General features: G+C 65.7%; 55 protein-coding genes (2 of these 55 cut by a window edge). 25 read left to right on the forward strand and 30 right to left on the reverse strand.

The features are described 5' to 3' along the window. Window positions 1–36, reverse strand: partial view of a type IV toxin-antitoxin system AbiEi family antitoxin domain-containing protein gene (locus tag AC3WUT_RS03305; RefSeq protein ID WP_492345651.1) — the beginning only. It extends 570 nt beyond the left edge of the window; 36 of the gene's 606 nt are visible here — the first part of the coding sequence; the start codon lies at window positions 34–36; the stop codon falls past the left edge of the window. 391 nt (window positions 37–427) lie between these two features. On the opposite strand from AC3WUT_RS03305, the gene AC3WUT_RS03310 reads away from it, so the two are divergent. The 3 genes from AC3WUT_RS03310 to AC3WUT_RS03320 all read left to right on the forward strand — a co-directional run bounded on the left by AC3WUT_RS03310 (window position 428) and on the right by AC3WUT_RS03320 (window position 3285). Next, window positions 428–1405, forward strand: a complete 978-nt coding sequence (locus AC3WUT_RS03310) for an MYG1 family protein (RefSeq protein ID WP_492345652.1) — start codon at window positions 428–430, stop codon at window positions 1403–1405. Window positions 1406–1794: 389 nt separating this feature from the next. Further along, window positions 1795–2433 carry an FABP family protein gene (locus AC3WUT_RS03315; RefSeq protein WP_492345653.1) on the forward strand — a complete coding sequence of 213 codons (639 nt, stop codon included), beginning with the start codon at window positions 1795–1797 and terminating at the stop codon, window positions 2431–2433. Between the two features lie 57 nt (window positions 2434–2490). Further along, a complete protein-coding gene (locus AC3WUT_RS03320) occupies window positions 2491–3285 on the forward strand; it encodes a class I SAM-dependent methyltransferase (RefSeq protein ID WP_492345654.1) in 795 nt (264 codons plus the stop codon). Between the two features lie 21 nt (window positions 3286–3306). Here the strand turns inward: AC3WUT_RS03320 and AC3WUT_RS03325 are convergent, their stop codons facing one another. Further along, window positions 3307–4266 carry a LysR family transcriptional regulator gene (locus AC3WUT_RS03325; protein ID WP_492345655.1) on the reverse strand — a complete coding sequence of 320 codons (960 nt, stop codon included), beginning with the start codon at window positions 4264–4266 and terminating at the stop codon, window positions 3307–3309. Between the two features lie 56 nt (window positions 4267–4322). Here AC3WUT_RS03325 and AC3WUT_RS03330 point away from each other — a divergent pair, with 56 nt between their 5' ends. After that, entirely contained in the window at window positions 4323–5576 is a 1254-nt protein-coding gene (locus AC3WUT_RS03330; RefSeq protein WP_492345656.1) for an MFS transporter, read from the forward strand. An 18-nt stretch (window positions 5577–5594) separates the two neighbouring features. On the opposite strand, the gene AC3WUT_RS03335 is transcribed toward AC3WUT_RS03330, so the two are convergent. The 10 genes from AC3WUT_RS03335 to AC3WUT_RS03380 all read right to left on the reverse strand — a co-directional run bounded on the left by AC3WUT_RS03335 (window position 5595) and on the right by AC3WUT_RS03380 (window position 17129). Beyond that, the gene (locus AC3WUT_RS03335; protein ID WP_492345657.1) at window positions 5595–6656 is read right to left on the reverse strand and encodes a DnaJ C-terminal domain-containing protein; all 1062 of its coding nucleotides are present in this window, start codon (window positions 6654–6656) and stop codon (window positions 5595–5597) included. A 186-nt stretch (window positions 6657–6842) separates the two neighbouring features. After that, window positions 6843–7889 (reverse strand): histone deacetylase family protein, encoded by a 1047-nt coding sequence (locus AC3WUT_RS03340; protein ID WP_492345658.1) that lies wholly within the window; start codon window positions 7887–7889, stop codon window positions 6843–6845. Between the two features lie 76 nt (window positions 7890–7965). Then, on the reverse strand, window positions 7966–8952 hold the full coding sequence (locus tag AC3WUT_RS03345; protein ID WP_492345659.1) for a Bug family tripartite tricarboxylate transporter substrate binding protein: 987 nt from the start codon (window positions 8950–8952) through the stop codon (window positions 7966–7968). Window positions 8953–9277: 325 nt separating this feature from the next. After that, window positions 9278–10468: a porin gene (locus AC3WUT_RS03350; protein ID WP_492345660.1), complete on the reverse strand. Its 1191-nt coding sequence runs from the start codon at window positions 10466–10468 to the stop codon at window positions 9278–9280. 409 nt (window positions 10469–10877) lie between these two features. Continuing rightward, entirely contained in the window at window positions 10878–12473 is a 1596-nt protein-coding gene (gene garD / locus AC3WUT_RS03355) for a galactarate dehydratase (RefSeq protein ID WP_492345661.1), read from the reverse strand. A gap of 22 nt (window positions 12474–12495) precedes the next feature. Then, the gene (locus AC3WUT_RS03360; protein WP_492345662.1) at window positions 12496–13782 is read right to left on the reverse strand and encodes a TRAP transporter large permease; all 1287 of its coding nucleotides are present in this window, start codon (window positions 13780–13782) and stop codon (window positions 12496–12498) included. Between the two features lie 5 nt (window positions 13783–13787). Beyond that, entirely contained in the window at window positions 13788–14276 is a 489-nt protein-coding gene (locus tag AC3WUT_RS03365) for a TRAP transporter small permease (RefSeq protein ID WP_492345663.1), read from the reverse strand. Window positions 14277–14368: 92 nt separating this feature from the next. Further along, entirely contained in the window at window positions 14369–15340 is a 972-nt protein-coding gene (locus AC3WUT_RS03370) for a TRAP transporter substrate-binding protein (RefSeq protein ID WP_492345664.1), read from the reverse strand. A 62-nt stretch (window positions 15341–15402) separates the two neighbouring features. Then, the gene (locus tag AC3WUT_RS03375) at window positions 15403–16299 is read right to left on the reverse strand and encodes an SMP-30/gluconolactonase/LRE family protein (protein ID WP_492345665.1); all 897 of its coding nucleotides are present in this window, start codon (window positions 16297–16299) and stop codon (window positions 15403–15405) included. Then, a complete protein-coding gene (locus AC3WUT_RS03380) occupies window positions 16296–17129 on the reverse strand; it encodes an NAD-dependent epimerase/dehydratase family protein (protein WP_492345666.1) in 834 nt (277 codons plus the stop codon). Before AC3WUT_RS03380 ends, AC3WUT_RS03375 begins: the two co-directional genes overlap by 4 nt. Window positions 17130–17202: 73 nt before the next feature. Here AC3WUT_RS03380 and AC3WUT_RS03385 point away from each other — a divergent pair, with 73 nt between their 5' ends. From AC3WUT_RS03385 to AC3WUT_RS03420, 8 genes are all read left to right on the forward strand, one after another. Beyond that, complete coding sequence (locus AC3WUT_RS03385) at window positions 17203–18021, forward strand: FadR/GntR family transcriptional regulator (protein WP_492345667.1); 819 nt, start codon at window positions 17203–17205, stop codon at window positions 18019–18021. A 163-nt stretch (window positions 18022–18184) separates the two neighbouring features. After that, window positions 18185–19159 carry a Bug family tripartite tricarboxylate transporter substrate binding protein gene (locus AC3WUT_RS03390; protein WP_492345668.1) on the forward strand — a complete coding sequence of 325 codons (975 nt, stop codon included), beginning with the start codon at window positions 18185–18187 and terminating at the stop codon, window positions 19157–19159. 65 nt (window positions 19160–19224) lie between these two features. Next, window positions 19225–20142, forward strand: coding sequence for a 5-dehydro-4-deoxyglucarate dehydratase (gene kdgD / locus AC3WUT_RS03395; RefSeq protein WP_492345669.1), 918 nt, complete (start codon window positions 19225–19227; stop codon window positions 20140–20142). Between the two features lie 47 nt (window positions 20143–20189). Beyond that, complete coding sequence (locus AC3WUT_RS03400; protein ID WP_492345670.1) at window positions 20190–20639, forward strand: nuclear transport factor 2 family protein; 450 nt, start codon at window positions 20190–20192, stop codon at window positions 20637–20639. Between the two features lie 14 nt (window positions 20640–20653). Next, window positions 20654–21676, forward strand: coding sequence for a Bug family tripartite tricarboxylate transporter substrate binding protein (locus tag AC3WUT_RS03405; protein ID WP_492345671.1), 1023 nt, complete (start codon window positions 20654–20656; stop codon window positions 21674–21676). A 262-nt stretch (window positions 21677–21938) separates the two neighbouring features. Continuing rightward, entirely contained in the window at window positions 21939–23390 is a 1452-nt protein-coding gene (locus tag AC3WUT_RS03410; protein WP_492345672.1) for an aldehyde dehydrogenase family protein, read from the forward strand. 90 nt (window positions 23391–23480) lie between these two features. Continuing rightward, window positions 23481–24053 (forward strand): aspartate carbamoyltransferase, encoded by a 573-nt coding sequence (locus AC3WUT_RS03415; protein WP_492345673.1) that lies wholly within the window; start codon window positions 23481–23483, stop codon window positions 24051–24053. Window positions 24054–24125: 72 nt separating this feature from the next. Next, window positions 24126–25262 carry a zinc-binding dehydrogenase gene (locus tag AC3WUT_RS03420; protein WP_492345674.1) on the forward strand — a complete coding sequence of 379 codons (1137 nt, stop codon included), beginning with the start codon at window positions 24126–24128 and terminating at the stop codon, window positions 25260–25262. Here AC3WUT_RS03420 and fahA read toward each other — a convergent pair. The 4 genes from fahA to AC3WUT_RS03440 all read right to left on the reverse strand — a co-directional run bounded on the left by fahA (window position 25249) and on the right by AC3WUT_RS03440 (window position 29463). Next, on the reverse strand, window positions 25249–26595 hold the full coding sequence (fahA, locus tag AC3WUT_RS03425; RefSeq protein WP_492345675.1) for a fumarylacetoacetase: 1347 nt from the start codon (window positions 26593–26595) through the stop codon (window positions 25249–25251). The two genes, AC3WUT_RS03420 and fahA, sit on opposite strands and share 14 nt — an antisense overlap. Window positions 26596–26632: 37 nt before the next feature. Beyond that, entirely contained in the window at window positions 26633–27793 is a 1161-nt protein-coding gene (locus tag AC3WUT_RS03430; RefSeq protein ID WP_492345676.1) for a porin, read from the reverse strand. Window positions 27794–27916: 123 nt separating this feature from the next. Continuing rightward, window positions 27917–28732 carry a cyclase family protein gene (locus tag AC3WUT_RS03435; RefSeq protein ID WP_492345677.1) on the reverse strand — a complete coding sequence of 272 codons (816 nt, stop codon included), beginning with the start codon at window positions 28730–28732 and terminating at the stop codon, window positions 27917–27919. A gap of 17 nt (window positions 28733–28749) precedes the next feature. Beyond that, window positions 28750–29463, reverse strand: coding sequence for a TetR/AcrR family transcriptional regulator (locus AC3WUT_RS03440; protein WP_492345678.1), 714 nt, complete (start codon window positions 29461–29463; stop codon window positions 28750–28752). 136 nt (window positions 29464–29599) lie between these two features. Between AC3WUT_RS03440 and AC3WUT_RS03445 the strand changes: the two genes are divergently transcribed. The 5 genes from AC3WUT_RS03445 (at window position 29600) to AC3WUT_RS03465 (ending at window position 36196) form a co-directional block, all read left to right on the forward strand. Then, window positions 29600–30580, forward strand: coding sequence for a tripartite tricarboxylate transporter substrate-binding protein (locus AC3WUT_RS03445; RefSeq protein WP_492345679.1), 981 nt, complete (start codon window positions 29600–29602; stop codon window positions 30578–30580). A gap of 538 nt (window positions 30581–31118) precedes the next feature. Then, window positions 31119–31319 carry a hypothetical protein gene (locus tag AC3WUT_RS03450; protein ID WP_492345680.1) on the forward strand — a complete coding sequence of 67 codons (201 nt, stop codon included), beginning with the start codon at window positions 31119–31121 and terminating at the stop codon, window positions 31317–31319. Window positions 31320–31374: 55 nt separating this feature from the next. Beyond that, the gene (locus AC3WUT_RS03455) at window positions 31375–33570 is read left to right on the forward strand and encodes a phosphocholine-specific phospholipase C (RefSeq protein ID WP_492345681.1); all 2196 of its coding nucleotides are present in this window, start codon (window positions 31375–31377) and stop codon (window positions 33568–33570) included. Window positions 33571–33635: 65 nt separating this feature from the next. Continuing rightward, window positions 33636–34412, forward strand: a complete 777-nt coding sequence (locus AC3WUT_RS03460; protein ID WP_492345682.1) for a DeoR/GlpR family DNA-binding transcription regulator — start codon at window positions 33636–33638, stop codon at window positions 34410–34412. 170 nt (window positions 34413–34582) lie between these two features. Next, entirely contained in the window at window positions 34583–36196 is a 1614-nt protein-coding gene (locus tag AC3WUT_RS03465) for a sensor domain-containing phosphodiesterase (RefSeq protein WP_492345683.1), read from the forward strand. Here AC3WUT_RS03465 and AC3WUT_RS03470 read toward each other — a convergent pair. The 4 genes from AC3WUT_RS03470 to AC3WUT_RS03485 form a co-directional block, all read right to left on the reverse strand. Further along, window positions 36187–36384 (reverse strand): hypothetical protein, encoded by a 198-nt coding sequence (locus AC3WUT_RS03470; protein WP_492345684.1) that lies wholly within the window; start codon window positions 36382–36384, stop codon window positions 36187–36189. The two genes, AC3WUT_RS03465 and AC3WUT_RS03470, sit on opposite strands and share 10 nt — an antisense overlap. 110 nt (window positions 36385–36494) lie before the next feature. Next, window positions 36495–36857, reverse strand: a complete 363-nt coding sequence (locus AC3WUT_RS03475; RefSeq protein WP_492345685.1) for an H-NS histone family protein — start codon at window positions 36855–36857, stop codon at window positions 36495–36497. An 80-nt stretch (window positions 36858–36937) separates the two neighbouring features. Continuing rightward, window positions 36938–37960 carry a Bug family tripartite tricarboxylate transporter substrate binding protein gene (locus AC3WUT_RS03480; protein WP_492345686.1) on the reverse strand — a complete coding sequence of 341 codons (1023 nt, stop codon included), beginning with the start codon at window positions 37958–37960 and terminating at the stop codon, window positions 36938–36940. Window positions 37961–38854: 894 nt separating this feature from the next. After that, window positions 38855–39268, reverse strand: coding sequence for a DUF3224 domain-containing protein (locus AC3WUT_RS03485; RefSeq protein ID WP_492345687.1), 414 nt, complete (start codon window positions 39266–39268; stop codon window positions 38855–38857). Window positions 39269–39463: 195 nt separating this feature from the next. On the opposite strand from AC3WUT_RS03485, the gene AC3WUT_RS03490 reads away from it, so the two are divergent. Beyond that, window positions 39464–40276: an AraC family transcriptional regulator gene (locus AC3WUT_RS03490; RefSeq protein WP_492345688.1), complete on the forward strand. Its 813-nt coding sequence runs from the start codon at window positions 39464–39466 to the stop codon at window positions 40274–40276. Here the strand turns inward: AC3WUT_RS03490 and AC3WUT_RS03495 are convergent. After that, window positions 40273–40665 carry a VOC family protein gene (locus AC3WUT_RS03495; RefSeq protein ID WP_492345689.1) on the reverse strand — a complete coding sequence of 131 codons (393 nt, stop codon included), beginning with the start codon at window positions 40663–40665 and terminating at the stop codon, window positions 40273–40275. The genes AC3WUT_RS03490 and AC3WUT_RS03495 overlap by 4 nt on opposite strands. Before the next feature lie 167 nt (window positions 40666–40832). Between AC3WUT_RS03495 and xseA the strand changes: the two genes are divergently transcribed. Together xseA and xseB are read left to right on the forward strand one after the other, a co-directional pair. Further along, window positions 40833–42584, forward strand: coding sequence for an exodeoxyribonuclease VII large subunit (gene xseA, locus AC3WUT_RS03500; protein ID WP_492345690.1), 1752 nt, complete (start codon window positions 40833–40835; stop codon window positions 42582–42584). Next, the gene (gene xseB / locus AC3WUT_RS03505; RefSeq protein WP_492345691.1) at window positions 42581–42850 is read left to right on the forward strand and encodes an exodeoxyribonuclease VII small subunit; all 270 of its coding nucleotides are present in this window, start codon (window positions 42581–42583) and stop codon (window positions 42848–42850) included. The genes xseA and xseB overlap by 4 nt, the downstream gene beginning before the upstream one ends. 529 nt (window positions 42851–43379) lie before the next feature. On the opposite strand, the gene AC3WUT_RS03510 is transcribed toward xseB, so the two are convergent. Together AC3WUT_RS03510 and AC3WUT_RS03515 are read right to left on the reverse strand one after the other, a co-directional pair. After that, window positions 43380–43571 (reverse strand): hypothetical protein, encoded by a 192-nt coding sequence (locus AC3WUT_RS03510; RefSeq protein WP_492345692.1) that lies wholly within the window; start codon window positions 43569–43571, stop codon window positions 43380–43382. A gap of 384 nt (window positions 43572–43955) precedes the next feature. Further along, window positions 43956–45044 (reverse strand): radical SAM/SPASM domain-containing protein, encoded by a 1089-nt coding sequence (locus AC3WUT_RS03515; RefSeq protein WP_492345693.1) that lies wholly within the window; start codon window positions 45042–45044, stop codon window positions 43956–43958. 240 nt (window positions 45045–45284) lie between these two features. Between AC3WUT_RS03515 and AC3WUT_RS03520 the strand changes: the two genes are divergently transcribed. Beyond that, complete coding sequence (locus AC3WUT_RS03520; RefSeq protein ID WP_492345694.1) at window positions 45285–45659, forward strand: methyl-accepting chemotaxis protein; 375 nt, start codon at window positions 45285–45287, stop codon at window positions 45657–45659. A gap of 90 nt (window positions 45660–45749) precedes the next feature. Continuing rightward, window positions 45750–46040, forward strand: a complete 291-nt coding sequence (locus AC3WUT_RS03525) for a hypothetical protein (RefSeq protein ID WP_492345695.1) — start codon at window positions 45750–45752, stop codon at window positions 46038–46040. Between the two features lie 46 nt (window positions 46041–46086). Here AC3WUT_RS03525 and AC3WUT_RS03530 read toward each other — a convergent pair whose 3' ends face one another. From AC3WUT_RS03530 to AC3WUT_RS03555, 6 genes are all read right to left on the reverse strand, one after another. After that, window positions 46087–47097, reverse strand: a complete 1011-nt coding sequence (locus AC3WUT_RS03530) for a fumarylacetoacetate hydrolase family protein (RefSeq protein ID WP_492345696.1) — start codon at window positions 47095–47097, stop codon at window positions 46087–46089. A 40-nt stretch (window positions 47098–47137) separates the two neighbouring features. Then, window positions 47138–47917 carry an SDR family NAD(P)-dependent oxidoreductase gene (locus AC3WUT_RS03535; RefSeq protein WP_492345697.1) on the reverse strand — a complete coding sequence of 260 codons (780 nt, stop codon included), beginning with the start codon at window positions 47915–47917 and terminating at the stop codon, window positions 47138–47140. Between the two features lie 19 nt (window positions 47918–47936). Next, window positions 47937–48935, reverse strand: coding sequence for a Bug family tripartite tricarboxylate transporter substrate binding protein (locus AC3WUT_RS03540; protein ID WP_492345698.1), 999 nt, complete (start codon window positions 48933–48935; stop codon window positions 47937–47939). Window positions 48936–49086: 151 nt separating this feature from the next. Next, a complete protein-coding gene (locus AC3WUT_RS03545) occupies window positions 49087–49992 on the reverse strand; it encodes a helix-turn-helix domain-containing protein (RefSeq protein ID WP_492345699.1) in 906 nt (301 codons plus the stop codon). A gap of 99 nt (window positions 49993–50091) precedes the next feature. Then, window positions 50092–51456 carry a type II toxin-antitoxin system HipA family toxin YjjJ gene (gene yjjJ, locus AC3WUT_RS03550; protein WP_492345700.1) on the reverse strand — a complete coding sequence of 455 codons (1365 nt, stop codon included), beginning with the start codon at window positions 51454–51456 and terminating at the stop codon, window positions 50092–50094. Window positions 51457–51565: 109 nt separating this feature from the next. After that, window positions 51566–52585 carry a DNA-binding protein gene (locus AC3WUT_RS03555; RefSeq protein ID WP_492345701.1) on the reverse strand — a complete coding sequence of 340 codons (1020 nt, stop codon included), beginning with the start codon at window positions 52583–52585 and terminating at the stop codon, window positions 51566–51568. A 108-nt stretch (window positions 52586–52693) separates the two neighbouring features. Here AC3WUT_RS03555 and AC3WUT_RS03560 point away from each other — a divergent pair, with 108 nt between their 5' ends. The 3 genes from AC3WUT_RS03560 to AC3WUT_RS03570 all read left to right on the forward strand — a co-directional run bounded on the left by AC3WUT_RS03560 (window position 52694) and on the right by AC3WUT_RS03570 (window position 54722). After that, entirely contained in the window at window positions 52694–53797 is a 1104-nt protein-coding gene (locus AC3WUT_RS03560) for a site-specific integrase (protein WP_492345702.1), read from the forward strand. A gap of 194 nt (window positions 53798–53991) precedes the next feature. Next, a complete protein-coding gene (locus AC3WUT_RS03565) occupies window positions 53992–54198 on the forward strand; it encodes a YgaP family membrane protein (RefSeq protein WP_492345703.1) in 207 nt (68 codons plus the stop codon). A 2-nt stretch (window positions 54199–54200) separates the two neighbouring features. Further along, window positions 54201–54722 (forward strand): RNA polymerase sigma factor, encoded by a 522-nt coding sequence (locus tag AC3WUT_RS03570; RefSeq protein WP_492345704.1) that lies wholly within the window; start codon window positions 54201–54203, stop codon window positions 54720–54722. Between the two features lie 86 nt (window positions 54723–54808). Here the strand turns inward: AC3WUT_RS03570 and AC3WUT_RS03575 are convergent, their stop codons facing one another. Next, window positions 54809–55558: the 3' portion of a Bug family tripartite tricarboxylate transporter substrate binding protein gene (locus AC3WUT_RS03575; protein ID WP_492345705.1), read on the reverse strand. It continues 252 nt past the right edge of the window; only the last 750 of its 1002 coding nucleotides appear in the window; its start codon lies beyond the right edge, outside the window; the stop codon is at window positions 54809–54811.

Consider the following 55558-nt stretch of genomic DNA (forward strand, 5'->3'; position numbering starts at 1 on the left):
ATCGAGGACGCGCTGATGGTGGGTACTGGATGGCATGGGTGGAGTATGTTCCGTTATTTCGTCGAAAACAAATTTTGGAAGATAAAACGGAACATTCAAACCACGTTCTTCCGCTATTGTCGATCCGGCGCGAGTTTGTCATGGGCCTCGAAGACGCCCAGCGGGGCGGCGCTCAACGTGCCTGGATTGCAGCTCGATGGATGGATGACGGGCACTTGCCCGGCGTGATCGGGCAGCTGTGACACCGCCCCATGAACGAATCGTTCTATCGCGCACTCGCTGTTGCGGACGCATCTCTTTCACCGCTGCGCGGCAATCAGATCGTCACGGGCCGGTCTGGGATCGTCACCTTGCTAGGGTTCAATCCCCCAGTCTGGGGGCTGCCCTTGCTGAACGCTCAGGCGCCCGCACTCACTAAAATCCCCCCATGACCGACCACAAGACCATCGCCACCCACAGTGGCACCTTCCACGCCGACGACGTTTTTGGCGTGGGCGTGCTCATGGGGGTGCATCCCTCGCACACCCTGATCCGAACCCGCAAGAACGAACTGATCGAGGCCGCCGATTTCGCGGTCGATGTCGGCGGGCAGTGGGACGCGGCGCGTGGGCGTTTCGACCACCACCAGCGCGGCTTTGACGGCGCTCGCCCGGCCCGATGGGTGGACGGCGCAAGCCAGCCCGGCGTGGGCTATGCCAGTGCCGGCCTCGTGTGGGCCGCCCATGGCACCGACTATGTGCGCGCGCTGGCGCAGGCCCAGGGCCATGCGCTGGACGACGCGGCGGTGGCCGAGGTGGTGCGTTCGCTCGATGCCTCGCTGGTGCAGTACCTCGACATCGTGGACACCGGCCAGGGCGATGTGGCCCCGGGCATCTTCGGCCTGTCGGCCCTGGTCTCGCAGCTCAACACCCATTGGATGGACGAGCAGGGCCTGACGCAGGACACCAAGGCCGCTCTGCAGGAGACCCGCTTCCGTGAGGCGATCGCCATCACCCGCCGCTTTCTGGACCACGCCATCGTGCGCAAGATCTCACAGCTGCGCGCCAAGGAAACCGTGCGCAATGCCCCGCGCCTGCTCGACGGGCGCGTGCTGCACCTGCGTGAGGGCGGCATGCCCTGGACCCACGTGGTGCTTGAAGAAATGCCTGAAGTGCTGCTGGTGATCTACCCCGATTCGGATGGCGACCAATACCAGATCAAGACCGTGCCGATCGAGCCCGGTTCGTTCACCGCCAAGATGGACCTGCCCGAAGCCTGGGCCGGCCTGCGCGAGCAGGAGATGGCGGCCGTCACCGGGGTGGCCGACAGCGTGTTCTGCCACATGAACCTGTTCATTGCCGGCGCCCGCAGCCAGGCCGGTGCCGTGCGCCTGGCTGAACTGGCCCTGCAATCCGCCGGCCGCTGAAGCCTCGGGCAAGGCCGGCAGTTTTCCCTGCAAACCCTGAACAACACTGTGGATAAGCCGTGCCCAGGGGGCTGAAAGCCAGGGTAAGTACTTGATTCACAAGGGCTTGTGTTGCGCTGCTCAATGATTGGGCAGTTGCTGGCGCTGGGCTTGGTGGTGGGCTGTCGGGCTCATTTATCCGAAATGATCTTGGTTCGGATCAATCATCTGGAGCGAGATGACAATGGATAAATCGGGGCTCTTGGCACCTTGTTACGCGAGAGCCAAGTCAGAGCGTGTGTCCGTTCTATGATCCAGAGGTGTCGGTTCACCGCTGCCGTCCCGGGCTCGCTGGAGTCGGGCGCCTGCTGGGGGCCGACATCGCCCCCAACCCAAGCATCTGCATTGCCATGTCGCACACCTTCGCCCAGGACATCTACACCGAGCCCGCCAACCTTGACTTCAACACCCTGGCCAACCTGGGCCCGCTGGCCCCCATGGCCGGCGTGTGGGAGGGCAACCGTGGGCTGGACGTCAAACCCAAGGCCGACGGCCCGCGCAAGCAGGCCTATGTCGAGCGCATCGAGCTGCAACCCATCGACCCGCAGACCAACGGCCCGCAGCTGCTGTATGGCCTGCGCTACCACGTGCACGTGGTCAAGCCCGGCCAGACCAAGACCTACCATGACCAGGTCGGCTACTGGCTGTGGGAGCCGGCCACCGGCACGGTGATCCAGACCCTGGCCATTCCGCGCGGCCAGATCGCCATGGCGGTGGGCCAGGCCGCCCCCGATGCCACCCGCTTCGAGCTGGTCTCCACCCTGGGCGACACGCATGCCAACATCAGCTCCAACCCGTTTCTGGATCACGCCTTCAAGACGGTGGAGTACCGCATCGAGGTCACCATCCACCCCGACGGCAGTTGGGGCTACAGCGAAGACACGGTGATGATGATCCGGGGCCAGACCGAGCCCTTCCACCACACCGATCGCAACCACCTGTTCAAGGTGGCCGAACCCACCCCCAACCCGATGGCTCGCCCGGCCTGAGGGCGCCCAGAGCAGGCCCAGCCCTCGGCTCGCTCGATCCTGGCAAGGAGTCCATCCATGACCCAGCCCATTTCTGCTTCTGAGACCCTGCCGGTGCACCAGGCCGCCCAACAAGGGTTCTCGCAAGCCGCCCAGGCCTACGCCCAGGGCCGCCCCGACTACCCGGCCGAGTTGCTGCCCTGGCTGCAGCAGGCCCTGGGCCTGGGCCCGGCCAGCCGGGTGCTGGACCTGGGGGCTGGTACCGGCAAGTTCACCCGCTTGCTGGCCCGCACGGGCGCTCAGGTGGTCGCGGTTGAACCGGTGGCTGAAATGCGGGCCCAGTTGACGGCTGCGCTACCGGGCGTGAGCGCCCTGGGTGGCACGGCCGAGGCGTTGCCCTTGCCCGACGCCTCGGTCGATGCGGTGGTTTGCGCGCAGGCCTTCCACTGGTTTGCCACCGAGGCCGCGCTGCAAGAGATCCACCGCGTGCTGCGCCCCGGCGGCTGCCTGGGCCTGGTCTGGAACGTGCGCGACGAATCGGTCGATTGGGTGGCCAGGCTGACCGAGCTGATCACACCGCATGAAGGCGATGCGCCGCGCTTCTACAAGGGCGATTGGCGCAAGCCTTTCACAGGGCGCTGGTTCACGCCCTTGGCGCTGAGCCGTTTCAGTTACCAGCATGTGGGCCCGCCGGCCCAGGTGATCGTGGACCGATTCATGTCGGTCAGCTTCATCGCCGCATTGCCGCCCGACAAGCAGGACGTGGTGCGCCAACAATTGCAAAACCTCGTCGGCCACCACCCGGCCCTGAGCGGCCAGGCCACGGTGGCCTTTCCATACCAGACCGAGGCATACCTGTGCCAACGGCTCTGAATCCACGGTGGGCCGGGGCGCTCAGGCGGGGCGGCTGGCGGCCAGCTCGGCCTTGATCCAGCGGCAGAATGCCCTGGCCGGATCCGGTTGGGCACAACGCGGGTGGATGAACGCCAGGTAACTGCCCTCGCCGCGCACACGCTCCAGTGGCAACTCGTTCAGCAGGCCTTGTTGAAGATGGCTGGCCACCAAAAACGACGGCGCCACCAGCACCCCTGCGCCACTCAGGGCCGCCGCGATGGCCAGAAAGTAATGATCGAATCCGGCCTGGATGTGCAGCCCGCCAGCACCCAGCCCCTGGCGCTGAGACCACAGGGCCAGCACATCAGGCCGCGATCGGGCCACCAGCAAGGGCCAGCTTGATACCGGTTTGTGATGCCAGCGGCGCAGTTGCTCGGGCGTGGCCACGGCCACCAGCTCCTCGTGGGCCAGGTGCCACTGCTCGGCATGCCCCAGGTTCAGATCGCGTGTCACCAGCACATCAAAGGCATCGTCGGGTTGGGGCATGGCCAGCGAGGTGGTCAGCTCGACGCTGATGTGGTGGGCCGCCTGAAAGCGGGCCAGTGCCGGGATCAGCACTGCCATGGCCAGCGAAGGCAAGGAGGTGCGCACCTGCAACACCGAAGGTCCGGCGGTGCGGCTGCGCAATTGCTGACTGGTCAGCTCGATGGTGGCCATCGCATCCTGGACCGTGTCGAAGTACAGGCGCCCAGCTTCGGTCAGGCTCAGGCCCGTGCCGCTGCGCTGGAACAGCACTTGGCCCAGCCAGGACTCCAGGGTGGCCACATGGCGACTGACGCCACTTTGCGTCAGCCCCAGGTGTTGAGCCGTGCGCTTGAAACTGCCCCAGCGCGCCGCCTCGACAAACACCCGCACGGCGTTCAACGGCACCTGCTGTGGCCGCCCAGGCCGGGGCCGATCTGGTGTTGGCTGCGCTGGGGCGGTGTGATCGGGGAGGGTGGGGGTATCTGATTGACTCATGATGGGTATGCATTCTCCTCAATTAGGGTCACGGCCTGAGCCGGACTCGCGGCATCATGCCCGCCATGATTTCGATCACAACACCTGCCCCCGCACCCGAGGCTTCCGCCGTCGTCCCCTCGGCCGCCCGGCGCAACCTGTGGGCCGCCAGCGCGGCCCACGCCGTGCACGACGGCATGACCGACCTGATCTATGTACTGCTGCCCCTCTGGCAGAGCCAGTTTGGCCTGTCGTTGGCCTTCACCGGAGCCCTGCGTGGCCTGTATGCCGCCTGCATGGCTGGTTTCCAGGTGCCGGCCACGCGTCTGGCCAGGCGTTGGGGACGGCCCGCCTTGCTGGTGGGGGGGACCTTGCTGGTGGCGCTGGCCTACCTGGTCGCTGGCTTCAGTGGTGCCTTGCCGGTGGTGTGCGCTGCGCTCTTGCTTGGAGGCCTGGGTGCCAGCACCCAGCACCCTTTGGCTTCGGCCCTGGTGGCCGATGCGTATGCCGGCGACCGTTTGCAGGCCCGGCGGGCGCTGGCCACGTACAACTTTGCCGGCGACATGGGCAAGACGGCTGTGCCGGCCTTGGTGGGCGGTCTGACGATGTGGCTCAGTTGGCAACACAGCCTGATCGCGGTGGGCCTGCTGGGACTGGCGGCTGCCGCCGGACTGGCCTGGCTGTTGCGGGCCGAACCTGCGCAGGTGCAGCCCGCCGTGGCGGCCCCGGCCGAGCCCGCCGTGCAAAGGCTTGGCGACGCAGTCGCCCCACCCCCCTGGGGCCTGATGGCCCTGGCCGCCACGGGGGTGGTGGACAGCGGCACGCGCATGGGCTTTCTGACCTTCTTGCCCTTTGTATTGACCACCAAGGGCGCGGGTACCGCCGGCATCGGCCTGGCGCTGGGCCTGTTGTTTGTGGGCGGTGCCCTGGGCAAGCTGTGGTGTGCGGTGCTGGAACGCCGTCTGGGCATGATGCGCACGGTGTGGTTCACCGAAGGGGCCACGGCCTTGTGCATTTTGGGGACCTTGCTGCTGCCCTGGTGGGGGGCACTGGCACTGATGCCCCTGTTGGGCCTGATGCTCAACGGCACCTCATCGGTGCTGTACGGCTGCGTGCCCGATCTGGTGACACCCGCGCGGCGTGACCGGGCCTTCGCCCTGTATTACACCGCCACCATCGGGGCCGGTGCCATCGCCCCCAGTGCGTTCGGCGGGTTGGGGGACTGGCTGGGCGTGGTGTCGGCCATGCAGTGCGTGGCGGGCTTCGTGCTGCTCACGCTCCCCTTGATCTGGTGGGTTCGGCGGGCGCTGGCCGTGCAGGGCAGGGCCTGAGGCTTCCCAGACGGTTGCTCAGTCCTTGGCGCCCTGCGCCTTGGGTTGCCAGCCTGCCAGTTGCCGACGCCACCGGCCCAGCGCGCTGTCGGGCTGGGCTTCGGCCGCGCGGACCGAGGCGGCCATCAGCTGATCGAGCAGGGCTTGTTGCTCGGCATTGGGCGCCTCCGGAAAACTGGGCACCACTTTGACGATGTAGTCGCCACGCGGGCCGTTGGGCCGCTCGGGAAAGCCCTGACCGCGCAAGCGGTACACCAGGGCATCGCGGTTCAGTCGCATGTGCTGCAGGCCCTCGGGGGCGGGCACCTCCACCCATTGATTGGCCGCCCAGGCGTAGCCGCACACAGGGATCTCGCATCGCAGTTGCCCGTCTTCCAGCACAAAGAAGGGGTGAGGCTCGATGTCGAGGTGCAGTTCCAGGGCCAGCTCCATGCCATCGTGCAGGGTGCCGGGCACGCTGAGTTCGTCGCCGGCGCGCACACCGGGCGGGATGCGCACATGCCGCCGGTAGTTGACCGAACGCTGGCCCGTGCCCTCACAAAGGGTGCAGTGTTGATGCTCGCGGCCGTCGCCAGCGCAGTCGGGGCAGGTTTCCTGGGTCCACAGCCAGCCAAACAGGGCGGCCTTGGCGCGTGTGCCTTTGCCCTGGCAGCCCGGGCAGGCGCTGGGCAGCACCCGGTGGCCCTGCCCCTGGCAGGCTGTGCAGGCATGGGTAAAGCGGCCCCGCAGGGTGCGCACGCAGCCCAGCGTGGCTTCCTCGATGGACAGGCTGACCTGGCGCACCGTCACTTCCCGGGGTGGGGGGGGCTTGGTCTTGTGGCTTGATTTGTCGGCCGCTGGCGGGCGCGCTGGCTGCGCCGGGGGCGGTGGCGGCGTGGGGGCCGGCTCGGGGGGGGCATCGCGCAAGGCACGCAGGTGGTGGTAGGCCTTGTTGATGCGCTGGGTGCGGCTGGCCGCGTCGCGGCTGGGGTTGCGGTCGGGGTGCCAGCGCGACACCAGGCGGCGCCAGGCGGCTTTCAACTGGTCATCACTGGCGGTAGGGGGCAGGCCCAGTTCGCGGTAGGCCTCGTGCTTGTCCATGGGGGTCTGTTTCTTGGCGTGGCGGGCCGGCCACCGGGGCAGGTGCCCGCGGGCCATCGGGGCCAGGGGCGCATGGTAGCAGGCCGCCGGGCTGCCCTCGGCGCAGACTGTGAAAGAACGTCAGCCCAGCGCCGCCACCCTCTGGGGGCGGCGGGTGCAGTCACGAACCATTGGATACACCTGGCCTCAGCCCGCAAAGCCCTGCAGCACGTTGACCACGTTGATGCCCACCTCGGCCACGGCGTAGCCGCCTTCCATCACGAACACCGTGGGCAGCCCGGCCTGGGCGATGGCGGCCCCAACCTGCAGATAGTCGGCGCTGGCCAGCTTGAACTGCGAAATCGGGTCACCTTCAAAGGTATCGACCCCCAGTGACACCACCAGCGCCTCGGCTCCGAAGCCTGCGATGGCGTTCAGCCCTTGTTGCAGGGCAGCCCGCCAGGTGGCGAAGTCGCTGCCGGTGGGCAGGGGCAGGTTCAGGTTGCGGCCCTGGCCGTTGCCGTCGCCGGTTTCGTCGGCATACCCCAGGTAGAAGGGGTATTCGGTGCGCGGGTCGCCGTGCACCGATACCGTCAGCACATCGCCACGCTCGTAAAAAATGGTCTGGGTGCCGTTGCCGTGGTGGTAGTCGATGTCGAGCACGGCCACGCGTTGGGCACCGGCATCGCGCAGGGTCTGGGCTGCCACGGCGGCGTTGTTGATGAAGCAGTAGCCGCCAAAAAAGTCCGGTCCGGCATGGTGGCCAGGTGGGCGGGTGAGGGCCATGGCCGCCCGCGACTCTGGTGCAGGCCCGCTCACCGCCTGCGCGGCTTCGATGGCGCAGCGTGCACCGGCCAGGGCCGCTGTCCAGGTGCCGGCGGTGATGGGGCTGCCTGAGTCAAACGAAAAGCGCCCCAGGCGCGCCGTGAAGTTGGTGCTGGGGGCCTCGTGCCTGAAGCCGCGCACTGGCCAGATCGAGGGCAGGATGTCGAGTTCGGCATTGGCCGGGTTCAGGGCCACCCAGTCGTCCCAGGCGCGGGCCAGAAAATCCAGGTAAGGAGCGCTGTGCACGCGGTGCAGAGGGGCCAGGTCCGCCTCGCCGGGCTGGCGTAACACGCCCACGGGGCGGCGCTGCAGCTCGCTCATCACATAGTCTAGCCGGCTGGGGTTTTCGTGGCAGGGCACCAGGCGGCCGCGGAACATTTCCTGGCGGCCATCGTGCAAGTGGTGCTGGGGGTTGTGAAAAATGATCATGCGGGCGCCGACAAGCTCAAAAGGGAAGGTCGGAGTTTAGCCACCGGGGCGGCTGCGGCGCGCGGCCGCGCCGGTTTCAATCGGCGTGGATGCCGGCGCTTTTCACGATCTGCGCATAGCGCGTGTACTCGGTACTGACCTGCTGGGCAAAAGCCTGGCGCGACAGGCTGGCCGCGTCGATGCCCTGGGCCGCCAGTTCCTTGCGTGCGGCCGGGCTGCGCAGAATGCGATTGACCTCGCCGGCCAGCGGCTCCAGCACGGCCTGGGGCGTGCCGGCCGGCGCAAACAGGCCGAACCAGGTGCCGGCCCGAAAGCCCGCATACGTTTCGCCCACGGTGGGGATCTCGGGCAGCAGCGCATTGCGCTGTTCGCCCGAGGTGGCCAGGGCCACCACGCGGCCGCTGCGGATGTGGGGCAGGGCCGGCCCGATGGCGATGAACATCAGGTCCACCTGGCCTGCAATCACGTCTTGCAGGCCGAGCGGCCCGCCGCGATAGGGAATGTGGGTGGCGTAGATGCCGGCGCGCTGCTTGAGCATCTCCATCGCAAACTGCAGCGCGCTGCCGTTGCCTGCCGAGGCATAGTTGAGCCGGCCCGGCTGGGCCTTGGCGGCGCGCACAAAATCACCCACGCTTCGCAGCCCGGACTTGGGGTGGGCCACAAGCACAAAGTCGATCTGCCCCAGCGGCGCCACGGGCAGCAGATCACGCCTTGCGTCGTAAGGCAGGTTTTTTTGCAGGTTGGGCAAGATGGTGATCGGTCCGTCACCGCCCACCAACAGGTTGTAGCCGTCGGGCGCCGCCTTGGCCAGGGCATCGGCGGCCAACACGCCGGCGGCGCCGGTGCGGTTGTCCACCACCACGCTCTGGCCCCAGCTTTCGCTCAGGCGGTTGCCCACGTAGCGCGCCAGCACATCCGGGGCACTGCCCGGGGTGTTGTGCACGGTCAGGTGTACCGGTCGGCTCGGATAGCCCTGGGCGGCGGCCCCTTCGGCCAAGCCAGCGCCCGCCAGCAACAGCAGAGTCAGTCGAACGGCGGCCAGAAAAGCGGGTTTGAACGGCATGGAGGCGGGGATCAGCGGCAATGGAGGAACGGGGGCCCGATTCTGTGCGCCGCATCCCAAGACGCCAACCATTCATTTTTCATATGCTTAGATGCCGCCGCATGGGGAAGCCTCCTGGGGTGTTGTGGCAGGCCGGTTCCGGGTGGGCGAATGAAAAAAGGGCACCGGAGGCCCGGTGCCCTGAAAGTCTTGAAGAATGCAAAGTCTCGTGCCCACAGGGCCCCGGTCGATCCGGTGAACAAGGGGGCCGGGCAGCCCTGGCAGAGGCGGGGCCCGACCTGTCCTGATTCACGCTGGCTTCGACAGGGGCGCCCGGGGCCAGGGGTCAGAACGCCAGGCGCAGGCCGATGTCAAAGCCGGTGGAGTTGCCATTGACGTTGTTGGCGCCGGAGACGGGGCCGAGGGCGCCGGAGCCGTAGGAGTTGGCGGCCATGGAGGCGCCGCCGGAGTTGCTGACGCGGGCCAGGGTGGCGTAGGCGGCGGTGCGCTTGGAGAGGTTGTAGACGCCGCCGATGGCGAACTTCTGGGCCTTGGCCGAGCCGAGCTTGACCTGGCCAAGGGAGGCCAGCACGTTGAAGGCCCCCACGGGGGCGTTCACGCCCAGGCTCCAGCCCTTGGTGCTGAGGTCGTTGCCGGTGGTGGCCACGTTGGAGAGCTTTTGCTGAGCCACGATGCCCATGACCTTGGCAGGGCCAAAGTCGTAGGCGCCGTAGACGCTGGTGTCGGCCATGTCACCGGCCAGGGGGGCCGCTGCGCCCGAGGTGCCGGGGCCGGCCAGGCCGTTGTTGCCCAAGGACTGGGTGAGGCCGGCAAAGGTGGTGCGGGTGTAGGCGGCGGCGACATCGAGCGGGCCTTGGCGGTAGCCCAGGCGTGCGCCGGCGTAGCGGCCGTTGCTGGAGGTGTCGATGGTGTTGATGGTGGCGTTGCTGGGCTGGTTGCCGAAGGCGAGCATGGCCTGGCCGTAGATCCCGCCGAGGTTGGCGGGCAGGAAGTAGCCCACCGAGTTGGAGGCGCGCACAAAGGTGTTGGTGGCGGCGGAGCCGGTGTAGTCGAGGATGAGGGTGCCGACGCCGGCGGCGGCGAAGGGGTCGGCGTTGAGGTAGTTCTGCCAGCTGGGGGTGGTGTCGCGGCCGATGCGCAGCTCGCCGAAGGATCCAGCGAGGCTGACGGTGGAGCGGCGGTTGAAGGTGAGGCCGCCGGCGGCGATGTCGGATTTTTGGTTGTTGGAGGTGGTGCCGCTGCTGCCGATGCCGCTGGCGGGGTTGATGGCGCCTTCGAGCCAGAAGCCGGCGCTCAGGCCACCGCCGAGGTCTTCGACACCGCGAAAGCCGAGGCGGCTGGCGCTGTTGCCGGAGGGGGAGACGCCGGAGATGCGGCCGGCGTTGGTCTTGACGTTTTCGTAGGCGAGGTCGAGCACGCCGAACAGCGTGACCGAGGACTGGGCCAGGGCCAGGCCAGGCGCGCTGAGCACGCTCACGGCCGCGCAGGCCAGCAGGGTTTTCTTCAGATGAGTCATGGTTTTATCTCCAGGGTTGATGAAAAAAAGCACAGGGTTGGGAAAGGCTTGTCCGCGGCAGCAGGGCCTCAGCGCAGGCCGCACCCTCAGAGGGTCTAAGGCCGTTGGCTTCTTGTCGGTTTTGTCTGCGGTTGATGAATCAGTGGGCGTGGGTTGTCCCTGCCCGGCTTGGGCGGGCATTCGGGAGCGAGATGGAAAACAGCCGGGCCGAACCGAAGCACAACCCCTGGCGGACGCACAAGGGCTGGTTTCAGGGGGGCGTGTCAGGGGCTCGTGGCGGCTGCCGGCGCTGTCGCGTCAGGGCGCTCAGCCGCTGGCGGTGATCGGTGGGTGCATGGCGGTCTCCGTCGGGGCGCAGGTTCTGTCGACCTGCTGCAGGGTGGTTTGAGTCGGTCCGGGGCGCGCGGCCTCAGGTCACCGGGGCCGGGTTGAACAACACCAGGGCGTTGTGCAGCTTCCAGCGCTCGGCCCAGGTCTTTTGGCGGCCGCTGGCCACGTCCAGCAGGTACTGGAAGAGCTGGCGGCCCACGTCTTCGATCGTCGCTTCGCCGGTGGCGATGGTGCCGGCGTCGATGTCCATCAGGTCGTGCCAGCGCCGGGCCAGGTCGCTGCGCGTGGCCACCTTGATCACGGGCACCTCGGCCAGCCCGTACGGGGTGCCGCGGCCGGTGGTGAACACATGCAGGTTCATGCCGGCAGCCAGCTGCAGCGTGCCGCAGATGAAGTCGCTGGCCGGGGTGGCGGCGTAAATCAGGCCTTTTTGCGTGAGCTTTTCGCCGGGCGAGATCACGCCGGTGATGGCGTAGCTGCCGCTTTTGACGATCGAGCCCATGGCCTTTTCGACGATGTTCGACAGCCCGCCCTTTTTGTTGCCCGGTGTCGTGTTGGCGCTGCGGTCCACGCGGCCCTGGTTCAGGTAGGCGTCGTACCAGGCCATCTCGCGGATCATGGCTTGGGCCACCTCGGGGCTGGCGGCACGGGCGGTGAGCTGGTCGATGCCGTCGCGCACCTCGGTCACCTCCGAGAACATCACGGTAGCGCCGGCCTGGATCAGCAGGTCGGTGGCGTAGCCCACGGCCGGGTTGGCCGTGAGGCCCGAGAACGCATCGCTGCCACCACACTGCACGCCCACCACCAGCTCGCTGGCGGGCACGGTCTCGCGCCGGCGTGCGTTCAGGCGCTGCAGGTGCACCTCGGCCTGGCGCAGGATGTGCTCGACCATGGACATGAAGCCCACGTGGGCCTCGTCTTGCAGGCACACGGTGTCCAGCGGGGCGTCGGCGCCGGTGGGTTGGCCGCGTTCGTCGCGGATGGGGATGCTGCCCGGGGGCAGCAGGCGCTCGGGCTGGAGTTTTTCGCAGCCCAGGCTGATGACCATGACCTCGCCGCCAAAGTTGGGGTTGAGGCTGATGTTGCGCACGGTGCGGATGGGGATGACGGCATCGGGGGCGTCGATGGCCACGCCGCAGCCATAGGTGTGCTCCAGGGCCACCACGTCGTCGACGTGGGGGTAGCGCGGCAGCAGCTCGGCCTTGATGCGCTGCACGGCAAAGTCGGTGACGCCGGCCACGCACTGCACGGTCTGGGTCACGGCCAGGATGTTGCGCGTGCCCACCGAGCCATCGGCATTGCGGTAGCCCTCGAAGGTGTGCTGCTGGGTGGCGGCGGGCGCAGGCACGGCCAGCGTGCCCACCGGCAGGTCTTCCAGGCCGGGCGGCGTGGGCATGCGCATCACGCGCTCGTTCACCCAGCTGCCACGGGGCAGGGCGCGGGCGGCATAGCCGATCACCACGTTGTAGCGGCGGATCACCTCGCCCTCGGCCAGATCGGCCAGGGCCACCTTGTGCCCTTGCGGCACGGCCTCGACCAGGGTCAGCCCGCCGGGCAGCACGCTGCCGGCGGGCAGGCTGCCGTCGTTGACGACGATGGCCACGTTGTCGGCCGGGTGGACCTGGATGGTGCGCGGTGGCACGGCTGCCGCGCTGGCTTGCGTCTGTGAGCTCATGGCTGGGGCTTTCAGTTCGGCTTCACTTGGTCATGAAGATGCTGGGCAGCCACATCGAGAACGAGGGCACGTAAGTGACCAGCAGCAGGGCAAAGATCAGGGCGCCATAGAACGGCCAGATGGTACGCATCACCGTGCCCACCGACACGCCGCCGATGGCGCAGCCCACGAACTGGGTGGTGCCCACCGGGGGGGTGTTCAGACCGAGTGCGCAATTGATCAGCAGCATGATCCCGAACTGCACAGAGCTCATGCCATATTGCTGGCAGATCGGCAGAAAGATCGGGGTGCACAGCAAGATGGTGGCGGCCATGTCCAGGAAGGTGCCCAGCAGGAACAGCAGCACATTGACCATCAGGAAGATCACCCGGGGGGTGGTGGTCATCTGGGACAGCATCTGTCCGGTGAGCTCAGCGACGCCGTAAAGACTGATCAGGTAGCCAAAGGTGCTGGAAATGCCGATCAGCAGCAACACCACACCGGTGGTCTTTACGGCCTTGGCTGCGGCCTTGATGAAGTGCTCGCGCTTGATCGAGCGGTACACGAACACCGTGAGCGCCAGGGCGTAGAGCACGGCCACCGCCGCGGATTCGGTGGCCGTGAAGATGCCCGACAGAATACCGCCCAGGATCAGCACCACGATCATCAGCCCCGGCAGCGAGGCTGCCAGCGAGCGTGCCACGATGGCCCAGCCCGGGAAGGCGCCAGCCGGGTAGCCGCGGTGAATGGCCACCAGATAGGCTGCGGCCAGGTTGCACACGGTCAGGATCGCGGCGGGCAACAGGGCGGCCAGGATCAGCGCGGCAATCGAGACCTTGCCGCCCGCAGCGAGCGAGTAGATGATCAGGTTGTGGCTGGTGGGCATCAGGGCACCCACCAAGGCTGCATGGGTGGTCACGTTGACAGCGTAGTCGGCGTGGTAGCCCTCCTTCTTCATCATCGGAATCATGACCGCACCCATCGCCGACACATCGGCCACGGGCGAGCCTGACACGCCGCCAAACAGGGTGCAGGCCACCACGTTGGACATGCCCAGGCCGCCACGCACATGGCCGACCAGGTTGCGGGCCAGGTCCACGATGCGATCGGCGATGCCGCCGTACATCATCAGTTCGCCGGCGAAGATGAAGAACGGGATGGCCAGGAACGAGAAGATGCTCATGCCCGAGGTCATCTGCTGAAAGCCCACCGCCAATGGCAGGCCTTCATACAGCAAGGTGGACAGGGCGGACAGACCGATGGAGAACGCTACCGGCACCCCCATCAGCAGGAACAGCGCGAAGCTGACGCAGAGAATTGTCAAGGCCATGGTGATCAGCTCCAGCAGGGTTCGACTTCGCGGCCCTGGGCCAGCGCGATGATGTGCTCGATCGAGAACATCACGATCAAGACACCAGAAAGGGTGGCAGGAACGTACTTCCAGCCTTCGGAAATCCACAGGGTGGGCAGGCGGTAGCTCCAGACCGAAGCGGCCAGTTCGGCACAGCCCCAGGCCATGGCGCCGCCAAACAGACCCACCAGCAGGTGGATCAGGATCTCGATCTTGTTGCGCACCTTCTCGGGCGCCAGTACCAACAGCGATTCGAGCCCTATGTGACCTGCGTCGTGAACCCCCACCGCGGTGCCCAGCATGGTCACGTACAGCACGAGCAGCAGGGCCAGGCTTTCCGCCCAGGTGGGCGTGTTGTTCAGGACGTAGCGGCCAAAGACCTGCCAGCTCACTGCAGCGATCAGGGCCACGATGCCGGCGATGCCCAGCCACATGCAGCTGCGAGCCAGCCAGCGGCAAAGTTTGGAATACATGATGTCGACTCTTCAGAAAAAAGGGTGCAGGCAGCCACCCCGGCCCGCACGGTTGGGCCAGGGATCACTCAGGGGGGCCGCCGACGCGGTGCTTACTTGGTTTCCTGGACGCGGCGGACCAGGTCTTTCAACTTCGGGTCGGTGATGAATTTGTCGTACACCGGTTTCATGGCGTTCTGGAACGGTGTTTTGTCGACCGTGATGATCTCGGCACCTCCGGCCTTGACGGCGGCCAGCGACTTGGCTTCACGCTCGTCCCAGAGCTTGCGCATGTAGGGCACCGATTCCTTGGCGGCCTGGCGCAGGGCGGTCTGTTCCTCGGGCGTGAGCTTGTCCCACACGCGCTTGGAGAACAGCAGCATTTCAGGCGCCATCGAGTGCTCGGTCAACGAGAAGTACTTGGCCACCTCGAAGTGACGCGAGCTTTCGAACGAGGGGTAGTTGTTCTCGGCGCCATCGACCAGGCCGGTCTTGAGGGCGGTGTAGACCTCGCCAAAGGGCATGGGGGTGGCGTTGGCACCCATGGCCTCCAGCAGCGCCACCCACAGGTCGGATTGCTGCACGCGGATCTTCAGGCCCTTGGCGTCGGCCAGGGTGCGCACCGGCTTGCGGGCGGTGTAGAGGTTGCGTGCACCGCTGTCGTAGTAGGCCAGGCCGATGAAGCCCTGGGGCTCGCACGACTTCAGTATCTCTTCACCGATCGGGCCGTCCAGCACGGCGCGCAGGTGCTCTTTGCTGCGGAACAGAAAGGGCATGGTCGGCACCTGGGTGGCCGGGCAGATGTTGTTCATGGGCGCGATGTTGACGCGCACCATGGCCAGGGCACCGATCTTGGTCTGCTCGATGGTGTCTTTCTCATTGCCCAGCGAGCTGTTGTTGTAGATCTTGACGCTGTCCTTGCCCTGGGTGAGTTGCTTGAGGCGCTCGCCCAGGAACTTGACCGCCTCGACGGTGGGATAGCCATCGGGGTGGATGTCCGCCGAGCGGAATTCGGTGGCCTGGGCGGCCAGAGGGCCCAGGGCCAGGCTGGCGGCCAGCATCATCAGGTGGTGTTTGAATTTCATCTTTGTCTCCTTGAGGATCGGGTTTGTCTAACTTCGGGAAGCGAAAAAACAGGGGTTGGGCTTCATTCCTGGTAATGCGGCTCTGGCAGGCCCTTGACGCCGGGGTTCAGGGCGAACACGCCACCAGCCAGGGGCTGATCGCTCAGGTCGATGCCATCGGGGCGGATGCTGGTGACATACAGGGTGTCGAGTGCCGTCCCGCCAAAGGCACACATGGCGGGCTTTTTGACGGGCATGGCCAGTGATCGATCCAGTCGGCCATCTGGCGTGAAGCGGTGCACCAGGCCTGCATCGTTGCCGCAGATCCAGTAGCAGCCGTCGGCATCCACGGCCGCACCGTCGGGGCGACCCGGCTGTTCGCGCATGTCCACGAACAGGCGCCGGCTGTGGGGGGTGCCGGTGTCGGTGTCGTAATCGAAGGCCCAGATAGCCTGCACCGTGGGGTGCGAATCCGACAGGTACATCGTGCGGCCGTCGGGGCTGAAACCCAGGCCATTGGGCACGGTCAGCCCGCGCAGCACCGCCTGCAGTCCGCGCGGACGGTCGTAGCGGTACAGCTGCCCCAAGGGCAGGTTGGCGCCCATGTCCATCACCATGGTGCCGGCCCAGAAGCGGCCTTGCCGGTCGCATCGGCCGTCATTGAAGCGCATGCCGCGGCGCGCGTGTTGCACGGCAGCCAGGGGTGCCGCCCTCAGTTCGTCGCCATCGTCTGCTGGGTTCAAGCGGAAGATTCCGGTCTCCATCCCGGCGATGAAGCCCTGGCCATCGGCCGTCTGAGCCACGCAGGCCAGCATCTCGGGGGTCTGCCAGTGGCGGCTCTGTCCGCTGGCGGCATCCCAGCGGTACAGGCGTGCCGCCGGAATGTCCACCCAGTAAAGCGCCTGCTCGGCCGGGCTCCAGAGCGGGCTCTCACCCGTGCCGCAGCGCGCGTCCAGTACCAGTTCGGCGGCGGAGCTCATGCGGCGCCTACCGGGGGCAGGGTTTCGAAGGGGCCGGCGGCGCAGAAATTGCCGCCCTGGTACAAGGCGGCCGGCGCATCGGGTGGCACAGGGGGCTGCTGCTCGACTTTGGCGCGGAAGACTTCCGAGCTGTCTTGCGGCACAAAGCCCAAGTGGCGGGCGCCGGCGTTGTCCCACCAGCCGCCGGGGTTGTCCGAGGCGCCATACACCACCGTGTGGCCCACCTGGGGCGCGACCAGGCTGCGGCGCACCAGTTCGGTCAGGTCGCGGTAGCTCAGCCAGGTGCTCAGCATGCGGCGGTCGCGCGGCTCGGTGAACGAGGAGCCGATGCGGATGCTGACGGTTTCGATGCCGTAACGATCGAAGTAGAAATGGGCCAGATCCTCGCCGAAGGCCTTGGACAGGCCGTAATAGCCGTCTGGGCGATGCGGCACTGAGGTGTCCAGTCGTTGGGTCTGTGGGTAGAAGCCGATCACATGGTTGGAGCTGGCAAACACCACGCGCTGCACACCATGGCGGCGCGCGGCCTCGTACAGGTTGAACACGCCGCGGATGTTGGCTTCCAGGATTTCCTCGAAAGGGTGCTCCACTGAAATGCCGCCCAGGTGCACGATGGCATCGCAGCCCTGCACCAAACCATCGACCGCGGCCTTGTCGGCCAGGTCACACAGCTGGATTTCCTCCTGGTTGGAGGTGGCCGGCGCCAGGTTGGCAATGTCCGACAGTCGCAACTGGCGGGTGAAGGGCTTGAGGCTTTCGCGCAGGACGCGGCCCAGGCCGCCGGCGGCTCCGGTCAGAAGCAGGCGTTGCGGCAGTTGTCTCTCGTTCATGGCGTTGTGTAGAGCTGGAAATGATGTATGTCATCGGTTGTCGTACAACCTGGGGCTGGATTATCATCACGCCATGTCAAAGTTGTCAACGGCCAATTCCACCGCGCCAACGGTTAATGCCTCGGAGGCCCCTGCGGCAGTGTCGCCAGTGCGTCGGCGACCTCGCGGTCTGGCCCATGAGCTGGTCGAAGACTTCAGCGGTCGCATCCAGAGTCAGGTGCTGCGGGCCGGGGACAAGCTGCCCACTGAGTCTGAAATCATGCGGGCCTTCGGCGTCAGTCGCACGGTGGTGCGCGAAGCGCTGTCGCGGCTGCAGGCCGCCGGCCTGGTGGAGACCCATCACGGCATCGGCACCTTTGTGCTGGAGGCCCAGGCTCCCGGCATGTTCCGCATCGACCCGTCTGACATCGCCGCCTCGGTGGACGTGCTGGCGGTGCTGGAACTGCGCATCAGCCTGGAGACCGAGTCTGCCGGCCTGGCCGCGCTGCGCCGCTCGGAGCAGAACCTGCTGGCCATGCGCCAGGCGCTGGACGACTTTGCCTCGCACGTCGAGGTGGCGGGTGACACCGTGTCACCCGATTTCCGCTTTCACCAGGAGATCGCCCGGGCCACCGGCAACCGCTATTTCGGCGACATCATGGCCCACCTGGGCACCACCATCATCCCGCGCACGCGCATCTCGTCAGCCATGCGCATGGCCCCCGAGTTGCGCGCCCAGTACCTGCAAAAGGTGAACCGCGAGCACGAAGAGGTGTACGACGCGATCGCCCGGCAAGACCCGGAATCGGCCCGTGCGGCCATGCGCATTCATCTGACCAACAGCCGCGAACGCTTGCGTCGGGCTCAGGCCCTGGCTCAGGCCGGCCAGTCGGCAGACGACTTGGCCCGTTGATCCACCCACCCCCTGGCGCAGGGGGTGGTCATCTTTAGTTGTCTTTTTCTAGACATTTCAAAAATTTGGTTGTACGATGACTGACAACAACATCAGATCAGTCATCCTGCTTCGCTGAAACACGGCTGCAGCCGGGGTGCCTGGTCTTCACGCAGGAGACCGCATGACCTTGTCCCGACGCCGTTTGCTGGCCGCCGCCGCACCCGCAGCCTTGCTGGCCAGCCCCGCCTGGGTGGGCGCCCAGAGCTGGCCCGCCCGCCCGATACGCATCGTGGTGCCTTACCCGCCGGGGGGCTCGTCCGACATCATTGCCCGGGCCCTCAGCCAGCCCCTGTCGGAGGCGCTCGGGCAGCCCGTGATCATCGACAACAAGCCCGGTGCCAACGGCAATCTGGGCGCCGATCTGGTGGCCCATGCCGCGCCTGATGGCTACACCCTGCTGTTGTGTGACGTGGGGGCCTTGGCCATCAGCCCGTCGGTGTACACCCGACTGAGCTTCGACCCGTCCAAGGACCTGCGCGGTGTGACCATGCTGGCCTATTCGCCCCATCTGCTGGTGGTGCACCCGTCGGTGCCGGTGAACAACCTGGCCGAGTTGGTGGCGTATTCGAAGAAGAACGATCTCAACTTCGCCGTCACGGCCACCGGCAGTGCCGCCCACCTCGCCGGTGTGGCGGTGCAACGTGCCAGCGGTGCGCGCTGGGAATACGTGCCCTACAAGGGCGGCGTGCAGGCCGTGTCGGACACGGTGGCGGGCCAGACCCAGGTGCTGATGAACGGCATGTTGGCCACCTACCCGCAGGTGCAGGCCGGCAAGCTCAAGCTGCTGGGTCTGTCCAAGGCCACCCGCATGCCCCTGGTGGGCCAGGTGCCGACCCTGGCCGAACAGGGCCTGACGGGTTTTGAATCGGGCACCTGGCAGGGGGTGCGCGTGGCCAGGGGCACGCCTGATGCCATCGTCAACCGGCTGAACCAGGAGCTGATCCGCATCATCCGCTCGCCCGACATCCGCTCGCGGCTGGCCGGGCAGGGCGCCGAGGTGGTGACCATGGCCCCGGCCGAAGAAGAGCAATTCTTCAACAACGAGCGCAAGCGCTGGGCACAGGTGGTCCAGGCGGCCCGGATCCGGCTGGACTGAGCGTCCTGCTCCCTTCACTTCACGTTTTTCTTTACCCACCTCCCATTTTTCTCTGGAGCACTCAAATGACCCCTCAAGAACTCAAAACCATCATGGGCTCGGGCCTGTTGTCCTTCCCGCTGACCGACTTTGATGCCGAAGGCAATTTCAACCAGAAAGGCTACATCGAGCGTCTGGAATGGCTGGCCCCTTACGGCGCCAGCGCGTTGTTCGCTGCAGGCGGCACGGGTGAGTTCTTTTCGCTGACGGCCGACGAATACCCCGGCATCATCCAGACGGCGGTGGACACCTGCCGCGGTGTGGTGCCCATCATCGCCGGTGCCGGTGGCCCCACCCGCTTTGCCATCCAATGTGCGCAGGCCGCCGAGAAGGCCGGTGCCCACGGCGTGCTGCTGCTGCCCCATTACCTGACCGAAGCCGGCCAGGAAGGCCTGATCGCCCACGTCGAAGCCGTGTGCAAGAGCGTGAAGTTCGGCGTCATCGTCTACAACCGTGGCCAGGCCAAGCTGACCCCGGCTTCGCTGCAGATCCTGGCCGACCGTTGCCCCAACCTGGTGGGCTTCAAGGACGGCATTGGCGACATCGAGTTGATGATGTCCATCTACCAGACCATGGGCGACCGCTTTGCCTACCTGGGGGGCTTGCCCACGGCCGAGGTGTATGCCGCAGCCTACAAGGCACTGGGCACCCCGGTGTACTCGTCGGCGGTGTTCAACTTCATCCCCAAGACGGCGATGGACTTCTATGAAGCCGTGCGCACCGACGACCATGCCACGCAGAACCGCCTGCTGAAGGACTTCTTCCTGCCTTACCTGGAGATCCGCAACCGCGGCCAAGGCTATGCCGTGAGCATCGTCAAGGCGGGCGCCAAGCTGGTGGGCCACGACGCCGGCCCGGTGCGCACCCCGCTGACCGATCTGAAGGCCTCCGAGATGGAAGCGCTGGACGCCCTGATCAAGAAGCTGGGCTCGCAAGCCCTTTGATTCCCATGCCGCCCCACCGGGGCGGTGAGTGGCAAGGAGACAACAACATGCAACGACGTCTGAATCTGGTGGCCTGCACGCTGGCGGCCTTTCTGGTCTGGGCGCCTGCGGCCCAGGCCCAGGGCGGGCCTGCCGAGGAGGCTGTGGTCGCCGCGGTCGAACGGCTTCGGATGACCATGGTCGACCCCGAACGGGGCCCCCTCGAAGCCCTGGTGGCCGACGAATTGAGCTACGGCCACTCGGGTGGCCGGGTCGATACCAAGGCCAGCTTTGTGGGCGATCTGCTGAGCGCCAAGTCGGATTTCGTGAGCATCGAGTTGAGCGCACAGAACGTGCGCGTGGTCGGCGACGTGGCCGTGGTGAGGCATCGCCTCACCGGCCACACGCTGGACCAGGGCAAGCCCGGGCAGGTCGACCTGCAGGTGCTGCTCGTCTGGCATTTACGTGACGGCCAATGGCGCCTGCTGGCCCGTCAGGCTGTCCGCACCCCTGCATGACTGGAGACAAACAAATGACGATTCTGAATTCAAACCCTTCCCGCCGCCGGGGCCTGCTGGCCAAGGGCTGTGCCATCGGCCTGGCCCTGGGGCTGAGCGTGGCTGCTGGCCTGGCACCGGTGTCGAGCGCCTGGGCCGCCTACCCTGAAAAGACCATCACCCTGGTGGTGCCCTTTCCCCCCGGGGGCACCACCGACATGGTGGCCCGTCTGCTGGCCACCAAGATGGGCGAAAAGCTCGGGCAGCCGGTGATCGTCGACAACAAGGCCGGTGCCACCGGCAGCATTGGCGCCACCTTTGTGAAGCGCGCGCCGGCCGACGGCTACACCGTGCTGGTGTCGTCCCTGGGGCCGTTTGTGATCGTGCCGCACTTGATCAAGGGCATTGGCTATGACGCCACCAAAGACTTTGACTACCTGACCCTGGCCGCCCAGTCGCCCAACGTGCTGGTGGTGCCGCCCCAGTCGCCCTTCAAGAGCGTGGCCGACGTGATCGCGGCCCAGCGCAAGAAGCCCGACAGCGTGACCTTTGCCTCGTCGGGCAATGGCTCGTCGGACCACCTGAGCGCCGTGCTGTTCTGGCAGCAGACCGGCACCAGCGGCCTGCACGTGCCCTACAAGGGCGGCGGCCCGGCCATCAGCGACCTGCTGGGCGGCAATGTGGACGCCTCGTTCCAGAACGTGAACAACGTGATTCAGCACATCAAGGCCGGCAAGCTGCGTGTGCTGGCGGTGGCTGACGACAAGCGCGCTGCGGTGCTGCCCGATGTGCCCACCCTCAGCGAGAGCGGTGTGAAAGACGCCGATGTGCTCTCGTGGCAGGGCGTGGCCGCCCCCAAGGGCCTGCCCGCCGATGTCAAGAAGCGCCTGGTCGATGCTTTGCAGGCCGCCCTGAAAGACCCACAGATCAAGACCCGGCTCAATGAGATCGGTCTGGAGATCGTGGCCAACACGCCCGAGCAGTTTGCCGCCAGCCAGGCCAAGGAATTTGCCCGCTGGAAAAAAGTGATCGAAGACCGAAAGATCACCGCTGATTAATGTTTACCCCCACGGTCGCGCACTGCGTGTCGCTCCCTGCCCCCCGAGGGGGCCGCAACCCGCCTTCGGGCGGCCGGGCGGCGGGTTTGTGTCGCCCCCCACGGTCGCGCACTGCATGTCGCTTCCTGCCCCCCGAGGGGGCCTCAACCCGCCTTCGGGCGGCCGGGCGGCGGGTTGATCTCGAAGTTTCAGGCCATGTGGCCAATGACCCCTGACGGCTCCGGCCGTCGTTCCTTTTTCTCAAACCTCAGTTCCACACACCATGAGCACTCCGCACCTGAACTTCATCAACGGCGAATGGCTGGCCGGCAACACCCTGGCGCCCAACCTCAACCCCAGCAACCTGGCCGATGTGATCGGCGAATACGCCCAGGGCGATGCGGCTCAGCTGGACCTGGCGGTGCGTGCCGCCGAGGCAGCCTTCCCGGCCTGGTCCACGGGGGGCATCCAGGCGCGCAGCGATGCGCTGGACAAGATCGGCAGCGAGATCCTGGCGCGCCGTGAAGAACTGGGCACCCTGCTGTCGCGCGAAGAGGGCAAGACCCGCGCCGAAGGCATTGGCGAAGCCACCCGCGCCGGCCAGATCTTCAAGTTTTTCGCCGGCGAATGCCTGCGCCTGGCGGGCGAGGCCATCCCCTCGGTGCGCCCCGGCATCGGCGTGGAGGTGACCCGCGAGCCGATGGGTGTGGTGGGGCTGATCACGCCCTGGAACTTCCCCATCGCCATCCCGGCCTGGAAGATCGCACCGGCCCTGGCCTTTGGCAACTGCGTGGTGCTCAAGCCGGCCGACCTGGTGCCGGGCAGTGCCTGGGCGCTGGCTGAGATCATCAGCCGCAGCGGCATTCCGGCAGGGGTGTTCAACCTGGTGATGGGGCGTGGCAGCGTGATCGGCGATGCGCTGGTCAAGCACCCCGGCATTGCCGCCGTCAGCTTCACCGGCTCGGTGGGCGTGGGCCGGCGCATTGCCGAGGCCTGCGTGCAAGGCCACAAGAAAGTGCAGCTCGAAATGGGCGGCAAGAACCCGCAGGTCATCCTGGACGACGCCAACCTGCAGCAGGCCATTGAGCTGAGCGTGCAGAGCGCCTTCTTCTCGACCGGCCAGCGCTGCACCGCCAGCAGCCGCCTGATCGTCACCGAAGGTATTCATGACGCATTTGTTGAAGGCGTGAAGGCCCGCCTGGCCGGCCTGAAGATCGGTGACGCCCTGACGACCGGCACCGACATCGGCCCGGTGGTCTCGCAGGCGCAGCTGGAGCAAGACCTGAGCTATGTCGAGATCGCCCGCTCGCAGGGCGCCACCGTGCAGGCCGGCGGCCAGCGCGTGGCCTGCCACACCGGCAGCGGCGCCGAGGGTTTCTTCATGGCCCCGGCCCTGATCACCGACAGCACGCCCGAGCAGCGCATCAACCGCGAGGAAGTGTTCGGCCCGGTGGCCAGCGTGATCCGCGTGAAGAACTACGAAGAAGCGCTGGCGGTGGCCAACGACACCGAGTTCGGCCTTTCGGCCGGCATTGCCACGCAAAGCCTGAAGCACGCCACCCACTTCAAGCGCCATGCGCAGGCCGGCATGGTGATGGTCAACCTGCCCACCGCCGGGGTGGATTACCACGTGCCCTTTGGCGGCCGCAAGGGCAGCAGCTATGGCCCGCGCGAGCAGGGCCGCTACGCGCAAGAGTTCTACACCACGGTCAAGACGGCCTACACCCTGGCCTGAGTCCGCAACACGTTGCGCGCGCTGGCGCCGTCCCCTGACCAGCCACCCCGGTGCGTTTAGGATGGGCGCCAGTCAACTTTGGAGAAATCCATGCGCACATCTTGCGGGTTCCGGCGGGTGGTTTGTTGTTTGCTGGGGGCCTGGGTGGCGGGTACCTCCGGCATGGCGGTGGCAGCTACCCCAGGCAGCCGCCAGGCCGAGGTGGCCCAGCGCGGCCCGCAGGTGATGCCTTTCGACCTGGCGGCCACCCGCCACGTTTTCACCGCCACCCCCATGGGCGGTGAGCAGCAGGTGCTGATGCGCCAGAGCGGCGACCGGGTTCAAATGGCCCTCATCCGATTGCACCTGGCCGCATTGCGTGAGCAGTTCCTGGCGGGCGATTTCTCCTCCCCGGCCCAGTTGCACGGGGCCGACATGCCCGGCCTGGCCAGCCTGCGCAATGCCCCCCACGGACACCTGCAGATCACCTACCACGATGTGCCAGATGGCGCAGCGCTGCATTACAGCAGCCACGATCCGGCGCTGGTTGATGCGCTGCACCGGTGGTTCCAGGCTCAACTGGACGATCATGGCGACGATGCAATGGAAGGGCATGCCCTGCACCACGGCATGCACCACCACCCTGGCATGCATGGCCACGATGCCGTCAAAGAAGTTCCCTGAGACGTGCCCTGAGACGTGCTCTCGCCGACAGGCCCCCAACTCTGAACCACCAACATCCCTCCGGAGACACCGATGAAACACCCCTTGCCTGCCACCGCCCTGCAACTGCGCTCGCTGATCGATGCCAGCGGCAGGTTGGAGATTTCACTGGTGGATGAACCACTGCCGGTGCCCAGCGAGCACGAGGTGCTGATCCGCATTGAGGCCACCCCCCTCAACCCCTCGGACCAGGGGCTGTTGCTCGGGGCCGCCGACCTTGGCACCGTGCAAGCCTTGGGGACCCCCGAGCGTCCGGTGCTCCAGGCTCAGGTGCCTGCTGCCGCCATGCCGGCCATGGCCGCTCGGGTAGGCCAATCGCTGCCGGTTGGCAACGAAGGCTCGGGCACGGTGGTTGCTGCCGGTCGCTCTGCAGCGGCCCAGGCGCTGCTGGGTAAAAAGGTGGCGGCCATCGGGGGCGCCATGTATGCCCAGTACCGCTGCGTGCCTTTGAGCCAATGCCTGCTACTGCCCGATGACGCCACGGCGGCCGAGGGGGCCTCGTGTTTCGTCAACCCGCTCACGGCGCTGGGCATGGTCGAGACCATGCGGCGCGAAGGCCACACCGCCCTGGTCCACACGGCCGCGGCCTCCAACCTGGGCCAGATGCTCAACCGGATCTGCCTGCAAGACGGTATCGGCCTGGTCAACATCGTGCGCTCGCCGGCCCAGGCGGCCTTGCTGCGCGGGCAGGGCGCGCTGCAGGTGTGCGACAGCAGTGCCGACACCTTCCCCCACGACCTGACCGAGGCCTTGGTGCAGACTGGCGCCACGCTGGCCTTTGATGCCACCGGCGGCGGTACCCTGGCTGGCCAGATCCTGTCAGCCATGGAGGCGGCGCTGAGCCGCAACGCGAGTGAATACAGCCGCTATGGCTCACCGGTGCACAAACAGGTGTACCTGTATGGCGGGCTGGACACCTCGCCCACCACCTTCCGGCGCAATTTCGGCATGGCCTGGGGCATGGGCGGTTGGTTGCTGTTTCCGTTCCTCAACAAGATCGGCGCGGCCGGTGCCGAGGCCCTGAAGCAACGCGTGGCGCGTGAACTGCGCAGCACCTTCCGCAGCCACTATGCGGGCGAGCTGAGCCTGACCGAAGCCCTGGCGCCTGAGCAGGTACGCCGCTACGCCCAGCGTGCCACCGGCGAGAAGTTTCTGATCAAGCCGAATTGAGCGACGCCCAGGTGTCGCCGCCTGCGGCGTGGGGCACGACCTGGCCCCGACATTCGCCAAAGCCGATGCGGGCGGCCCCTTCACGCTGGCACCAACCCCGCAACACCACGGTGTCACCGTCTTCCAACCAGTGGCGTTCCGTGGGCCCGGGCAGCGTCAGGGCCTGGCGCCCGCCCTTTGTCAATTCCAGCAGGCAGGCCGCCTGGTCAGGTTCCGGTCCCGACAGCGTGCCGGTGCCCAGCAGATCGCCAGCCTGCAGGCGGCAGCCATTGCTGCTGTGCTGGGTCAACATCTGTGCCGCTGACCAGTAGGCGTGCCGGTAATTGGTCAGACACAGGCGCCGCAGCGAAGCTTGCCCAGCGGGTTGCAGCAGCGCTTCCAGCGCGATGTCGATGGCGCCTTGCAGGGCCTGCAAGGGGTGGTCGAGGTAGGGCAGGGCAGGCGGGTCGTCGCCTGTGCGTGGCAGCGGCGCCCTGAAGGGGGCCAGGGCCTCGAACGTGACCACCCAGGGCGAGACCGTGCTCAGAAAGTTCTTGGCCATGAAAGGCCCCAGCGGCACGGCCTCCCAGGCCTGGATATCGCGTGCGGACCAGTCGTTGAGCAGGCAAAGACCGAACAGTTGTTGCTCGGCCTGGTCCAGCGCCAGGGTCTGGCCCAGAGCATTGCCGGTGCCGACCAGCACCCCCAGTTCCAGCTCGAAGTCGAGCTGGCGGGTGGGGGCGTAGATCGGCCGGGTGTGCTCAGGCAGCAGGATCTGGCCGGCGGGCCGCTGCAAAGGGGTGCCGCTGATGGCCACCGTGGAGGCCCTGCCGTGGTAGCCGATCGGCAGCCATTTGAACTGAGGCAGCAGTTCTCGCCCTGGTTGAAACACCCGCCCCGCGTTCAGTGCATGGTGTGAGGAGGTGAAAAAGTCGGTGTAGTTGCCGACCTCGACGGGCAGCCTGTATTCGGCCTCGGCCTGGGGCACCAGGCAGGCGCGCCAGGCCGAGGCTTGCGGGGCACCGACCCGCAGCGCCCGTGACAAGGCCAGGCGCAGCGCCTGCCAGGCCGTCGGGCCCAGTGCCATGAAGGCGTTCAGGCTGGGTTGGCTGGCCGCATGAAGTACCTGGGCCGTGCCTTCGCCCAGGCGGCGCTCATGGGACGGCAGGGCCACCAGGGCAGCCAGATCCAGGATGGCGTCGCCAATGGCCACGCCACCCCGCCAAGCCTCGGTGCTCTGCTGGCGGCGGAATATGCCATAGGGCAGGTTCTGGATCGGAAAGTCGGTGTCGACCTTGTGGGCCGAGGCGACCCAGCTTTGCAGGCCTGGGTCGTGGGTTTCATTCAACAGCATGGGGGCGCCTTCTCAGAGGGGGGGACAGGGACAGCCTTCAGAATCGGTGGCGGATGCCCACGGCAAAGCTGGTGCCGGTGGCCTGGATCACCGCGGGTGGCACCGGCAGGGTGCGGGTCTCGGTCTGGTCCCGCGACAGCAGCAGGTAGACCTCGGTGCGGCGCGACAGGAAGTGGTCATAACCCACGGTGAGCAGCTTGCGCGAGACATTGCCGCCCGCCACCGTGGCCGGCACGGGGGCCACCGCATCGCCGGTGTTGCGCACGCCGTAGGCCGCCAGCCACTGGCCGGCGCCCATCGGCAGGCCCAGGCTCACATCCCACACCCGGTAATGCACCGACTGGGGCGCACTGGCCGTGCCCCGGTTCTGGATCTGGCCCAGGTGGCCGTACAGCTTGAGCGGGTTGAAGTCGTAGCTGGCCGCCCACTGCCAGGCTCGGGTGTCGTTGGCCGAGGTGCCGTCGGCAAAGGTCTGTGGGTTGCGGTTCACGCTTTGCCAGGCCAGCGAGGTACTGAAGGCACCTGCGCTGTAGGCCAGGCGCGCCGCGGTGTTGGGACCGCCCAGGCTCTGCGAGGCGGCATAGGCCACCGAGCCCGTCAGGCCGGCGCGAACCGGGCTGTCATACATCACCGAGTTGGCCCAGCCCGTGCCACCCGACAGCGGCGAACCGATGAAGGTCAGCAGATTCAGGGGCGAGAAAGTGGTGCTGTCGCCCAGGGCATTGCTGCTGATCGAGTTCAGGAACAGCAGGCTGGTGATGTTGCCCACGCGCACACGGCCCCAGTCGGGATGGCTCAGGCCGACCCAGGACGCGCGCGAGAAATACGGATCGGCCGATACGTTCACCGGGGCCGGCAAGGCATCGCTGCGTCCGGCAGCGCCTGACTCATTGCGCATGAACGACGACAGCTCAAACAAAGCCGAGGTGCCGCCGCCCAGATCCTCCTGACCGCGGATGCCCCAGAAACTGGTCGACAGGCCGCCGCTGGTGACCTTGCTGGTGGCGCGCTCCTGTGCGTTGACACCGGTGGCGCTGGTGAAGCGGCCGGCCGCCGCATCGATCAGCCCGAACAACTGCACGCCGGGCTGCGGAGCGGGTTGCGCATGGGCCTGGGCGCTCAGGCTCAGCGCGGCCAGCGCAGCCCAGCCCGGGTTCCAAGACTGGCGGGGGGTGTTCAGGTGGGTTGCATGGATCATGTTGTCTCCTTCTGGTTGGATGAATGCGCAGGGCGCAGGCGTGCCCTCGGGCCGGCCCTGGCGGGCTGGTCCGGTGTGGCGGGAACGGGGGGCTCTGATCCAGCGGGGCCAAGGCCCCGCGGGTCAGATCAAGGCAGGCTCAAGGCCGGGAGCGATGGTGTCGGGTCGGTCCAGGATGGCCACGGCGCGGGTCCAGCCCGCTGACGCGCCTTTGACCTTGACCGGAAAGCAGCTGATGTGAAAGCCGTGGGGCGGCAGGGCCTCCAGGTTGTGCAGTTTTTCGAGGTGGCAGTAGCCGATGTCGCGCCCCACCTTGTGGCCTTCCCAGATGCGCGATGCGTCCTGGTCTTCGGCGTAGCGCTGGGCCGTGTGCGCGAAGGGCGCGTCCCAGCTCCAGGCGTCGGTGCCGGTCAGGCGCACGCCGCGCTCCAGCAGGTACAGCGTGGCTTCACGGCCCATGCCGCAGCCCGATCGGGTGTAGTGCGGCGAGCCGTAAGCAGCGCTGGCCCGGGTGTTGACCACGACGATCTCCAGCGGACTGAGCGTGTGGCCGATGCGGGCCAGTTCGGCCTCGACCTCGGCAGCCTGCACCACATGGCCGTCGGGCAGGTGCCTGAAGTCGAGCTTCACCCCAGGTTGAAAGCACCATTGAAGGTCGACTTCATCGATGGTGATGGCGCGCTGGCCGCCATCCATGGTCGAGGCAAAGTGCCAGGGCGCATCCAGATGCGTGCCGTTGTGGGTGTTGAGCTGAACCTCCTCGACGGCCCAGGCCTCGCCGTCGGGCAGTTGCCCCGGTTGCAGGCCCGGGAAGAAGCGGGCCAGATCGGGCACGCTGCTGTGGTGGTCGATGTAGCGGATGCGGGGTTCCAGCCCGGGCGGATCGGTGGGGATGTCGTTGTCCAGGGGCATCGAGATGTCGATGAGGTGGCGGGGCATGGTGGCAAAACTCCTGTTCAGTGGGTGGGGGCGGCACAGGCGCCGCGCATGCCATTGGCGATGAAGCGCACCAGCAGTGGGCCGGCGTGTTCGTGGTCGCCGGGCTGGTTCTCGCCCCGCGACAGGCGCTCGATGCGCTGGTCCGTCACGTGGTGCAGCAGCGCGCCCAGGGCAAACTGGTAGCACCAGGCGGCCTGGCTTCGTGTGGCCTGTGGCAGGGCTTGGGCCAGGGCATCGATGAAGGCATGGGCCAGGGGGTCGAACAGCTCACGGATGATGGGCTCGTCTTCTTCGAGGTGGTCGCTCATGCCGCGTGCCAGCATGCGCAGGAAGTGGCGCCCTTCGGTTTGGGCGGCCACTCGCAGGGTAGGCAACACAAAAGCAGCCACGATGGCGTCCAGCCGGGCTGCGGCAGGCTCGCTTTGACAGGCCTCGGCGAGGGCCTGCAGGCGCTCACCGATGTAGCCGGCCCGCTCGCGGAAGATGGCGTGGTACAGCGAGAGTTTGGGCCCGTAGTAGTAGCCCACCAGGGCCAGGGGGACGCCTGCTTCGTCGGCGATGTCACGGATCGACACGCCATGAAAGCCGCGAGCAGCAAACAGACGCTCGGCGGCCTGCAGGATGTTCTGCTGCCGATTGGGTGCCCCGCCGGCGTCGCCGCCAGAGGCGGCACGGCGCGATTTGGCACGGGTGGGTGCCGGGATTGGGGTGGTGGTTTTCTTCGTCGTCATGGCTTGTTTGTACGTTCGTATAAAAATATTGAACACTCGTACAAACCATTAGGTTGAAGTGCTTGGAATGCAATTTGTACGTTCGTATAATTATTGCACAAGCGTACAAACAAACCCAACCCGAAGGAGACACAACATGCTGACCAGACGCCACTTCAACCTCATCGGCACCAGCCTGGCGACCGGCGCCTGGGTGGGTGCCAGCGCAGCCGCCGAAGCCAACCTGCCGGTGGCCAAGATCATTTCGGGCTTTCCCCCGGGCGGCACGCTGGATGTGATTGCCCGCCGGGTGGCCGACAAACTGCGCGGCCCTTATGCGGGTGCCGTGCTGGTGGACAACCGGCCTGGTGCGGCGGGCCAGATCGGCGTGATGGCCCTCAAGGACAGCCCGGCCGACGGGAGCAGCTTGCTGATCACGCCCTCGTCCATGCTCTCGATCTACCCTTACACCTACCCGCGGCTGCGCTACACGCTGGACGACGTCAGCCCGGTCTCGCTGGCTGCGCACATGGACCACGGCCTGGCCGTGGGCCCTGGGGTGCCCGAGTCTGTCACCACCTTGAAAGACTTGCTGGCCTGGGTGGCCACGCACCCGGAAGGGGCCAATTTCGGCAGCCCCGGCGCAGGTTCGATGCCCCATCTGGTGGGTATCCTGCTGAACCAGTTGGCCCACGTGGACCTGCGCCACATCGCTTACCGAGGCACCGTGCCCGGCGTGCAGGATCTGCTGGGTGGGCAGATCAGCGCGTTCTGGGGCCCGATCGGTGATTACCTGCAATACCAGAAGGTGGGCAAGTTGCGGGTGCTGGCCGTGGCGGCACCCGCCCGATCGGTGTTCCTGCCCCAGGTGCCCACGCTGCGCGAACAGGGTTATCCGCTCAATGTCCGTGAGTGGTATGGCTTTTTCTTGCCCGGCAAGGCCCGTGCCGACGTGCAGCGGCGCGCCTCGGAGGCCATCGGGCAGGCTCTGGCCTTGCCCGATGTGGTGGAGGCCGGGCGCTCCTATGGCCTGGAGATCAAGGGATCAAGCCCGGAGGCGTTGCAACAGATGCTGCGGACCGATGCGCAGCAATGGCGGCAATTGATCCAGCAGACGGGCTTCAGCGCCGAGTCGTGAGCCCGCCGCGTTGAGCGGCGCCAGGGGGCAGGGGCACCCCTTGGTTCTGCTTGAGCCCCAAGGGGCTTGCAACAATCGGAGATTGGTTGTCGCCACCCGCGTCCATGGCCAGGCGCGGGCGCGGTGCTTTGAGCCTCTTGCCCTTGCGTTTTACTTGGTGCTACGCGTGGCGCTTGGCCCACGCTCACTCAGAAGGCCAGGCTGGTCAGCGGCGGCCGGCCCAGGCGCCCGCAGTCCTGCCTCGAAGGCTGTTGAGGCCTGCCCAACTGCCCATGCGCCCAGCGGCCTATTCACCCTGGCGCTCGTGCTCTCTTGAATCGTCATCGATGCCCTTCGTGGTTTGCCGCGATCGGGCCGCCACCAGGCATCGGCTCCTGCCCAGGGCTGGTTGAACGCCATGGCACGTGAGCCACATAAATCCACAAAGTCACACAAACGCAACTTTGTACACATAGGATTGACAGTGCGTTAACCAACGACTTGGCGGCCCAGGCTGGCCCAAGCCCCGTTCAACCCACCTGTCTCCGGGATATTCACGATGACGAACACCGATTTGCAGCGCTGCACCGCTGCGCCCCAAAGCCCCGCGCCCCAGCGCCTGGACAAACCTTCGAAGCCGCTGTGGCGCGGGCTCGCCCTGGGCCTGGCCCTGAGCGCAACCCTGGTCGGCTGCGGTGGGGGTGGCAACAACAACTGCGGATCCGCCGGCAACACCCGAGTCCTGCACTGCGCGCCCTGAGCTGGTTCTGCCGCCCGGGCCTCTCTGCCACCCACCACTGAAACACTGAGCTGTCATGACATTCAATCGTCGCCATTTCCTGCGCTCCGCCGGCCTTACCACCGGCTCCACCCTGGCGCTGAGCCTGTTCCCGCCTGCCATCCAGAAGGCCCTGGCCATTCCGGCCAACAACCAGACCGGTACCCTCAAGGACGTCGAGCACATCGTGCTGCTGATGCAGGAGAACCGCTCCTTTGACCACTATTTCGGCAGCCTCAATGGCGTGCGCGGCTTTGCGGATCCGTTTGCCGTGCCCGTGCCCACGGCCAATGGCGTGCAGGGCAAGACGGTGTGGTCGCAGCCCAATGCCACGGCAGGCGTGACACCGGCCGTGATCGCGCCCTTCCGACTCAACACGGTGCAGAACTTCGAGGTCATGCGCGTGCAGGGTACGCCGCACTCCTGGAGCGATGCCCAGGGGGCCTGGGACCAGGGGCGCATGAGCTACTGGACCAAGTACAAGGCCAACCATTCGATGGGCTATTTCACCCAAGAGGACATGCCCTTCCAGTACGCGCTGGCCAATGCCTTCACGATCTGCGATGCCTACCATTGCAGCTCGCAGACCGGCACCAACACCAATCGCTTGTTTGCCTGGACCGGAACCAACGATGGCCTGGCCAAGGGCAATGGCCCTGCCACCTACAACGACTACGACTGGTTCGACGCAAACCCCGGTAACGACGGTGGCTACACCTGGACAACGTACCCCGAGCGCCTGCAGGCCGCTGGCGTGAGCTGGCAGGTGTACGAGAACATGGAGGACAACTTCACCGACAACTGCCTGGCCGGCTTTCACAGCTTTCGCGATGCCTATTACCAGCGACCCGGTTACTCCGAGGCGTTGCGCCAGCGCGGTGTGAGCACGCGCGACCTCGACAAGCTCAAGGAGGACGTGCTGGCCGGCAAGCTGCCGCAGGTGAGCTTCATCGTGGCCACTGCCGAGGGGTCGGAGCACCCGGGGCCCTCCAGCCCGGCACAAGGCGCCGACTACACGGCCAAAGTGCTGGACGCGTTGACCTCCAACCCCGATGTCTGGAGCAAGACCGTGCTGATCCTGAACTTCGACGAGAACGACGGCTTCTTCGACCATGTGCCCCCACCGGCACCGCCGTCGTATGTCAGCTACAACGCCGATGCCTCCAAGGCTCAGTTGGCGGGTGCCAGCACGGCCGATGCCACGGCCGAGTACCACGAGCATCTGGTGACGTACCACAACTCGGCCGCCGAGCAGGCTTTGCTGCACCGCCCCTATGGCCTGGGGCCGCGCGTGCCCATGTACGTGATTTCGCCCTGGAGCAAGGGGGGCTGGGTCAATTCGCAGGTGTTCGACCACACCTCGGTGTTGCAATTCATCGAGCGGCGCTTTGGTGTGATCGAGAGCAATATCTCGCCCTGGCGCCGCGCCGTGTGCGGCGACCTGACCAGCGCTTTCAACTTTGCCGACCCGGACAACACGGCGTTCTACAAGAGCCTGCCTGCCACGCAGGCGCTGGCCGACCGGGCGCGGGCCCTGCCGGGCCGCACCACACCGCTGCCGCCGAATGCCCCGGCCATGCCGGTGCAGGCCAAAGGCACCCGGCCCTCGCGCGCACTGCCTTACGAACTGCACGTGAGCGCAGTGTGTGCGCCCAGCAGCCAGCAGGTCAGCCTGATCCTGGCCAACACCGGCAAGGCGGCCGCGGTGTTCCATGTCTATGACCGTCTGCACCTGGACGCGATTCCGCGCCGTTATACCGTCGAAGCCGGCAAGCAGCTCAGCGGCGTGTGGTCGGTAGCGGCCGACAACGGCCTGTACGATCTGTGGGTGCTGGGGCCAGCGGGCTTTCACCGCCACTTCAGCGGCAATGCCAAGACCCTGAATGCCAGCGCCCAGCCCAACCCCGAGATCCAGGTCTGCTACGACGTGGCCAATGGGGACCTGTTGCTCAAGCTGCACAACACCGGCAGCGCCGCCTGCACGTTCAGTGTGAAGGCCAATGCCTATTTCGACGCCACGGCCCAGAGCGCCAGCGTGAGCCCCGGCGGCGAAGCAGTGATGGCATGGGCACTCAAGGCCAGCGGCAACTGGTACGACTTCAGCGTCAGCGTGCCGGCTTTGGCGGGCTACTCGCGTCGCTTTGCCGGCCGGCTCGAAACAGGCGAGCATCTGATCAGCGACCCGGCCATGTATGGCAGCGCGGTGTCCGATCAGCTCGTCATCAAGTTCTGAGCATCGGATGAAGCCCTGGCCGCGGCCGGCCCCCCGGGGGGGCGGTCTGCGGCATGATCGAGCCCATGTTTCAAGAAAAACGTCACCACCGCATCCTCGCCTTGCTGGCCGGCAGCGGCCATGTGAGCACCGAGCGCATCGCCAAGGACCTGGGGGTCTCGCGCGAGACCGTGCGGCGCGATGTGTTGGTGCTGGAGACCACGGGCCAACTGCGACGCGTGCATGGTGGCGTGAAGCTTGGTGGACCTGAGTCCGAGCCGCCGCTGCAGCAGCGCCTGCAGACCAACACCCTGCAAAAGCGCGCCGTGGTGCAGGCCGCGGCCCGCCTGCTGCAGCCCGGCCAGTCGGTGTTCATCGACGCGGGCAGCACGGTGTCGATGCTGGCCGAAGAACTGGCTTCGCTGCAGGGGCTGACCATCATCACCAACTCGTTCGATGTTGCCCTCAAGCTCGCGGCCCCCGGATACGACGGTGCGCCGCGGCACCAGGTGCATCTGCTGGGGGGGCGTCCCCGGCCTAGCCTGGCCGCGACCTATGGCGACAGCACAGTGGCCGAGCTGATGCGCTGGCGCCCCGACTGGGCCATGCTGTCACCCGTCGGCATCGACGCCACGCTGGGCGCCAGCAGCTTCGAGCCGGCCGAGGCCGAACTGGCCCGCGCCATGGTGCGCCAGGCGCACCGCAGCGTGCTGCTGGCTGACGACAGCAAAATCGGCGTGCAATCGCGCCTGTCGTTCTGCACGCCAGATCAGGTCCACGGATTGATCACCAACCGGCGTGCCGCTCGCCACCCGGCCTTGCTGGCCCTGCAGCAGGCGGGCTGCGCGATCACCCTCGCCTGAGTGGCCTGTGCCGGGGGCCGCGGGCCCGATCCAACGGGTTCACCCGACGGGGCTGGGTGAAATCCCATCTCTCCGAAGGGGATTCCCCCGTACACTGACTGCCGGTAGTGGTCGCCACTGCCGGCGGTGCTTTGGGCCGCACTTATTCCCTCCCTGTGTGATCAACAGCCATGACGACCCTCGCGAGCATCGATCAAACCCGAGCCTGCCTGTCGGGCGCCCTGCAGGCGGGCGAGATCTGGCCCGCTTTTCAACCCCTGGTGCACCTGCGCAGCCGCCGGATTGCGGGCTTCGAGGTGTTGGCGCGCTGGACCTCGCCGGTGTTGGGGGCCGTGCCCCCCGGGGTGTTCATTCCGCTCGCCGATGGCCTGGGCCTGCTGCACGAACTCAGCCTGCACCTGATCAGCGAAGCCTGCGCGCGGGCCCGGGACTGGCCAGGCGATTTTTATCTGGCTTTCAACCTGGCGCCCAGCCAGTTTTTGCGGCCTGAACTGGCCGCTGAGGTGCTGGCAGCGGTGAGCCGGACAGGCTTTCCGATCCAGCGCGTGCAGGTTGAAATCACCGAAAACGCCTTGTTCCACGACAACCAGGTGGCCCGCCGCAGTGTCGACGCCATCAAGCAGATGGGCGCCACCTTGTCGCTGGACGACTTTGGCACCGGCCACTCCAGTCTGACCCGGCTGCAATCGCTGCCGTTTGACGAGATCAAGATCGATGCCAGCTTTGTGCGGGCGCTTGAGTCCGATTCAGGCAGTCTGAAGATCGTCACGGCGGTGCTGGGCCTGGGGCAGAGCCTGGGGGTGCACGTGATCGCGGAAGGCATTGAGACCGAACGCCAAGCCAAGCTGCTTGAGCAGCTGGGTTGCGTTCTCGGCCAGGGCTACCTTCTGGGCCGCCCGGCACCCCATGCCCAGGCCCAGGCGCAGCTGGCGCGAGATGGGTGCCACAACGGCCATGACTCGCCGCTGGACGCCTCTCCTTTCCAGCGCCTGCACCAGCTCGAAACCTTGTACCAGGATGCACCCGTGGGGCTTTGCTTTCTGGACACCGAAATGCGGGTCATCAGTGCCAACCCCAAGGTCATCCAATACCTGGGCCTGGGGCAGGTCGAATTGCGAGGGCAGCCGGTGACACGGGTGTTGAGCCAGCCGGGGGCATCGGGCTTGCTGGACGCGCTGCAACAGGTGCGTGCCGGGGCTGATCTGGCCCCCTCTGAGTACAGCCACAGCGGCACAGGCGCAACTTTCCTGGTGGCCCATCAGCGCGTTTGCAATGAACTGGGCGAGTGGCTGGGTATTTCACTGGTGGTGATCGACATCACGGCGCGGGTCACGGCCGAGCGCGTTCTGCAGCAGAGCGAGGAGCACTTCAGGCGCTCGATCGAACTCGGGCCCAACATTGCCTGGGCTGCCGGCCCTGACGGTGTGATCGACTATATGGGGCCGGCTTTCGAATGGACCCCGCTCAATTCAGCGCAGGAGCGCTACCAGCGCTGGCGCGACCGCATGGATCCGCAAGATCGCAACCGCGTGCACGAAGAGTGGCTGGCACACCTGCCCAGCCGGGCCCCGTTCAAGACCGAGTTTCGCATTTTGTGGCCAGACAACAGCTGGCGCTGGGTGCGCAGCCAAGCTTATCCCCACCTGGACGAGCAAGGCCGGGTGTTGCGCTGGTACGGCATCATCATGGACATCTCCAGCGAACGCAGGCTGGAGGAGCGCGTGGCCGAACTGGAGCAGAAGATGACCCACTGGGGCCTGCCGGCCCGTACCGATCAGGCGTAGGTGTTGACCGAGTTGCCCATCGTCTCAGTGGGCTTGGGGGGCTGCGGCTGGGGGTTGCTGGCGGGGGCTGGCGCCGCGCCGGCACGGGTGCCGTCGTTGTCGCCATCCGCATCCACGCCGCCGGTTTTGGCCACCGGGGTCTGGGCTTGGTAGGGGTTGCTGGAACCTACGGAAGAAATGCTGGACATGATGATCCTGGGTCAGGGTTGAAAAAGCGCTTTGTCATCGTTTGTATCGACATGCAGACAATTGGGCTGAAGCTGCTTTACCTGCCAGCAATTTTCCGCAGGCCTGGGGATCAGGTGCCGGTGGCCGCGTTGCTGTTGGCGTTGGCACTTTGCACCTGGATGCGGAAGTGCTCGATGGTGCCGTCTTCCATGGCGGCCTTGATCCAGTTGGGCTTGCGGCCCTTGCCGCTCAAGGTACCGTCCCAGGACAGGCCCCGGCCTGGATCGTAGAAGGTGGCCGGGCGCTTGAGCTTGTTCGGCGCATGGGTTCGACTCAGTGAACTGAGCGCCACCTGTGACGGGGTGAGTTGAAACTGTTGCACCAGGGTTCGGGCCAATTCGACGGCCTCTTTCCTCTTGGAGCGGAACAATTCATCGCGTCGCGCCTGAAGCTGCGCGATTTGCTGATCGAGGGATCGGATTTCATTGAACATAAGCCCGCTATTTTAGGGACTTGTGAAACGGGTTCGCCGCCTGGGCCACCGGCCCGGCGGCATTGCCCTGCAGGGTTGGATCAATCCAGCGAGGCGCCAGCCTTTTTGATCACGTCGGCAAAGCGGCTCGATTCGCCATCCATGAACTGCTTGAACTGATCACGGGTGGTGGGGAAGGGCTCATAGCCGAACGAGGCGAATTTTTCTTTCACGTCGGCTTCTGCCAGGGCTTTCTCTACGTCACGCTTGATCTTTTCAGCCACGGCGGGCGACACGCCCTTGGGTGCGGCGATGGCGTTCCAGCCCGTCACCTCGTAGCCCGCCGGCCCGCCGGATTCGGCCACCGTGGGCACATCCGGGAAGTTGGCCAGGCGCTTGGGCGCAGCCACGGCCAGGAAGCGCAGCTTGCCGGCGCGTTGCAGAGGGCCGGCGGTGGCGCTGGTGCCCAGGGCAAAGGTCAGCTCGCCATTGGCCACCCCGGTGTACAGCTGCGTGGTTTCCTTGTAGATCACGTGCACCATGTCCGTCTTGGTCATGCTTTCCAGCAGAGCCGAACCCAGGTGCACCGGGTTGCCCACCGACCACGAACCGTAATTGAGCTTGCCAGGGTGGGCCCGTGCATCGGCAATCAGGGCACCCATGTCCTTGTAGGGGCTGTTGGTGGCCACGTTCACGAAGAAGTAAGTCTTGAACAGCGGCAGGATGATGTCGAAATCCTTGGCCACGTCGTAGGGCAGCTTCTTGAACAGGTGCGGGTAGGCCGCGATGTGCACGTTGTCGAGCTGGATCAGGTCGTGCCCGTCGTTGGCGCCCCGCTTGAACGCATCGATCGCGATGAAGCCGTTGCCGCCTGGGCGGTTTTCCACCACCACCGGCTGGCCCCACATGCGCGACAACTTGTCTGCCACCAACCGGGCCACGCCATCCGGGCCGCCCCCCACCGGGAAGGGCGTGATGATGCGCACCGGCTTGGTCGGGAACTGCACCGCCGGGGCGCTGCTCTGGGCCTGGGCTGGCAGCAGGGCACCGGCAGCACCCAGGCCGAGGGCCAGAGCGGCCAGGCGACGGGTCAGTGACAGGGGGGAGCGAGGAGCATGTTGCATGGATTGTCTCGGTTGTCGGAGGAAGATACAGACGCTTAAACGGTCGGTTTGAGCGCTGTTCGCGCGTTCTGGATTGTCGACACTCGGGTAGGCCCAGGCCAGTGAGCTGACGTCATATCAGCTAGAACGAATTGGCATGACGCTGCGGTAGCTATGCCATGAGAAATAGGTGGTGCCACCCGATGAGGTCGGCGCTGTGCCTGGGCTGCTCGGGGGGGGCGCTGGGGCAAGTCTTCAGCGGTGCAGGCTTTCCCATTGCACCCAGGCACCCGCACCTTCGTTTGCCGGACTGTGCCGAAACCCGATCAGCGCTTTTTGCACATCGCCGCCAGCGCCCGCCCAGGTCGATAGGACACCAGTCCCCATGGGGCGCACACGCGCCGGCTGATCGCGCTTCGTCCAGCAATGGATGGCCGTGGACCCCGCGCACCAAGGTGTGCGGCCGCGATGTTGGCCCGGAGCCCCCGCTGCCTGTTACAGGCCCATGGATTCATACCGCATTCACACCCGTGCCCCTGCGCGAGGCTTGAAGGCAGCAAACACTGCGCGTCCAGCGGCATGCTGGCTGCCGGCCCCGGCACAGGCCGACCTCGTTGTGGCCGGGGTGCCGAGGTACAACAACGCACCGGCTACGCCGTTCAAGGCCTGTATCGACCACATCGTCCGCGTCGGGCGGACCTTCGGCCTTAACCTCAGTTGCGGCGGTGGGCCCTACTGGCCCTTGCTGGCCGAGCGCCACCCTGTGGCGGCCTGCGGCCCCACCGCCTTTGCATGCCTGGGTGTAGGAAACGTTGATGGTGTCGCCATCAAATATGACGAGCTCACCGACCCCCAGCGGGTTGGTTCGAACAGCCCGGCCGATGCAGCCGCGAACCCTCTGGTGCAAGCCCTGTCTCACGGCGCTTGGTCAGGCAGGGTGAACTCGAACCGGTAGGCGTGGGTGCCGTCGGCAGCGATATCAATGACCATCTGTCCTGACAAGCCCGCCAACGCTTCTGTTCCCGAATCCGGCACCACCTGGATCGACTGTGCCGGGACACCTCGGGTCATGGTCGAGCTGTGCTGCAGGACAAAGCTCCCACTTCGCCCGTCAAGACGGCCACGCACCAACTCCATGGCGACGTACCCGGCCGAGCCATCGGTGGCGCTTCGGAAGGCCAGCATTTCTCCGGTACTGGTTGCGTCCAGCGGGCCGTGGAATCGTTTGTCGAGAGACATTCGCTTCAGGCCGCTGGAGGCAGCCACGCTGCTCAGCGCCTGGGGCGCGATCTGGATGTCGAACAAACCGTTTGCAGAATTTGAAAACATGGCGGGCTTTGGAACAAGGGGTCAAGGGTTGGTTGCGGCGCCTGCGGCGCGAAAGTGGCCGACGCAGGCGCTGCGACAATGAAGTACGAAGAGCTTTCGATCACCTGACTTTTCAGGGTGGCTCTGAATTGAACAATATCGCGCAAGATGACGATTGGAAAAACGCGACGGCCTGTGGCATCCGAGCCGAGGGGCGTGCTGCACGCGCTGGTGGCTGGCGAAATCGAACACCACAGAGTGGCACCGTTACCGGCACTGGCCGATTGGGTTGAGCATTTCTGGCGGGTGCGCTGGAACCTCGAAGGGCTGGCACCCAAGGTGGTGGAAACGCTGCCTCACCCGAATGTGCATCTTGTCGTTGAGAAGGGTTCAGCCCGGGTGTTCGGCGTTCATACCGGGCGCTGGACACGCGTGCTGGAGGGCCGCTCCACCGCCTTCGGCATCAAATTTCGACCCGGTGCCTTTCGCCCTTTCCTGGGGGGCCCTGTCTCTGGCTTGAGGGATGCATCGCTACCGAGCGACACATTGTTTGGGGCTGAGTCCCATGAGTTGAACGCCATCTCCGACTGTGGTCACGACCCCGGAGGCAACGTTCAAGCGGTCCAATTGGCGACGCGCTTCTTGCTGGCCCGACTCCCTGCTGCCGATCCGAATGGCCTGCTTGCCGGCCGGATGGTCGACAGCGTCGTGGATGATCGCCAAATGCACAGTGCCAAGGCGCTTGCCGATCAGTTCGACATGAGCCTGCGTGCCACGCAGCGCCTGTTCAATGACTACGTTGGCATTGGTCCGAAATGGGTGATCAACCGGTACCGTGTGCATGAGGCGATTGCACGGGTGCAGGCCGGTGGCGCTGTTTCCTGGACAGCTCTTGCGCTGGATTTGGGGTACTTCGATCAGGCGCATTTCATCACCGACTTTCGCAAACTGGTCGGAGAGACGCCGGTGGGCTATGCGAGCAAATGGAACGAATCGAACCTTTCGAGGCTGGCCGCCTTGGGTGCCTAAGCACCCATCGGCGAGCACAGTTCGATCAGGGTTCCGTCTGGGGCGCGAACATACGACACCACTTGGCCCCAGGGCTTGCGGCTGGGCGCGGCCAGTTCGGTGGCGCCTGTCTGAAGGGCTTTGGCATGGGCCGCCTCGACCTCGGTGGTGACCAGGCCCAGCTCCATTCCCAAGGGGGCTTTTGACTCCGACGCCGCGACATGGCCGCCCGGGAAATTGCCGTGCCCAAGCGCATGGTCCGCGAAGGCCAAGGTGGTTTCGCCGGTGTTCAATTCACCGTAGGTGCCAGATTCGTGCAGAAATTTCACTTCAAAGCCGAACGCGGCCGCAAAAAACTGCAGCGAGGCTTTGACATCGGGCACATAGACGATGGTGTATCCGAGCTTCATGGTGTTCCAGTTTCTCTAGGGGATGCGCGGGCGCCAGGCCCAGGCAAATGATCCTATCAGCCCATGGCCCGGGCCAAACGGCGGCGGTGGTGGGAATCATCCTTGATCGTGCAGACCGCCCACCTTTCAGCCCTGAAGCATGGCCGGGAGGCCGTACCATTGCGGCCATGAGCGACACCTACCTCGTCACCACTTACGCCGACAAGGACCAAGTCAAGGCCCTGGGTGCCCGCTGGGACCCGGCGCGGCGGCAATGGCGGGTGCCGGCCGGGCTGGACCTGGGGCCTTTTGCGCGCTGGCTACCCCAGGGGCTGGCGCTGGAGCCGGTGGCCAGCGCGGGGGCGGTAGCCCGTGCCGCCGGCACGGCATTGACCGAGCCCTTCAGCGGCAGTGCCGGTGCCCTGGCCCCGGCCGATGCCAAGGGAATTTCGTTGTCGCGTCTGCTGGGCGGCGTGGCCGTGGCGGTGTCCGATGCCTTTCGCGAAGGTGTGTGGACCACGGTCGAGGTGGTCGATGTGCGGGCGCGCAACCATGTCTACCTCGAAGTCTCGGAGCGTGACCTGAGCGGCAACACGGTGGCCAAGGCCCATGCCGTGATCTGGTCCAGTGTCGCCCAGCGCATCCTGCCGGCTTTTCAGCAGGCCACGGGGGTGGAGCTGGCGGCAGGGCTCAAGCTGCTGGTGCGTGCCCGGCCCGTGTACAAGGCGCAGTATGGGTTTTCTTTGGAAGTCGACGAGATCGACCCCAACTACACCCTGGGTGATCTGGAGGCCAGCAAACGCGAGATCCGCGAGCGCTTGCGCCGCGAGGGCCTGTTCGCGCTGAACCGCGAACTGCCTCCGCCCTGGGACTTCAATCATGTGTTGGTGGTGGCGCCCGAAGGCGGCGCGGGTCTGGGCGACTTCCAGGCCGAGGCCAGCCGGCTGGAGCGCCATGGCCTGTGCCGCTTCGTCTACGTGTACAGCCGCTTTCAGGGCGAGGGGGCATCAGCCGAGATCCGGCTGGAGTTGCTTGCTGCGTTGGAGCAGATCCGCGCCAATCACCCCTGGCTGCCCGATGCCGTGGTGTTGATCCGGGGCGGTGGGGCCGTCAATGACATGGCGTGGTTGAACGACTACGCACTGGCGCGCACCCTGTGCGAACTGCCGGTGCCGGTGTTCACCGGCATTGGCCACGAGCGCGACAACACCGTGCTCGATGAGGTGGCCCACCAGCGGTTTGACACCCCCTCGAAGGTGATTGCCGGCATCGAGCAGGTGATTCGCGAACGGGCTCACCAGGCTCGCGCCCTGTTCGACGGCATTGCCAGCCAGGCGCGCCGCAGCGTGGAGCAGGCCCGCCTGCAAGCGACGCAGCTGAGGGCCCAGGTGCATGCGGGGGCGCTGGGCCAGGTGGCGCTGGCCAAGGCCGGCGCTGGCCAGGCCATGACGGATGTTCGGTTGCACGCGGTGGTCACCGTGCGCCAGGCCACCGATTCGGCCCAAAGCCGCCTGGGCGAGGTGCAGCAACTGGCGCGGGCCCAACTGCAGTCGGCCCAGCGCGAGACACCTGCGCTGATCGGAGAGATCCGCGCCGAGGCGCGCCAGATGCTGCGCACGGCCCGCCTGCAGGTGAGCAGCGACCTGGAGGCCATCCGCAGCCAGGCCAGGGCCGACCTGCGCCAACAGCAGGACCACCTCAGCCGCAGCCTGGGCGATATCGGCGCGCTGGCGCGCCAGGCCGTGGCCCAGGCACGCCAGGGCAGCGAAAGCCTGATGCGCGAGATCGCCGGCCAAGGCCCCGGCAAGACCCTGGGCCGGGGCTTTGCCCTGGTGCGCACCGACTCGGGCGAACCCATCACCAGCGCCTCGACCACTGCGGCCGAGGTGACGCTTCAATTTCACGACGGCCAGCGCGCCGCAACCCTGCTCAAGCCATGAAACACAGCTTCAAGGAATCCTATGGCGTTCTGCAACGCCACGCCCAGACTCTGCGCGAACAGCGCGAACCCAACATCGACGACCTGCTTCAGATCGTGGAAGAGTCGGTGAGCGCATTCAAGATATGCCAGGCCCGCATCGATGCGGTCGAGAAAGCGCTCGAAAAAGAGTTGGGCGAACCCCAGCGCGACGCCGCCGAGCGAGGCCAGGTGCCCTCGGCGGCCCCGGCAACGAGCCTGGCCACCGACGACGACGTGCCGTTCTGATTCTGAGGCTGGGGGAGAATCGCGGCGGCGCTTGAGCCTACGGGTGAACGTTTTTCTGCTCGAGCAAGAGGGGGTGGCCTGCAGCTTGAGTTGAACTTCCGCGCTGGCTTTCGCAAAAGGTGCTCATCCATGAATTAGTTTCAGGATTTTTGGGAAACCAAGATGGCTTGTTGATACCCCACGAGCGCCGTGTGTTCGGACTGGATCACCCTCGTGGGTTTGCTGCACCGTGGTGCTTGGTGCCTTGCGTCAGACCCCAGATGCCGCCAATGCTTCTGGCCCAAGACACATGTGACGTGCCCTGGTTGAACGTGGCGATCAGATCTGCTTCATGGCAAACGAGTTGGGTGGCACAGCCAGGCCCAGGGTGTCGCGCAGCGTTCGGCCCGGGTAGCGCGTGCCGAAAGTTGCCTGGTCCTGCAGCCGGGGTACCACCTAAGCCAGTAAATCATCGGCCCCCAGGGGCATGCTGGTCGGCAGCACCACAAAGCCGTCCCCACCACCTTCGGCGTTCCAAAGCTGGAGCTCGTCAGTCACCTTGCTGGCAGTGCCCCCCGGGGGGAAAGCCCAGGCTCTGGGCGTAACACATGCCCCGTTGGGGCACTGTCCAGCCCTCGTCTCTCGCCTTTTGCAGCACTGACTTAAAACGCCCGCGGCCGCCAGTGATCTGGTTGGCAATGCCTGGCACGCGCAGGTTCAGCGGGTACTGTGTCAACCCCATGGTTCATGCTGGCCGACATGAAGCTCAGCGCCACCTTGGGCAGCACCAGATCTTTCAGTTCATGCTCATTATCCAGCGGCTCGCGCCGGGTCTGAGCGGTGGTGCCCACCACTGGGCCCGCAAGTTGCAAAGCCAAGGTCGCTGCGGTAGGTTGCGATGGAGAGCTCGGTGCAACCGGACACTGTCCAGCGACTCGACTCTTGATGCCAACAAGAGGCGCAGTTTCACCACGCTCAAGACGACAGGCTCGAAAAGCGCGCCCTGCGATCATGGGCAATGAAACGCGACAGACCGCCGAGATCGGATAGCATCCATATTCACTGTAAATCTACCGGCTTCGTTGGCTGCCCCCTTAAAAAACAAGAAGGATAGAGGTCAACCTCGTCATTGGTATTTTTTCTGCAAGACAGCGCGATGCTGATCAAGATCCTCGTAAACGGGATAGTGATTCACCATGACACACCCAGCACAGGCGTCTAAACTCCGCCAGGAATGAGCTAGCTGCGCCAAGCGGAATTTTTTTAAATTGGGTCCATTCCAAATTTCTTGCACGCTCATCTCTTTGATAGAGCCTACGTTTGTTTTGTGATGCCAGTCCGAGCAGCAAACGCCTACGTCTCCATTCATGTGGATGGAGAGCGAGTAGAAAGGTGACGGGCATACCGACCTGCCCTCAGACAGGCTGACGCCCGTCATGCCTTTGGGTGTCATACCAATGAATTGAACGGATTTTTCTGTGACAGGCATCAGGTTTTCAATGGCCACGGAATCCGCAATCGGCGTGAAGATTCGGAAAAACTCATGTTTATCCTGATCGGACATTCCAATGTCGATGATCTTCACGTAAATAAATGTTTTATTGCCGTGGCGATTCACCGCAGAACGGAATTTCGTGATGTTTGAGATGATGTCTTTAAATGAAATCGCGACATCGGTGGTTTCTAGATAACCTTTGTCTGATAAAGCCTCGATGGAAATTCGAATTTTGTTCAAGCCTGCTGCAGCAATCTTCTCGCCCCGCTCTTCATTGAGTAAGGCTGCGTTTGTAATCAGCGAAACTTCTCGCACGCGTTTCGAATTGACCGCGTAATCGATCATTTCGGATATTTTCTTGTTCAGTAGTGGTTCGCCGTAATTGCCCAAAACTAATTCATCAACCCTCTGCGGGAATTCCTGCAGATCGTTAATCAGCTTTTTAAATAGGTCCAGCTTCATCACCCCAGATTCAACGCCTGCTGCCTTCAATGATTCTGGTTCTGCTTGTGGGCAAAAAAAGCATTTGAAATTGCATCCACTGGCAGGGTCGACATGTATTTTCATCGGTGTACTCAGAGGCAAGGCTTTTGCCAGCCCGCGACCACGGCCGAGCACAAAATACCGCCAGTGCATTCTGGCCAAGCCAAGAACAACTTTGCCTGCTCGAAGCGTGCCAGCAGCCGTAGCAAGTTTCAATATCTGTCCGATTGCCGACATCGCTTCGAGTCCTTGAATTTCGATAGAAGTTTATCGATGCTACACCACCAAATCGTCCAGTTCCGGCAGGCCTCAGGTTGAGCTCTATACCAAATCAGGGGCTTTCAACGAGGACAGCCCGCCAGACCCGCCACAGCCGTAACTCACCCATAGGTGGCCTGAGGTCGTGTGAGGCGGGGAGGGCCTTCCGCCCGTGCGGGGGCGCGCTGTTGCACACATCAGCTGGATGGCCGCACAGCTTTGAGCCAGAGTTGGATTTCCGAGCCGGTCGAGCACCAGCTTGCACAGGAGATCGCCAGCGGCAACACCGACCTTTCCAGCCGCACGGAGCATCAGGCGGGCAATCTGCAGCGCACGGCCTTGGCCATGGCGCAGATGAGTCGGCTGATTGATCACAATACCGAGACCGCACGCCTCGCGATCGGGCTGGCCACGGCGGTCAGCAGGTCGGCCACTGGTGGCACCGAGGTGATGCAGTGGGTGACAGACACCACGGCTGAAATCCCGCGCAGCAGGGCCAGGATCGGCGACATCATCGGGGTGATTGATAGCATCGCCTTCCAGACCTATATCCTGGCCCTGATTGCCGCACTGGGAGCCGACAGAGCGGGTTGACAGGGGCGAGGTTTCGCTGCGGTGGCGACCGAGGTTCGCACCCTGGCTTAGCGCTCGGCCGAGGCCGCGAAAGAGATCAAGTCACTGACCGTGAACAGCGCAGAGACCGTTGAGGCTGGGGCCAGCTTGGTGACCGAGGCGGGGCAGCAGGTGGGCAACATCGCCAACGAGGTGCAGCGGGCGGTGGACCTGATCCACGAGATCGGCGAATCGGCCCAGGAGCAGTCGAAGGGCATCGCGGCTGTCTCGGCGTCGGTCAATGAACTGGATCAGTGGACCCAGCAGAATGCGGCATTGACAGAGCGATCGGCCGCTGCTGCAGAAAGCTTGCGTTTGCAATCCGATGAATTGGCTCAGGCGGTGAACTCCTTCAGGTTTTGAGCAGTGCGCTTCTTTCACTGGAGCAGGAGGTTTTGCGCTCGGCCCGCTATTCCACGCTTGCGCTGGCCACCACCCGCTGCTCAATCACCCCGAACGGCCCTGGCTGACCATCGCCCTGAATCCCGGGCCAGCGCGCCTCCATGCGCACGCGGTCGCCAAACTGCATGAAGGCGGTGCGTGGGCCGCCGTGGTCCAGCATCTCGATGACTCGGCGTTCGGCGATGCAACTGGAGCCGACCTCGCGCGCACTGTTGGAGACGGTGCCCGAGCCGATGATCGTGCCTGCGCTCAGGCGGCGTGTGCGGGCCGCATGGGCGATCAGTTGGTGGAAACCGAAGTTCATCTCGCCGCCGTGCGGGTGGCCGAACCATTGGCCGTTCCAGTGCACCTGCAGCGGCAACTGCACGCGCCCGTCGCGCCAGTGCTCGCCCAGTTCGTCGGGCGTGATGGCCACGGGGGCGAAGCTGCTGGAGGGCTTGGCCTGCAGAAAGCCGAAACCGCTGCGCATTTCGCGCGGGCCCAAGGCGCGCAGGCTCCAATCGTTGATCTGCACCAGCAGGCGCACATGGGCCAGGGCCTGTTCGGGCGGGGTGGCCATGGGCACCTCGTCAAGCACTACGCCAAACTCGCCTTCGAAGTCGATGCCATCGGCCTCGCTGGGCAGTGGCACGTCGGCCTGGGGGCCCAGAAAATCGTCGCTGGCGCCCTGGTACATCACGGGGAGGGTGTCGAAATCGGGGATGGGCGCGGTGTTGAAGGCGCGTTCCATGAGGCGGCCATGGTTCAGGAAGGCCGATGCGTCGCACCATTGCGGGCTGCGCGGCAGCGGGGCCTGGAGGCTGGCTGTGTCCAAGCTGAAGGCGCCGGGCAGTTGGCCGGCGTTCAGGGCGTCGTAGCGTTGCTGCAGCGCAGGTGCCACCTGGGCCCAGTGCTGCACGGCGTGCAGCAGGCTGGGGGCGATGTCGCTGGCGTCGACGCCCTGTTGCAGCGGGCGCGAGACCAGGATCAGGCGGCCGTCGAGGTGGCCTTCGGGGTGGGCGAGGGTGGCGAATTTCATCAAGGGCTCCGGGTCGGGGCGGTGAGGGATGTGGGCGGCTTCAGTGGCCGTCAGAGATGGTGGTGCCGCCATCGACCACCAGGTTCTGGCCGGTGATGAAGGCGCCAGCGGCGCTGGCCAGCAGCACGGCCAGGCCGGCCACTTCGTGGGGCTCGCCCACGCGGCGCAAGGGGGTCTGGGCCAGGCGACGGCGCATGAAGTCGTCGTTGGCCAGCAACCCGGTGGCCAGCGGGGTGCGGATCAGGCCGGGTGAGATGGCATTCACTCGCACCCCCTGGGGCCCCCATTCGACGGCCAGGTTGCGTGCCATCTGGGCCAGGGCGGCCTTGCTCAGGCCATACAGGCCGATGTGGGCATTGCCACGCAGGCCGGCAATGCTGGACATCAGCACGATGCTGCCCTGGCCGGTGGCGGCCATGCCGGGCAGCAGGCCGGCGCACAACTGGTGCACGCTTTTCAGGTTGACGGCCATCACCTGGGCCCAGTCAGCATCGCTGACTTGGTGCAGTGGGCCGGCCGGCCCTTGCAAGCCGGCATTGGCCACCAGCACCTGGGGCGCACCGAAGGGCGTGGGGGCGGCGTGGATCAATGCCTGCACCTGGGCCGGATCGGACAGGTCGCAGGGCAGGGCGGCGGCGCTGTGGCCGGCCGCGACGAGGGCCTGGCAGAGGTCGCCGCAGGCCGTGGCGTCGCGGTCGCTCACCAGAACCCGAGCCCGCTGGCGGGCCATGGCCCAGGCCAGGGCCTGGCCCAGTCCGCCGGTGGCGCCGGTGATCAGCACGGTGCGCTGGCTGAGGTCAAACAAGTCGATGCCTGTCATGGACAGTGCTGGCACGGGCTCAGTCCAGCGTCACGCCCACGGCCTTGATGACCTGGCCCCAGCGTTCGGTTTCGGACTGGATGAATCGGGCGTACTCGGCGGGGCTCAGAGGTGCGGGGGTGACCGCGAAGTCGCCAAAGCGCTCCATCACCTCGGGTGATTGGACGGCCTTGACGACGGCCGCATGAAGTTGCGCCACCACGGGGGCTGGCGTGCCCTGGCGCACCACCACACCTGTCCAGCCCGGGGCATTGAGCTTGCCCAGGCCCAGTTCGGCCAAGGTAGGGACCTGGGGCAGTTGGCGCAGGCGCTTGTCGCTGCCCACCACCGCCAGAGCGCGCAGCTTGCCCTCGCGCACATAAGGCAGGCTGTTGGCGGCGACGTCCAGCATCAGGTCGATGTGGCCGCCCATCAGGTCCTGCAGGGCCGGGGCGGCGCCTTTGTAAGCCACGTGCTCCAGATTGCCGCCGGTCTCGCGACGGTACATCTCCATCCAGATGTGGGGCTGGCTACCGATGCCAAAAGACCCGTAATGCAGCGGCTTGTCGGCCTTGGCGGCCAGCTGCAGGTCGGCCAGCGACTTGATCGGGCTGTTGGCGGGCACCACCAGCACCAGGGCCGAGGTGAGCAGGCGGGTCAGGGGAATGAAGTCTTTCTGGACGTCGTAGTTCAGCCGTGGGTAGAGGGCGGCGTTCATGGCGAAGGGGCCGATGTCGCCATAGAACAGGGTGTGGCCGTCTGCGGGCAACTGCTTGACGTAGGCCGCTGCGATCTGCCCGCCTGCACCCGGCTTGTTCTCGACGATGACCGGCTGCTTGAGGCTGAGCGTGAGTTGCTGTGCCAGGACGCGTGACAGGGCGTCGCCGAAGCCGCCAGCCGGGTAGGGCACGACCCAGGTGACGGCATGGTTGGGCACCCAGGTGGTGGTGCTGTTGTGGCTGGTGTTGGCCTGTGACCAGGCGCTGGGGGCCAGCGCTGAAGCGATGGCCGAGAGAAGGAAGTTGCGTTTGCTGTTCACGGTTGTCCCCATGGTGTGGCGGCGGTACACAGCCCTTGCCGGAGCCGTGAGGCTTGGCCGGGCGGAGTTTGACGCTCAGTGTGCTGCCAGGGGCTGGCGTGAAATTGCGGGTGTTGTCGCTTTCTTGCGGTGTGGGGCCGGGCTGGGCGGGTCAGTGGGCCTTGCGCAGGGCACTTGGGGTCTGGCCCCAATGGTTCGCAAAGCGCTTGCTGAAATGTGAAGCGGTGGCAAAGCCCAGCTCGGTCGCGATGTCGGCAATGGACTTGCGGCTGTGACGCAGGCGATCCAGGGCGCGCTCCATCTTGCATTGCAGGACGTAGCGATGAGGCGTGAGGCCGGTGCTGAACTTGAAGCAGCGGCTGAAGTGATAGGGGCTGAGCTGGCAGGCGTCGGCCATCTCCTGCAGGGTCACGGCGCGGTGCAGGTGGCTGTGCACCAATTCGGCCACGGTCTGCAGCTGGCGCCGTGTGAGGCTGCTGGGGCGGGGTGCCTGGCTGGTGGGGGTTCGGTAGTGTTCGAGCAGGTGCACGGCCACGCTCATGGCCATGCCTTCGGCAAAGCGCGGCTGCAGCGAGGAATTGTCGGCCAGCGAGGTGATCAGTGTGCGGGTGATGTCGGCCAGCAGGCGATCTTGCACGCCAAAGCAGCTGCGCAGCGCGCCAGCGCCCAATGGCGCGCCATGAACCCGCTCCAGCCATTGGGGAGACAGGTCCAGGTGCAGGTTGTCGCGGGGCAGCTCGGATTGCCAGTAGCTGGGCGTGTCGGCCGGCAGGAGCAGCACTTCGCCGGTACGCCATTCGGCGTCTGAATTCAGGCTGCCGTGCTGCTGCAGCAGTCGGGTGGGTGGTCCGTTGCGCACAATGATGCAGTGCTTGCCAGCCGGCGGGATGTAGAGGTCCGAGGCGTCGGCCACCTGATGCCACACCGACAGCCCATGCCAGGGTCGGCCGCGGCTGGATTGGCGGATCTGCTCGTCGGGCACCGCTGCCAGGGGCTCTTCCAGGTAGGTCTGCTGGGCCTCGGACCAGCGGCGTTTGTCGAACGTGTGCAGGGGCATGTCTTGTCTCGGCGCTTTGTTCTTGGAACCCGCATTATTGGCGAGTTGCTGGGCGTGTGCCTGCAGGTGGTTCCGCTCCTGTCGCTGGGCGCCACGCGCTCACGCGAGGTGCGCGATGCGCGTGCGGGCCAGGGCGACGTGGGCTTGCAGGGTTGCCAGGCAGGGGGCAAACGAGGCGCTCAGCGGGGCCCGTGCCAGGCCTTGCACAAAGGACTCAGCCAGCGGCAGGGCCTGTTGCCAGGCACGGGCGCTGACCTGATCGGCAATGTGCAGGTTCAAGGGCCGTTGCGGCAGGTCGCCTCCGGTGGTGGGGGCGAAGGCCATGGGGGTCATGTCGTAGGCCGGTGCCAGGGTGTAGGGGCGGCCGGTATCGGACATGAAGGAGAGGTTGCCGGCGTGCATGTCGGTGTTGCCGATCAGCGTGCCGAAGGCCCAGAGCAACTCGGCCCCCTGCACCGCCGCGGCCTCAACCACCCCTTCACGGGCCAGGGCTCGGGTCATGTCGGGCCAGCGGCCTGGGCGGCCAGCAAATTCGGCATCCAGGGCTGCCAGAGAGTACAGGGCGTGGCGGCCCCGGGCGCCAACCCGGTCAAAGCGTTGCACCTCCAGAAAGCGTTGTTCGCCATGGTCCAGTACAGCGCAGGCCGCGGCGGGTATGCCGTGCTCGCGCAGTACCTGCAGCGCCAGGTATTCGGCCCACAGCAGGTCGCGCCAACGCTGGCTGACGGCGCCCGGCACCGGGGCACTGAACTTGACGATGACGTGCGCGGACGCCGTTGCGCCGTCTGGCGCAGCAAGCTCGGCATACGCCGTGAACTTGGGTTGCTCCCCACCGGCGGAGGAGCCCGGTAGCTCGCCCTGGGCGGCGGCGGCGGCGCGGCTGGCGTATTGCAGGGGCTTGGTGGCCAGGGGGATGGCTTCCGGGGCTGGGGCGTTGATGAATTGCTTCAGTGCATCGCTGCCCAGAAGCAAGTTGCCAGGCAGGTCGCTGCCTTGCAGCAGCAGGGCCCGCAGGATGTCGGTGTCGGCCCAGTCCGGCAGGCGTTCGGGCAGGCCCAACTGGGCACCATGGCGCTGGTTGTAGGCGCGGCCCAGATAGCCCTGGGGGCGCATGTCGAACACCCACCAGGGCAGGCTGTCGCTGAAGGTGGCCGGAGCATCGGGGGGCCGCATCACATAGGCGTTGGCGTGCACGGGGATCAGCAGGCCCTGGCTGAGGACCTGCCCCGCCGGCGAGACGCTGTACACCGGTGCCTGCAGTGCACTGCGCGAGGCGTCACGCAACGCGTATTGAATAGATCGGGCGGCCCCGATGGTCACAACTTCATTGCCCAGCGCCTTCAGGGTGCGTGACACGGTGGGCTGGCTGGCTTGCAGAGCCTGCATGAGTGATCTGGCGGTCTGAGCGCCTTGCCGAAGGCAATGGCGTGCCTGCTCGGTCAATGGGCTGGTGGTGCTGTTCACGGCTTGGAGCTTACTGGATTCGAGTGCTCATGTGAATAGATGAATGAATAGATATTTGAATGAATATTTGAATGGATATACGAGTTGATATTTCAATTTTGCCCAGCCATCACGGGCGGCGGCGTACCCGCACGCCGCCGCCGCCGGGACGGGCTGCCGAACGCAGGGCGGGGCGTTTGGCTTCTTTGGTCGGCGGCGTTGCCGGGTGGCCAACGTTCGGTGCCTTGGCTGCAGCCGTCTTGAGCGATGCGGCAGCCCACTGCTCGCGCAACTGTTGCAGTTCGGTCTGTTGCTGGGTCAGCAGGTCTTGCGCCAATTTCAGTTGCGCGTTGGCCACCCCCAGGCCTTGTTGCAATTCGGATGCCTGTTGTTGCGCCTGGGCCAGCGCGGCCTGATGGGCTTCACGTTGCTCTTCGAGCAGCTTTTCAAGGCGTTGGCGAGTGGCACGTTCCGTCTTGGCCTCCTGGCGGGCGCGGTCGATTTCGAGACCGGCACGGGTGGCTGCACTGTCGGCACGTTCTTCGGTTTTTCGGCGGTCGTCATTCAGGGTTTTCAGTTCAGCCTGGTGACGGTCTTCGTCGGCGTGACGCCGTTCGCGCAGCAAGCGCAGGTCTTCTTGCAGGCCCAGCAGGTGCTGGTGCTGGCCTTGGGCCTCCAGTTCGGCCTGCTCCAACCTTTGCTGCAGGGTGCTGTTCTGTGCCCGCGCTTCGCCAAGCGCTTGCTCCTGGGCTTGCAGGCGGGCCTGCATCACGGCTTCGCGTTGGGTCAGGGCCTGGGCCTGCTCGCTGAGGTCGGCTTCGCGTTGCTTCAGGGCTTCGCGCTCGGCTTGCAGGGCGGTATCGGCCTGGGCAGAGGCTTCTGCCTGCGCCTTGGTCCACAGGGTTTCTGCAGCCTGCAACAGCCAGTCGGGCAACTGGTCGCCCCAACCTTGGGACCCAGCCAATCCGCGCACCCGTTTGCCAAGACCGGCAAACCAGATCTCCAGCATGGGGGCAATGGTGTTTGGTGAACCATGGCCCAGGTGCAGGCGCACTTTTTCGATGGTGGGCCGCTGGCCCTGGGCCAGCAGTTCGTCGGCGGCGCCATCGACCTGGTGCTGTTGTACGCCACGAGAAGAACGGGTTTGCATGGGTCGGTTCCGATGTTAAAATAACAGGCGATAAATGATGTTTATCGTGATTAAATGCAAATATAAGTGTGTAATCATACTGTGTACGTGTGATTTGTAATAGATGGAATGTCCATGAACCTCATGCTTCGCCAAGTCTCGGGGGCCCTCAAGCCCAGTGAATTGAGCGCACACAGCCAGAAAGCCGTGGACGAACTGATCCACGAAGGCGATTCCGAAAACACCTTGCGCAGTTACCGGTCGGCGCTCCGGTACTGGGCCGCCTGGTTTCTGGTGCGGTATGGCCAGAAGATCGAACTGCCGGTGCCGCCCAGCGCGGTACTGCAATTCATCGTGGACCATGCCCAGCGCACCACGGCCGATGGTCTGGCCCACGAACTGCCTGAGAGCCTCGATGCCGATTTGGTGGCCGCAGGCTTCAAGGCCAGGCCAGGCCCGATGTCACTGAACTGGATCGTGCATCGGGCGGCGGTGCTGTCCAAAACCCATCAGCTGGCCGGGGCCAGCAACCCCTGTGAAGATCCACAGGTGCGCCAGTTGCTGTCGCGCACCCGGCGGGCCTTTGCCAAGCGGGGCGAGTTGCCCAACAAAAAGGACGCGCTGACCAAAGACCCCTTGCAGGCCTTGCTGGACACCTGTGACGACTCGCTCAAGGGTTGCCGTGACCGCGCGCTGCTGCTGTTTGCCTGGGCCAGTGGCGGGCGTCGGCGTTCTGAGGTGGCGGGCGCCGACATGAAGTTTCTCAAGCGCGTGGGTGCGCAGGATTTTGTCTACAAACTGGCCCATTCCAAGTCGAACCAATCCGGTATCGACCGCCCCGAAAACTACAAGCCGATCCAGGGGGTGGCCGCCCAGGCGTTGGAGGCCTGGCTGGCCCAGGCCGGCATCCGCGAGGGACTGATCTTCCGGCGGGTGCTCAAGGGCGGGCACCTGGGCCCTGCCCTGTCGCCCGCCGCCGTGCGCGACATCGTGAAGGCACGTTGCCTGCTGGCGGGCATCGAAGGCGACTTTTCGGCCCATTCACTGCGCTCAGGCTTTGTGACCGAGGCCGGTGCCCAGGGCATCCCGCTGGCCCAGACCATGGCCATGACCAGCCACCGCAGCGTCGCCACCGTGATGGGCTACACCCGGCACGTGGGCGCTCAGGCCCAGGCGGCCGCGAACCTGATCCGTTCGCCAGACGTCCCGGATACCGATGCACCCGGTCGGTGAATGAGGCGTGCCGGTGCCGAACCTGTGAACCTTTGACTGGGTATTGTTGAATGGTGGCTCAGCGCGCCCCGGATGCCTGTGCAGGTTGCGGGTGCCTACTGAGAAATAGGCAGCCCCACGCGAACCGTTTTGACTGGATGGCGCCTCTTCACCAGGGAGGATGGTCCTCACATCAATCTTTACCGGAGTTCGTCATGGTGTATGTCAAGAATGTTCCCACCTGGGAGCGCGTTGTTCGAGTGGCCGTGGGGCTGGGGGCGGTGGTTTTCACCGTTCTGAACTGGGGTTCGCCATTGGCCATGGGGGCCGGGGCCATGGGTGCCGTGCTGTCGCTCACCGGCCTGGTAGGCTTTTGCCCCATGTGCGCGATGGTGGGCAGAAAGCTTCACAAAGGGCACTGAACATGGGGTTCCCGGCCGATCAATCTCAGCTCATCCAGGCGGCCCAGACGGGCGACCCCGCTGCCTTGGCCCGCTTGTTGGCCGTGTGCCAGGCCGATGCCCGCCGATACGCCCGCCGGCACTGCCAGGCCAGCGATGTGGATGACGCGGTGCAGGCGTCTTTGCTCACGGTCATGCAAAAGGTGCAAGGCCTCAAGGTGGTCGCGGCCTTTTCTTCATGGTTGTTCGTGATGATCCGGCGTGAGTGCCGCCGGTTGGAGCGCCTGGTCTTCAGGTATGACAGCCTGGACGACGAGCTGACCGAGCGTCAACTGGCGGCACGCAGTGACGACGTGTTGCGGCTGGACCTCGCCAAGGCGCTTGAGTCACTGCCGGCGCATTACCTTGAAGTGGTGTTGCTGCGTGATTTTGAGGAGTTGACGATCGCCGAAATCGCAGCACGTCTGGGGGAGCCGACTGGCGCCGTCAAAAGCCGCCTGCATCGGGCCCGGGGGCTGGTGCGCGAATACCTGCTTGGCTCCTGAGTGCGGGCCTGCTGCCCTGCTGCCCTGCCGCCCGCGGGCCTTTCGGCCTGGTGTGTTGAAGGGCCCGGTCCGGGCCCAACGCTCGCTCAGTCCAGCGAGGAGCGCGTGTTGCGGATCACTTCGGCCATGACGCGCGACTCCTCGGCAATGAACTTGCTGAAGGCCGGACCCTGCAGGTTGAAGGGTTCATAGCCGAAGGCGGTGAACTTCTCCAGCATGTCGGGTTCGGCCAGGGCTTTTTGCAGGTCGGCACGCAGGCGGTCGACCCAGGGCCTGGGCAGGCCGGGCGGCGTGGCCAAGGTGGTCCAGCCCGTCACTTCGAGGTCTTTGGGGCCGCCGGCCTCGGCCAGCGTGGGCACGTCGGGCAAGGCGCTCAGGCGCTTGCTGGCCACCACGGCCAGGTAGCGCAGCTTGCCGGCCCGGTACAGGGGGCCCGTGCTGCCACTGGAGCCGAGGGCGAAAGACAGGTCGCCGTTGGCCACGGAGGTGTAGAGCTGGGTGGTTTCCTTGAAGATCAGGTGCTGCATTTCCACCCCCAAGGCCGAGGCCAACCGGGCCGAGCCCAGGTGGACCGGATTGCCAACCGACCAGGATCCGTAGTTGAGCTGGCCGGGGCGGGCTTTGGCGTCGGCCAGCAGGTCCTTGATGTCTTTGTAGGGGCTGTTCTTGGCCACGGCCACGAGGAAATAGGCCTTGAACAAGGGTGCCAGCGGCTCGAAGTCGCGGGCTGGGTCGTAAGGCAGCTTTTTCATCAGGTGCGGGTAGACGCTCAGGTGCACGTTGTCGAGCTGGATCAGGTCGTGGCCATCGGTGGCGCCGCGCTTGAAGGCATCGAT

The sequence above is a fragment of the Curvibacter sp. EU05-FHT14A10 genome, from assembly GCF_058791075.1.

Bases quoted from the DNA above. Each gene is read 5' to 3' on its own strand.
- AC3WUT_RS03310 (WP_492345652.1), top strand. From the start codon at position 428: ATGACCGACCACAAGACCATCGCCACCCACAGTGGCACCTTCCACGCC.
- AC3WUT_RS03315 (WP_492345653.1), top strand. From the start codon at position 1,795: ATGTCGCACACCTTCGCCCAGGACATCTACACCGAGCCCGCCAACCTT.
- AC3WUT_RS03320 (WP_492345654.1), top strand. From the start codon at position 2,491: ATGACCCAGCCCATTTCTGCTTCTGAGACCCTGCCGGTGCACCAGGCC.
- AC3WUT_RS03325 (WP_492345655.1), bottom strand. From the start codon at position 4,266: ATGAGTCAATCAGATACCCCCACCCTCCCCGATCACACCGCCCCAGCG.
- AC3WUT_RS03330 (WP_492345656.1), top strand. From the start codon at position 4,323: ATGCCCGCCATGATTTCGATCACAACACCTGCCCCCGCACCCGAGGCT.
- AC3WUT_RS03335 (WP_492345657.1), bottom strand. From the start codon at position 6,656: ATGGACAAGCACGAGGCCTACCGCGAACTGGGCCTGCCCCCTACCGCC.
- AC3WUT_RS03340 (WP_492345658.1), bottom strand. From the start codon at position 7,889: ATGATCATTTTTCACAACCCCCAGCACCACTTGCACGATGGCCGCCAG.
- AC3WUT_RS03345 (WP_492345659.1), bottom strand. From the start codon at position 8,952: ATGCCGTTCAAACCCGCTTTTCTGGCCGCCGTTCGACTGACTCTGCTG.
- AC3WUT_RS03350 (WP_492345660.1), bottom strand. From the start codon at position 10,468: ATGACTCATCTGAAGAAAACCCTGCTGGCCTGCGCGGCCGTGAGCGTG.
- garD (WP_492345661.1), bottom strand. From the start codon at position 12,473: ATGAGCTCACAGACGCAAGCCAGCGCGGCAGCCGTGCCACCGCGCACC.
- AC3WUT_RS03360 (WP_492345662.1), bottom strand. From the start codon at position 13,782: ATGGCCTTGACAATTCTCTGCGTCAGCTTCGCGCTGTTCCTGCTGATG.
- AC3WUT_RS03365 (WP_492345663.1), bottom strand. From the start codon at position 14,276: ATGTATTCCAAACTTTGCCGCTGGCTGGCTCGCAGCTGCATGTGGCTG.
- AC3WUT_RS03370 (WP_492345664.1), bottom strand. From the start codon at position 15,340: ATGAAATTCAAACACCACCTGATGATGCTGGCCGCCAGCCTGGCCCTG.
- AC3WUT_RS03375 (WP_492345665.1), bottom strand. From the start codon at position 16,299: ATGAGCTCCGCCGCCGAACTGGTACTGGACGCGCGCTGCGGCACGGGT.
- AC3WUT_RS03380 (WP_492345666.1), bottom strand. From the start codon at position 17,129: ATGAACGAGAGACAACTGCCGCAACGCCTGCTTCTGACCGGAGCCGCC.
- AC3WUT_RS03385 (WP_492345667.1), top strand. From the start codon at position 17,203: ATGTCAAAGTTGTCAACGGCCAATTCCACCGCGCCAACGGTTAATGCC.
- AC3WUT_RS03390 (WP_492345668.1), top strand. From the start codon at position 18,185: ATGACCTTGTCCCGACGCCGTTTGCTGGCCGCCGCCGCACCCGCAGCC.
- kdgD (WP_492345669.1), top strand. From the start codon at position 19,225: ATGACCCCTCAAGAACTCAAAACCATCATGGGCTCGGGCCTGTTGTCC.
- AC3WUT_RS03400 (WP_492345670.1), top strand. From the start codon at position 20,190: ATGCAACGACGTCTGAATCTGGTGGCCTGCACGCTGGCGGCCTTTCTG.
- AC3WUT_RS03405 (WP_492345671.1), top strand. From the start codon at position 20,654: ATGACGATTCTGAATTCAAACCCTTCCCGCCGCCGGGGCCTGCTGGCC.
- AC3WUT_RS03410 (WP_492345672.1), top strand. From the start codon at position 21,939: ATGAGCACTCCGCACCTGAACTTCATCAACGGCGAATGGCTGGCCGGC.
- AC3WUT_RS03415 (WP_492345673.1), top strand. From the start codon at position 23,481: ATGCGCACATCTTGCGGGTTCCGGCGGGTGGTTTGTTGTTTGCTGGGG.
- AC3WUT_RS03420 (WP_492345674.1), top strand. From the start codon at position 24,126: ATGAAACACCCCTTGCCTGCCACCGCCCTGCAACTGCGCTCGCTGATC.
- fahA (WP_492345675.1), bottom strand. From the start codon at position 26,595: ATGCTGTTGAATGAAACCCACGACCCAGGCCTGCAAAGCTGGGTCGCC.
- AC3WUT_RS03430 (WP_492345676.1), bottom strand. From the start codon at position 27,793: ATGATCCATGCAACCCACCTGAACACCCCCCGCCAGTCTTGGAACCCG.
- AC3WUT_RS03435 (WP_492345677.1), bottom strand. From the start codon at position 28,732: ATGCCCCGCCACCTCATCGACATCTCGATGCCCCTGGACAACGACATC.
- AC3WUT_RS03440 (WP_492345678.1), bottom strand. From the start codon at position 29,463: ATGACGACGAAGAAAACCACCACCCCAATCCCGGCACCCACCCGTGCC.
- AC3WUT_RS03445 (WP_492345679.1), top strand. From the start codon at position 29,600: ATGCTGACCAGACGCCACTTCAACCTCATCGGCACCAGCCTGGCGACC.
- AC3WUT_RS03450 (WP_492345680.1), top strand. From the start codon at position 31,119: ATGACGAACACCGATTTGCAGCGCTGCACCGCTGCGCCCCAAAGCCCC.
- AC3WUT_RS03455 (WP_492345681.1), top strand. From the start codon at position 31,375: ATGACATTCAATCGTCGCCATTTCCTGCGCTCCGCCGGCCTTACCACC.
- AC3WUT_RS03460 (WP_492345682.1), top strand. From the start codon at position 33,636: ATGTTTCAAGAAAAACGTCACCACCGCATCCTCGCCTTGCTGGCCGGC.
- AC3WUT_RS03465 (WP_492345683.1), top strand. From the start codon at position 34,583: ATGACGACCCTCGCGAGCATCGATCAAACCCGAGCCTGCCTGTCGGGC.
- AC3WUT_RS03470 (WP_492345684.1), bottom strand. From the start codon at position 36,384: ATGTCCAGCATTTCTTCCGTAGGTTCCAGCAACCCCTACCAAGCCCAG.
- AC3WUT_RS03475 (WP_492345685.1), bottom strand. From the start codon at position 36,857: ATGTTCAATGAAATCCGATCCCTCGATCAGCAAATCGCGCAGCTTCAG.
- AC3WUT_RS03480 (WP_492345686.1), bottom strand. From the start codon at position 37,960: ATGCAACATGCTCCTCGCTCCCCCCTGTCACTGACCCGTCGCCTGGCC.
- AC3WUT_RS03485 (WP_492345687.1), bottom strand. From the start codon at position 39,268: ATGTTTTCAAATTCTGCAAACGGTTTGTTCGACATCCAGATCGCGCCC.
- AC3WUT_RS03495 (WP_492345689.1), bottom strand. From the start codon at position 40,665: ATGAAGCTCGGATACACCATCGTCTATGTGCCCGATGTCAAAGCCTCG.
- xseA (WP_492345690.1), top strand. From the start codon at position 40,833: ATGAGCGACACCTACCTCGTCACCACTTACGCCGACAAGGACCAAGTC.
- xseB (WP_492345691.1), top strand. From the start codon at position 42,581: ATGAAACACAGCTTCAAGGAATCCTATGGCGTTCTGCAACGCCACGCC.
- AC3WUT_RS03510 (WP_492345692.1), bottom strand. From the start codon at position 43,571: ATGGGGTTGACACAGTACCCGCTGAACCTGCGCGTGCCAGGCATTGCC.
- AC3WUT_RS03515 (WP_492345693.1), bottom strand. From the start codon at position 45,044: ATGTCGGCAATCGGACAGATATTGAAACTTGCTACGGCTGCTGGCACG.
- AC3WUT_RS03530 (WP_492345696.1), bottom strand. From the start codon at position 47,097: ATGAAATTCGCCACCCTCGCCCACCCCGAAGGCCACCTCGACGGCCGC.
- AC3WUT_RS03535 (WP_492345697.1), bottom strand. From the start codon at position 47,917: ATGACAGGCATCGACTTGTTTGACCTCAGCCAGCGCACCGTGCTGATC.
- AC3WUT_RS03545 (WP_492345699.1), bottom strand. From the start codon at position 49,992: ATGCCCCTGCACACGTTCGACAAACGCCGCTGGTCCGAGGCCCAGCAG.
- AC3WUT_RS03555 (WP_492345701.1), bottom strand. From the start codon at position 52,585: ATGCAAACCCGTTCTTCTCGTGGCGTACAACAGCACCAGGTCGATGGC.
- AC3WUT_RS03560 (WP_492345702.1), top strand. From the start codon at position 52,694: ATGTCCATGAACCTCATGCTTCGCCAAGTCTCGGGGGCCCTCAAGCCC.
- AC3WUT_RS03565 (WP_492345703.1), top strand. From the start codon at position 53,992: ATGGTGTATGTCAAGAATGTTCCCACCTGGGAGCGCGTTGTTCGAGTG.
- AC3WUT_RS03570 (WP_492345704.1), top strand. From the start codon at position 54,201: ATGGGGTTCCCGGCCGATCAATCTCAGCTCATCCAGGCGGCCCAGACG.